Source organism: Priestia sp. 53B2 (genome assembly GCF_056099005.1).
This window is the reverse complement of sequence record NZ_JBLZXA010000030.1, coordinates 57672-114235: the sequence shown is the minus strand read 5'-3', so window position 1 is coordinate 114235 and position 56564 is coordinate 57672. Positions and strand designations below refer to the sequence as shown.

Here is a 56564-nt window from a genome sequence, read left to right as displayed (position 1 = left end):
CCTATTGATTTTAATTTTTTAGCAAAAGCAGCTTCTGAGTCAGGCGCTTCTGCTGAACTGGTAGAGGAAATAAAAGGTGCAAACACAGCTTCTCAAGTAGGAGATTTAATGACGCAAAGCGGTCATCATCAATTTTTTGAAAAACTTTGCGAGTACTGCTGTTTATCAGCATTAAAGGAAGTAGGGGACGGAATCGATGTCGATACGTCTCTTTACACATTAAAAGGAGATTTTTTAGGACAGGCGGTGCAACATGGCAATTAAAATTATTGGAATTGGTGACGATGGGAAGTTAAGTCTGCTTCCTATGTATGAACAGTGGGTGTATGAAAGTGATGTGCTAATTGGAGGAAAGCGTCACCTGGATTTTTTTCAAGATTTCGAAGGAGAAAAAGTAGCTATTAAAGGGGGTCTTTCTCCTCTTGTTGAACGTTTAAAAAACGAAGAAGGAAATGCGGTTGTTTTAGCATCAGGCGACCCGTTATTTTACGGAATTGGGAGCTATCTTTCTACGAAGCTAGACGTTGAAATATATCCTTATTTAAGTTCTATTCAGCTTGCATTCTCACGTTTAAAAGAGCGATGGCAAGATGCTTATTTTACAAGCGTGCACGGCAGAAGCATAAAAGGACTGGCTCAGCGCATTGACGGCTATAAAACAGTGGCGATTTTAACCGATGAGCAAAATTCTCCTAGTGCTTTGGCAAACTACTTATTATCATTCGGCATGACAGAATACAAGATGTTTGTGGCAGAGAACCTAGGTGGAGAAACGGAGCGCTGTCAGCTGCTTTCGCTGGAAGAAGCGGCGAATCAACTCTTTTCTCCGCTTAATGTCGTGATATTAAAGCAGGTAGAAAAAAGCCCAGTCTGGCCTCTTGGAATAGAGGACGATGAATTTATTCAACGCAAGCCGGACAAAGGACTTATTACCAAAAAAGAAGTTCGTACACTTAGTATTAGCGCCCTGCAGCTAAAGAGAGACAGCGTCGTATGGGATATCGGAACATGTACGGGTTCAGTCGCAATTGAAGCGGCTAAAATTGCGCGTGAAGGACAAATTTTTGCCGTGGAAAAAAATGAAGCAGACTTAGAAAACTGCAGAGAAAACCTAGCGAAATTTCGAGTAGACGCCCACACTGTGCACGGAAAAGCACCGGAAGGGTTAAGTGAGTTTGCTGATCCTGATGCGGTGTTTATTGGAGGTACAGCAGGAGGTATGGAAACCATTTTGGATGTGTGCTGCAGCCGCTTAAATTCAGGAGGGCGCATCGTATTAAATGCCGTAACGATTGAAAATTTAGCAGAAGCAATGAAAGCTTTTAAAGAGCGAGGATTTGAGACGGCTGTTACCCTTGCACAAATTTCAAGAAGCAAGCCCATTTTACATTTAACACGATTTGACGCTTTAAACCCCATTTATATTATTACAGCCAAAAGAGGAGAATGAATATGATTGGAACATTGTACGGACTTGGAGTTGGACCCGGAGATCCAGAACTTATTACAGTAAAAGCATTTCGTAAATTAAAAGAATCACCCGTTATCGCGTACCCGAAAAAACAAAAAGGAAGCAAAAGCTACGCCCAAAAAATTATTGATGTCTATTTCAGTGCAAATGAAAAAGATATGCTTGGCCTTGTGTTTCCAATGACAAAAGATCCTGCTATTTTGGAAAGAAAATGGACCGAAACGGTAGAACGAGTATGGGAAAAGCTCCAGGAAGGAAAAGATGTAGCATTTGTCACAGAAGGCGACCCTATGCTTTATAGTACGTTTATTCACATGATGCGTCTAATGCAAGAACGTCACCCTGAAGTTCCGATTCAAGTAATTCCTGGTATTTCATCCATTAATGGAGCTGCATCTCGTTTAGGTATTCCGTTAGCAGACGGTGATGAACACGTAGCAATTGTTCCTGCTCGTGAAGATTATGAAACAATGAAAAAAGTATTAATGGAAAACGACTGCGTCATTTTTATTAAAGTGGCCAAAGTCATCGATTTTATGGTCGGTCTTTTAAAAGAGCTTGATTTGCTTGAAAAAGCGTCAGTGGTGACAAAAGTAACGTCTGATGAAGAAATTATCTGGAAAGCTTCAGAACTAGAAGGAGCCGATTTACAATACTTAACTCTAATGGTGGTGCGAAAATGAAGTTATACATAATCGGAGCTGGACCCGGAGATCCAGATTTAATTACAGTAAAAGGCTTAAAATTACTTCAGCAAGCAGATGTTGTCTTGTACGCTGACTCACTGGTAAGTCAAGAGCTAGTTGCTAAGTCTAAACCAGGAGCTGAAGTGTTAAAAACAGCGGGTATGCATTTAGAAGAAATGGTCGGTACTATGCTTGAGCGCATGCGTGAAGGAAAAATGGTTGTAAGAGTACATACCGGAGATCCAGCTATGTACGGAGCCATTATGGAACAAATGGTGCTTTTAAAAAGAGAAGGCGTTGATATTGAAATCGTTCCGGGCGTCAGCTCCGTATTCGCTGCAGCAGCAGCGGCTGAAGCAGAATTAACCATTCCAGATTTGACTCAAACAGTTATTTTAACTCGTGCTGAAGGAAGAACGCCTGTGCCTGAGTTTGAAAAATTAACCGATTTAGCAAAACATAAATGTACGATTGCGTTATTTTTAAGCGCGACGCTCACAAAAAAAGTAATGAAAGAATTTATAAACGCCGGTTGGAGTGAGGGTACGCCGGTTGTAGTAGTCTATAAAGCAACGTGGCCAGATGAAAAAATTGTTCGCACAACGGTAAAAGACCTCGATGATGCTATGCGAACAAACGGCATTCGCAAGCAGGCGATGATTTTGGCAGGCTGGGCACTTGACCCCCACATTCATGACAAAGATTATCGCTCAAAACTTTATGATAAAACATTTACCCATGGCTTTCGAAGAGGAGTGAAGCCGGAATGATTCAACTCCAAGAAGGAAAAAAAGCGCTCATTACACAGCGCGGGGATTATGCCGTCGTGGCCATCACGAAGCACGGTGTAGAAATTGCAAGAAATCTAGGCCGCATCTTTCAGCAGTCTGATGTGTATTACATGAGCAAGTTTGAAAAAGGAGACGAACAAGAGCAGAATATTCAGCTGTTTTCAGGAAGCGTTCGGATACTTTTGCCTTCTCTTTTTGAATCGTATAAAGGACTTATTATTATTATCTCACTGGGAGCAGTTGTACGTATGATTGCTCCTATTTTAAAAGATAAGAAAACGGATCCTGCGGTTGTTGTTATTGATGATAAAGGTGAAAATGTCATCAGCGTGCTTTCAGGTCATATCGGAGGAGCAAATGAGCTAACGCGTGAAGTGGCGGCAGCTCTTGAAGCTCATCCTGTCATTACAACAGCATCCGATGTGCAAAAAACAATTCCGGTTGATTTATTTGGTAAGCGCTTTGGATGGGTGTGGGAATCAGCAGAAAAACTAACGCCTGTCAGCGCTTCTGTGGTGAATGAAGAAGAAATAGCAGTGATTCAAGAATCAGGTGAAAAGAACTGGTGGCATTATGAGCACCCTGTTCCAGCTAACATTAAAACGTATTCATCGATTCAGACAGCTCTTGAAGCATCGCCACATGCAGCTTTGGTCGTAACGCATCGCAATTTAAAAAAAGAGGAAGAAGCAATCTTAGAAAACGGTGTTCTTTACCGACCAAAAGTATTAGCGATTGGGATGGGATGCAACCGTGGGACAAGTACAGCTGAAATTGAAACCGTTATTGAAAAAACGCTTGCTGAACTTCAGTTCTCAATGAAAAGTGTAAAAGCATTATGTACAATAGAGTTAAAGAAAGATGAAGAAGGGCTGTTAGAAGTGGCGTCTAAGTACGGCTGGGAGTTTGTCTATTATTCGCCCAAAGAGCTAAACAGCATAAGTATCCAACAGCCTTCAGATACTGTCTTTAAATATACAGGCGCATATGGCGTCAGTGAACCTGCTGCTATGTTATACAGCGGTACTGATAAGCTTGAACTTGTGAAGAAAAAGTCAGGGAATGTAACCATTTCAGTGGCACTTATTCCATATGACTAAAGGAGAGAACAACATGTCAAACAGAAGACTCGTCATTGCCGGTACCGGAAGTGGCGTAGGGAAAACAACACTTACAATCGGACTGATGGCAGCATTAAGACAAGCTGGTTACAGAGTTCAAGGGTTTAAATGCGGACCCGATTATATTGATCCAACGTATCATACGGCTGTTACAGAACGAACGTCTCGAAATATAGACAGCTGGATGCTTGAGCATGATATGGTTAGAGAAATTGTCGCTCGTGCTAGTGAAGATGCTGATATTTCCATCATGGAAGGAGTTATGGGATTTTTCGATGGGAAAAATCCGTTAACGAACGAAGGAACAACAGCAGAAATCAGCTTAATCACCAATAGCCCTGTCCTTTTAGTTGTCAACTGTGCTAGTATGGCTAGAAGTGCAGCGGCGATTGTAAAAGGGTTTCAGCAATTTTCACCCGAAGCGAACATCGTCGGTGTGATTGCTAACCGGGTTGGAAGTGAAGGACATTATAAACTTGTTAAGGCAGCGATTGAGCAGGAATGTCATATCCCTGTAGTAGGCTACTTGAAAAGAAACGATGATCTTACGATTCCTGAACGTCACCTCGGGCTCATTCCGTCGATTGAACGAGGAGAGTTAACACCGTTTTTTGAACAGTTAGGGAAGCTTGTTCATGATACAATTGATATCGAAAAAGTATATGAACTGGCTTTAGCTCCTAAAATAGAAATTAATGATCCTATCTTTACAAAGCCGTCCGTACCTCAAGTGAAAATTGCTGTGGCGAGAGATGCCGCTTTTAACTTTTATTATGAAGAAAATTTCGAATTGTTAAAAGCTTACGGAGCAGAGCTTATAGAATTTTCGCCTTTAAAAGGAGAAACGGTTCCACAAGATGCTGATGGCCTTTATATAGGAGGTGGATTTCCAGAAGAATTTGCTGAAACGCTGGCTCAGCAAATTGATGTTAAAAGTTCTGTTCGAGCATCCATCCAAAAAGGGATTCCTACACTTGCTGAGTGCGGAGGCTTTATGTTCTTAACAGATGCTATTGTTACAACAGATGATACATGCCATGAAATGGTGGGGCTTATTCCCGGACAAGTAAGAATGCAGACAAAATTAGCTGCTTTAGGATACCGAGAAGTGACGGGAAAGCCGGGTAATTTTTTATTTAAAGGCGATATACAAGCTAAAGGCCATGAATTTCATTATTCAACCTTTCATTCAGAGAAAGAGTTTTCGCCTGCTTATGATACAAAAGGGATGCGAGGAATGAAAGAAGAAGGCTATATGAACAATAATTTAATTGCCGGCTATACGCACTTTCATTTCGGCTCTTCTACGAAGATGGTAGAAAACTGGGTGGAACAGTGTAAAGCGGTAAAAAAAGAAAGAAGAGATGCCGTGTGACAGTTGGAAAAGTATATTTAGTAGGAGCCGGACCAGGAGATCCGAAGTTAATAACCGTATATGGAATGGAGTGTATTCAAGAAGCGGATGTTATTTTATATGACCGCTTAGCCAACGAACAGTTGTTAAACTATGCTAAAAAAGAAGCGGAGCTTATTTTTTGCGGGAAATTACCGGGCAAGCACGGAGTCATCCAAGATCGTATTCACGAACTGCTTGTTGAAAAAGCACTTCAAGGAAAAGTAGTGACGCGCTTAAAAGGAGGGGATCCTTTTGTGTTTGGCCGCGGAGCAGAGGAAGCTGAAGTACTTGCTACTCAAGGAATTCCTTACGAAGTAGTGCCTGGTATCACGTCAGGAATTGCAGCTCCAGCTTATGCAGGAATTCCTGTTACCCATAGAGATTATGCCACTTCTTTTGCCATTGTAACGGGTCATGGAAGAGAAGAAAAAGGAAAAGATTATTTAAACTGGTCAGCGCTTGCTCAAGGAATAGATACAATTGCGTTTTATATGGGCGTTGGAAATTTACCTCATATATGCAAGCAGTTGATGGACCACGGACGAGACAAACATACGCCAGTAGCGCTTGTTCAATGGGGAACGACGAAGTATCAGCGCACCGTAACGGGAACGCTTGCCACAATCGAAGAAATAGCAAAAAAAGCAGAAATTGCTCATCCTGCCATCGTGCTTGTAGGCGAAGTTGTGACAATTAGAGAAAAAATAAAATGGTTTGAAGAAAGAGCGGAAAATATTCTGCTTTAATGTTAAAAGGAGGAGACAATATGACGATTATTTCACAGCTAAAAGAACGAAGAGCGGTACGAGATCATGAACCGCGTGAAGTCGAACAAGAGAAAATCGAACAGCTGCTTGAAGCAGCGACGTGGGCTCCAAATGACCGAATGAGAGAGCCTTGGAGCTTTTATGTGATTCAAGGAGAAGCAAAAAAGAAGTATGAAGAACTGGCTGAAGCGTATTTAAAGGAGCGCTTTCCTACAAAGCCTCATTTAGTAGAAAGTTCGTTAAAAGCAGTGAAAAATACGCCTGTACATATCGTTGTAACAGCTGATACAGTTGAAGGAGACGACGAAGCCACGGAAGACAACAAATATGCGGTTTCATGCGCGATTCATTCCATGTGGCTAGCAGCTAAAGAACTAGGTCTTGGATTCGTTTGGAGAACAAGAGGCGTTGGTCTTGTTCGAGACGAGAGATTGCATGAGTTTATTGGCAAGCCTTCAGGTAAAGTCGTAGTAGGAAACGTATTTCTAGGCTATCCAAATGAAGAGTCTCTTACAAAAATGAAAGAGCCTGCTAGAACATCGTTTACAGAAAAAACAACATGGCTGTAAACTGAAATTCGAAGAAAAAGAGGTTTTTAGATTGAAAGACAAACGGGGTCTTACGTTAATTTATACCGGAGACGGTAAAGGAAAAACAACCGCTGCTTTAGGTCTTGCGTTGCGCGCTACGGGACGCGGACAAAAAGTATTAATGATTCAATTTATTAAATCTCCTCAGCGTACATATGGCGAAAAGCTGATGTTTGACAGAATAGGAATTGAAATGGTTCAAACAGGAGTCGGCTTTACGTGGACAAAAACACCGCCTGAACATCGTGAAGCTTTGCAAAAAGCTTGGGCGCTAACGAAGGAAAAAGTCTTCTCGAACGAATATGATGTGGTTATTTTAGACGAGTTAAATAATGCACTAGCTATCGAGAAGTTTCCTATTGATGATGTGCTACCACTACACGAAGTAATTGACCTTATTCAAAAGCGCCCGGAGCATATGCATTTGGTCATTACCGGGCGTTCTGCCAAAAAAGAAGTAATGGATGCAGCAGATCTTGTGACGGAAATGAAGCCTCATAAACATTATTATGATGAAGGAATTCCTGCTGTAAAAGGAATTGAATTTTAAAAAGCCCTCAGTGAAGAGGGCTTTTTTTATTGAGCAGGAGCATCTACTTTTTCAGCTTGCCAGTAAAATTGGCTAATGACATCAGAGAGTGCTTTTGTTGTGTTGGTTAGTTCATCAAAGTTATTATCAACTCCGCCCACTTCAATTAAAATCGCATTTTTAGAAACATCCTGATTATATACACCGTTACCGCTGGATTTGTTTTTGCCAATAACTCCGCGGCTTAACCCAGGATATTTCTTTTCAAGACCTTCATGAAGCGCTTTTGCCATTTTTAAGTTTTGTTCAAAGTTTTGATTCGCTTTACCTAAAACAAACACAACTTTTGCATACGATTTATTGTTAATCTTAATGGTTGTATTATCTTTTCGAAGCGAATCTCGATGCAAATCGATAAAGTAAGTTAAATCTCTATTCTCAGTCATCGCCGTTTCAATTATTGTACGAGACATGGCATATGATTGGTTGGTGTTCCAACCTTTTTCTTTTAATTTCTGTCCAATATTGGTTTGATCCACTTCTGCTCCAATTCCCTGAGCCTCTAAATCTTTTCCTAGCATATTTGCGACTATATTAATATTTGTTTTGCTATCTACTGCTTTATTAGCATCTGGATCACCTTCAAGTCCTAACAGAGGCAAGTAAGATTCCCAGCTGTGCGTATGATAAATATAAAATACCTTTTTTCCGCCAGTTGTATTATTATTTGGAGCATTCGTACCATTGTTTTCTTTAGGTTGCTGAACTTTTGTAGTAGAATTTCTTTCTTTTAGCGTTTCATCTAACGGTGGTGCAGATTCTCTAGGGAAGTTTGTGAAATTGGTGCCTTCACCGGCGATGATGATATTGGAGTCGTAAATACTGAATCCAGGAAGTTCTGAACCAAACAAGCTTCTCGCGTCTTCTGCTCGAATACTTGTTGATAACTCTAGCAGTGTAGAAGAAAGACCTGGAGGCGAGTAATTTTTATCAAAAGCCGTTGAAAAGTGGTGGTTTTCTTGGCTCATCAGATAATAAAGGCTCTCCGCTTTATGCTTCGATAACGTTTGATAGACAATAGAAGAGTTGAACTGTTCTTTAAATGCTGAGTAACTCACTAGAACAATGATAGATGATGTCATTAAAACAATGGATAAAATAACAAGAACCATCTTATATGTTAACACTACAAAATTGGCGCGATTACTAGATTTCAATGGCGAAATCTCCTCTCTATGTCAGCATCAGGCTAATAGGTATGAAGGACTTTGCTAATCTAGTAATGATTATATGAATGGAGATTTCTAATTATGATAAGCATTTAATAGAGAAAGTAGTTTTCAAAATCAAAAAAGAAGAATCACGCGAGATATAATCTCATATTCTCCGTGATTCTTCTTCAAATAGACGTCGGATGGCTTCCCCTTTTGGAGTGAGGCTGAATCCTTTTTTCTCTTTTTTAAGCAGCTGATAGTTTTGTAATTCTTGTAAATACGTAACAATGCGCTTGCGCTTTACGGAATTTAATAATCCAAATGCAGGTATTTTATCGAGCTCTTTTTGACGAATACTGTTAGTAGAAACGCCTTCTAAAATTTGTACGTAACTCTGCTGAGTTTCCGTGTTCTTTAAGGTATCTATAAGCGTTAATAACCGTAGCATTTGGTTTGAATCAAAAGTTATTTGACCGATTTTTAGCGGAGTTGAAAGCAGGGCCTGACGCTGCTTATGAAGTTCATTTTCTATCTTAGCGCTTATTTCTGTCAGTTTCTTTTCTATTTCGTTTGGGTCCATATAACATGTAAATTTGTTTGTTTCCTGCAGCAGGGTGACATCTGGAAAATCCCATTGCGAAAACCATTGAATGGAACCAACTTCGAGATTTGCATTCGGTGTTTTTACTTGTAATACGTTTTGAATGAAGGAAAGAAAGGGATCGTTTTCCTGTAAAACTTGTCTTTGATTAAGTTGATAAGTGGTTAGGCTGCACAATTTGTCTTGGATTTCTTTGATGTTCACTTCATGATGCTTTAAAAGACTTTTCCATTTAAAAAAGACAAGCAGTTTTTGAGTCACTTCTTCATTTTCATCTATAATCTCTTCGAACTGCCGCTGAGTTGTAGCTAAGCGTTTGGCTGCTAGCACTACATTATATTCATCATCGAGTGAAATAGCATCATTTGTAACATCATATGTTACGGCGAGACCTCTGTTTTCTGAAGTTAAGCGAATGATCTCGTTTTCTCCGTGAACAGTTAATACCGTATCTTCCGTATCTGAAAATCCTCTCTCAAAGGCGGTGTAAGGAAGAGATCGAAAAGGTCTCATAATGATTTCAATCCGATTGCGCCAAAAAGCAATTTGCTCAGGGTTTTTCATAATAAAAAGCAAAGGTGATTTTTTTGATTGTTCAATTGCCTCAATCACATCTGCATTTCGATGATAAAGGGAAATGAGCGGATGTTTGAAGAAACACTTATTAATATGTTGAATCCATTCTTCTTTTGAAGAATCATGTATCCTAGCGCAAAACATGTAATCTTTCATAATGCTTCCAAGATAATTTTCCAACTCATTTTTAGTCAAAACCGTAAAATCTTGAGAATAAAACTCATCATGATGAATAGGAATGCCGCGATTCTTATTATATTCTTTCCATAGAAATGAAGTTGGTTTCCAAAAGTGAGGATAAACGTCTTCATTTTTATCAATTGCGACGGGAAAACCGCCCCTATGACTTCCATATAAGAACGTTTGAAAAAGGACTATATCTTCTTGAGATAACTCATTCATTGCTCGCTCAAAGTAGTCATTTAAACGTCCAAGTAGCCCTTTAGTATGTTTACTTCCTACGGACCGAATCGATTTATTTTTGCGTCCGAGCGGAAGGAATGTTAAGTGGTTGTAAGCTGTAAAATCAACAGGAAAATTTTCTGGTAAAGTCATTTGTCTAACTCCTTTCATTTATTGAGTATTTTACCTATTAAAGAAGAGAAGAAAAAGTTTTAGTGTGTCTTGAATATAAGAGTTATTTTTAAAAATTTTCTGTTAATTAATCTGTAGAAATCAAGAAAAGGGATTCAAAGTAATTTTGAATGGGTATAGTAATAAAAATTTTGACATATATTATCGAATATATATGAATGTTGTCAAAAAAAACAACAAAAGTGATGATTCATCCAAAGGAGGAAGCTTATGGAGAATAAAGGTCCGTTTAAAAAGACGATATCCCTATTAGATTTAACATTGATTGGATTAGGGGCTATTTTTGGCTCCGCTTGGCTGTTTGCCGTTAGTAATGTCGCTACGCAAGCCGGTCCTGCAGGAAGTTTTTCTTGGGTTATTGGTGGAGTTATTATTTTATTAATAGGCCTTGTATACGCTGAGCTAGGGGCTGCCTTGCCTCGTACAGGAGGAATTATTCGATATCCTGTTTATTCACACGGTCATCTTGTAGGCTATATGATTTCATTTATTACTATTGTAGCGTACACTAGCTTAATCGCTATCGAAGTAACAGCAGTGAGACAGTATGTGGCCTACTGGTTTCCGGGTTTAACAAAATCTGGATCTGATTCACCGACGATATCTGGATGGATTCTACAATTTGTGTTGCTTTGCTTATTCTTTTTACTCAATTACTGGAGTGTAAAAGCCTTTGCAAAATCGAATATTATTATTTCTATTTTTAAATATTTTGTACCGCTTACAGTAATCGTAACGCTGGCATTTTATTTTAAGTCAGGAAACTTTACGATGGGAGAGTTTGCTCCCGGGGGGTTTGATGGTATCCAGGCCGCCATTGCCACAGGCGGGGTTATGTTTGCCTACTTAGGTCTTCATCCAATTGTATCGGTAGCTGGAGAGGTGAAAAATCCTCAGCGTAATATTCCAATTGCTCTTGTGATTTGTATCATTTTAGCAGCTCTCATTTATACTGCTCTACAAGTATTATTTATCGGAGCTATTCCATCTGACATGATTAAAGGCGGTTGGTCCGGCATTCAAGATAAATTCTCACTGCCATTTAAAGACATCGCTGTTGTTCTGGGCCTTGGCTGGCTAGCAACACTTGTTATTTTAGACGCTATTTTATCACCGGGTGGTAACGGTAATATTTTTATGAATACAACATCTAGACTTATCTATGCTTGGTCTCGTAACGGTACGCTATTTAAAACGTTTGCTCATGTGGATAAAAAAACAGGGATTCCTCGATCATCTCTATGGCTTTCATTAGGACTTTCGATTTTTTGGACACTGCCATTTCCTTCATGGAATGCACTCGTAAACGTATGCTCTGTTGCGCTTATTCTTTCTTACGCGATTGCACCAATTTCATCAGCGGCCTTTATGGTGAACGCAAAAGATTTGGAAAAGCCTTTTAAATTAAGAGGAATGAGTATAATTGGTCCATTATCCTTTATTTTTGCTTCCTTTATTGTCTACTGGTCAGGATGGAAGACTATTTCATGGCTGTTAACTTCTCAATTGGTTATGTTTGTTATATATTTGATTTTTGCTAAATATGTGCCTAAAAACGAAGTAAGTCTTCGTCAGCAGATTAAATCAACTTGGTGGTTAGTTGCTTATTATATCATCATGCTCTTTATTTCTTATATTGGTTCGTTCGGCGGAGGGAAGGGTTTAATCGATACGCCTGGAGACTTAATTATCATAGCGGTCGTATCTCTTGGGATTTATTATTGGGCTAAATATACGGGCCTTCCAAAAGCGCTTATTGATTACGATCACCATCCTGAACAGGAAGAAAAAGCACCTGTATAACCTGTAAAGCAGCGATATTCGCTGCTTTTTTCTATGTTATTTGAACATGAATTTCTAAAGTTTATCGTATAATTTAGCAGGAAAGAAGGAATCAGCACATTATTGTTTAATTAATGTAGTGTAACCGTTTTAAATTCAACGCTTGGAGGAAGAGTATGATTGAAAAAATAATAAATTCACTTCGAAAGCGGCTGTGGGAAAACAATAATGTTATAGAAGTATGTAAAAATGAAGGAGAAGTACACAGAACCACTTGTACTTTTTTTGATGGAGTAAGCAAGAATCAACTGAATGTTTTTGAAGAAGAAATGCATGTATCACTTCCTGAAGACTACAAGCAGTTTTTGCAGCTAACAAATGGGTGTAATTTGTTCATTGATGCTGACAAAAAAATATCAGGGAATATTTATAGCTTAGAAGATGTAAGAGAAACAGCTTCTAAAAGTCAGAGTCTCTATATGACAATTGGGTCTGTTGGAGAAGAAGAGATTATCATTGACTCCAAAAAATCAGCGCACTCTGCATATATAATAGTAAAAAAGCGGAACGCATCGTTTCAAGATGCACATGTATTACATATGAATTTTCAGAAATGGCTGGATTGTTTTATAGTGAGTCAAGGGAATTGTTTTTGGCACTGGAATGAGCTTTGTAATAAAGTTCATTCAACGGATAAAAAGACAACGGCTCAATAACGTTATCTTCTCGAATGTAAAAGCAGAGCGTGTTAATCGCTCTGCTTTTTATGTAGTCATCATAAGCTAGAACAGCGTATTCATTCTAAAAGGTTATGTATATGCTTATAAAGCACTTTTCTAATATCTGAATTGTGAATAAGTATAGGTAATAGTAAGATGAATTTAAATAAAATGAAAAGGGAGAATGGGGATGAGCCTAACAAAGCGAGGTCCTATCATTTCATCATTAGTGATAGGCGCATTTATAGCTATTTTAAATGAAACGCTTATGACCATGTTAAAAGGATTAAATGAACCGAATACGGCTTTAGTTAGCACAAGTAAATGCGCTGATTTTCAGATAGCAGCAAGCATTTCTTCTTTCTGCTATCGTTGGAGTGATTGCCCTCGTCTTATCTTTTTTTCTAAAACGAACTCAAGCTCCAGAAAATTCTTCGACAGGAGTTGCTATCAAATAAACGAGCACACCAGTGTGCTCGTTTATTTATATAGAAGGAAGACGTTCCCAACCGTATGCTTCGTCTTCAACTTTAGTTTCTCCAAACTGACTTGTGCGATTCAAGATTTTTTTGCCGCCTGATTTTTTATAAAACTGAACGGCTTTCTTATTTTTCTTCATAGCCCAAATAATCATAGACGTATATTGCTGATCAGCAAATTCTTTTACTGAATGAGAAAATAGAAGATGACCAATTCCTTGGTTTTGCACTTCCTTGCAAACGTATAGCGCGTATATTTCAGCACGGGACAAATGAGGCTTACCTGCTGAAAAGCCGACAATCTCTCCTCGTTCATCGATAGCGAGCAAAATAAAATGAGAAGGCTCGATAAGAAAAAGGGACCATTTTTCTTGACTTTGTTTATAAGACAAGTTTTTTAAATAAGCATCAGGTACTAACCCTTTGTATGTAATGCGCCAGCTGTCTACGTATAGACGGGCAACAGAAGGGATGTGAGAGGAAGTAGCTTTAATAATTTTCATTAAAAAGTCTCCTTTTTTAAAATATTAAGGCATATAGTATAACTTTCAGCCTAAGAATATTATGAAAAATAGATCATAATTTTCCAGTAATTCATAAAATGGTAAAAAAGGTGGTGTTCATTCTCACTCTATCACGGTAAAGTGAGAATATACATTTGTTTTGTTGTTTTAATTTTTGCTATATGTATAATGTCTAACGATCTATTTGTTATTCACCTTTACTAGTCTATCAAATAGTTTTGTTAAAGCCAAAGGGGCATAGGGTAAGAAATGTCAATTCAGCTGCGTTTTATTTTAACGTATATCAGTATTGTGTTTGTCTTTATTATTTTGCTTTTTTTATCGGGCTTTCTCATTTTCTTCTCCATTACTGGAGACGCCGATTTTGTAAGAAAACTGTACAGTCACTCCTATGAGTATAAATTGTTAACGCCAGAAGAAGAAAATGCATTCTTAGATTTAAAGTTATTGAGTGAAAAAAAACCAGAACAGCTGCTGCGGCCGGAGACGGTTAAAAAATATGAATTTGAAAATATTGATATTGTGATTCAAAAAAACACAGAGATTGTATATGCTTCAGAATCCGTTAAAGGAGAAAACCTTCGTAAATACTTGCCAAAGCATCAAAAAAGTAAAGGAAATCATTCGTATCAGCAGGACATGCTGCGCATAGGCAAGCAGTACTTTACATATATCAACCTTGATTTTCCTTTCTCGAATCAAGAAAAAGGAAGCATTTACGTTTTGCGAAAAATCAGCCCTTATGTAGGTATTATTAATCGGATTTTCCCTTTTTTAATCTTCCTACTATTAATTTTAGTAATTGTGATTATTGGATTTTTAAACTATCTTGTTTCAAGAAGCATTATTAAACCCATTCGTGAATTAAAAGAAGCGGCTGAAAAAATAAAACAAGGTGATCTTCACTTTGAGATCTCTGCTAATTCAAAGGATGAAATAGGCGAATTAACGCAAGCTTTTGAAGAAATGAGGCAAAAACTAAAATCTTCTGTTGAACTGCAAATTCAGTATGAAGATAACCGAAAGCAGCTGCTGTCAAGTATTTCACACGATTTACGAACTCCTATTACTTCCATTGTAGGATATGTAGAAGGAATTCAAGACGGAGTAGCTAATACGCCAGATAAGCTTTCTAAATATTTGTTAACGATTTCAACGAAAGCAAAAGACATGAATGCGTTAATCGATGAGCTGTTTTTATTTTCAAAATTGGATTTGCACGAAATTCCATTTGTGTTTAAAAAACTTAATATTTCTGCATTTATGGAAAGTTATGTGCAAGAGCTTCAGTTTGAAATGAGCGAGCATGATATTGATGTTTTATTTTCTAATGATTCTCTAACGACACTGTATGCAAAGGCAGATGCTGAGCAGCTGCGAAGAGTTTTAATAAATTTAACAACCAACAGTATTAAATTTATGGATAAAGAAAGAAGAAGAATCGATATCGTTCTTTCTGCTACCGAAAGTGAACTCATTATTGAAGTGAAAGACAACGGCGCAGGGATTTCACCGGAAGCATTAGCGCATATTTTTGACCGGTTTTATCGAGCAGAACAGTCCCGCAACAGTAATACTGGAGGAAGTGGACTTGGACTGGCTATTGCAAAACAAATCGTTGAACGCCACGGGGGAGACATCTGGGCACTAAGTAAACTTGGCGAAGGAACAAGTATTTTCTTTTCTTTGCAAAAAATGAATGAAAATGGTGATACATATGAAGAAGATATTGTTAATTGAAGATGAAGTAAGTATTGCTGAATTGCAAAGAGATTATTTAGAAATTAATGATTTTGAAATAGACGTTCAATATAGCGGTGATAAGGGATTAGAAAAAGCGTTAAATGAACATTTTGATCTGGTTATTTTGGATATTATGCTCCCTAAAGTGAGCGGATTTGAAGTGTGCAAGCAAATTCGAGCTGCAAAAGATATTCCAATCATTTTAGTTTCAGCTAAAAAAGAAGAAATCGATAAAATTAGAGGGCTCGGGCTAGGTGCAGATGACTATATTACCAAGCCATTCAGCCCTGGGGAGCTGGTCGCAAGAGTCAAAGCGCATTTAGCGAGATATGAAAGACTCTCTGATAAGCAGGAAAAGCGTATGATTCGTATTCATGGCTTAGCGATTGACACGCTCGCTAGAAGAGTATTTGTGAATGACAAAGAAGTGTTTTTTACAGCGAAGGAATTCGATTTGCTGAAGTTTATCGTTTCTCATCCAAATCAAGTATTAAGTAAAGAACATCTATTTGAAAAAATTTGGGGATTTGATTCTTCAGGAGACATTTCAACCGTAACAGTTCACATTCGAAAACTAAGAGAAAAGTTAGAAGAAAACCCAGCAGATCCTCAGTACCTAGAAACGGTTTGGGGAGCAGGGTACCGGTTTAATATTTAAAAAAGAGATCCGAACGATTAATCGTGCGGATCTCTTTTTTATTACGTAGTAACGATTCTATGACGAGCCTTAATCTTACTCACGGGAGGTTCGGAAGAAAATATATTCTTTTCACCGATTTTATCATATAGACCGGTTGACTTTAACATTTCTTTCGGCTGATGCTGTAACCCGGAAATAACGACTTGGCTATGCGAATCTTTCAAACGTTCGACCACCTTCGATAGTAAAGCTTCTCCAGATGTATCAATAAAGGATACTTGGCTCATTCGAAGCAATAAAACTTTCGGTTTCGCTTCAGCGATGTTATCAAAGGTATCTTCTAATACTTCAGCCGATCCAAAGAAAAGAGATCCTTGCATGGTATATTCCATCAACTCAGATTTGTGAGCGTTTTCAGATGTTTCCGTTAAAACCTTTGAAATCTTCAGTGATCCGCTCATGCGTTTCACGAACATGACAATAGCTAAAAGTAGACCCACGCCTACACCTGTTGTTAAATCGATTGAAACTGTTAATAAAAACGTAGCTACAAGTACAAATGAATCAGCTGACTTGGTTTTTAAAATATGCGCAAATTCTTTACGCTCACTCATATTCCAAGCCACAAACATTAAAATAGGTGCCATACTTGCCAGCGGAATGTTTGATGCATAAGGAGCCAGCATCACAAGGACCAATAAAACAACTAGCCCGTGTATGACTCCTGATAACGGAGAAGCTGCGCCGTTTTTGATATTGGTAGCTGTTCTGGCAATGGCACCAGTTGCTGGAATTCCGCCAAATAGCGAGGTAGCGATATTAGCAATTCCTTGGCCTACAAGCTCTTTATTGCTATTATGCTTGGTTTTGGCCATATTATCAGCAACAACAGCCGATAGTAAAGATTCAATGCCTCCAAGCATCGCAATTACGCAGGCAGCCGGAAATAGCATCACGATGTTATCCCATGTTAAATCTGGGAAGCTAAAAGATGGTAGTTTACTCGGAATGGCACCGTAAGTAGAGCCAATCGTTGCAACTTTTCCTGGGAACAGTGTAATGGCTACAAGTGTGGAGACAAGAAGACCTAGAAGGGCACCGGGAACTTTAGGTAAAAACTTTGGCGTTGTAATCACGATAGCTAAACAAATAGCGGCTATGATGACGCTGTAAATGTTAATCGTTGCAATTTTTCGTAGGATTTCAATCATATTTAAATGAAATTCCTCATGTTTTGCAATTCCTTTTAATCCTAAAAAATTAGCGATCTGACCTGAGAAAATAATAATCGCAATTCCTGCTGTAAATCCAATCGTCACAGGGCGCGGAATAAACTTTATAAATTTCCCTAGCTTAAATATTCCGAGAAGCGTAATCATAATTCCAGCCATGAAGCCGGCAATAATGAGGTTCTCATAACCATATTGCATGACAACTCCAAGCAGCACCGGAACAAATGCACCTGTTGGACCTGCAATTTGAAATTTCGATCCGCCTAATATTGAAACCATAATCCCTGCGATAATGGTTGTATAAATCCCGTATTCAGGTCTTACACCAGAAGCGATGGCAAAGGCCATCGCTAAAGGAATAGCAACGACCCCAACAACCAAACCGGCGATAATGTCTTTTTGTAAATGCCCTGCTGAATAGCCTTGAAATCGGTTATCTTTTAGCATTCGATAAAATCCTCCTTCATGAGCTTACGGTTTCAGCTCGATCTTGGGAATAGCCGTTTACAACGACATCAAGTTTTCCTGTTGAGGGATGAATAACCATTCCAGAAACAAGCACGTCTTTTGGTAATAAAGGGTGATTTCGAATCATATCCACACTGTTTTCGACACTATCTTCTACACATTCAAACCCAGTCAGCCATGATTCTAAATCAATGCCAGCATATTTTAGATTGCGAATCTGCTCCGTGCTAATCCCTCTTTGTTCAGCAGAGGCTAAAATAGCTTCAGCTTTCATGCCCGTCATTCCACATTCATGATGACCGATGACACATACCTCATCAGCTTGCAAAGCGTAGACGGCAACTAATATACTTCTCATGACGCTGCCAAAGGGATGAGAGATAACAGCTCCGGCATTTTTAACTATTTTTGCATCTCCATTTTTTAGCCCCATGGCTTTAGGAAGTAATTCTAACAAACGTGTATCCATACAAGTTAAGATTACTATTTTTTTGTTAGGAAATTTGGATGTTTGAAAAGCCTCAAATTGATTATTTGTTACAAATTTTTCATTAAACTTTAAAACTTCAGATAGACAAGTCATTGTTTTCCTCCTGCATTATTTATTTTTAACTTATTTTTTAGTCTAAAGATAAAGTTTAAAAACGAACTAAATAAAATATTAAAATTTTCTTAAAATATTCAGAAAAAACTTATAAATAAATCAAATTTATATGCGTGAAATTATGTAAGCGTATTCTTTATTTGTTTTTTGCGGAAAAATAGGAATTATATGTTAAAATGGTACAAAGTTGGAATTTCCTAAAAGAATGGTAGAGAGGAGGAAGGCAAAAGTGAAGGCTCTTATAGCAATAGGCATTATTTTCTGTTGTTTAGTAGGGTGCAGTTCTAATGCCCAAGTCACCAACGACAAAGAAATGGGGGAGAATATTCAGCAATCATTTGAAAAAAAAGGTGTAAGCTCAGTGGATGTATCGAAGTTAAGTGATTTTAAATGGGAAAAAGGATATTTATTAACAAACAAAAGCAAGAAAGCCGACGTAGAAAAACTTGTAAACGCACCGATCAGTGAAGAGGCGATGAAAAAAATATCTGCTGCTAATCAAATGCTTGTGTTTGTACACGAAGGAGAAGTTGTCCGCTATGTAGAACTGCCCCAAGATTTCATAGCGCATGATAAAAACCAACTTGAATTTTCATCTTCTCATTCTGAACTAAAACTTAATAAAAAAAGGGAGGGTAAGCCTATAAAAGCAGGAGATAAAACGTTAAGTTCAGAAGATGCTTTAACTGTAGAATCAATTATGAAACAAATTCAATGGAAAAAAGCTGATTACAGCGTCGCTCTTGATCCAGATGTACAGCTTACTTATGAAGGAGTCGTATACAATGTACGATTCACCGCCGAGAATGCAGAACTTACTTCTAAAAGAAGAGGGGTATACGGCAAAGTAACAGGAGAAACAGCACAGCAGCTATATGACATATTGATGTAACCTATTGATTTATCAATAGGTTTTTTTGTGCACATATTTTTTAAATTTACATAAAATGCCTTGATTTTATTGACATTAACGTTAACGTTAATCTATAATAGTGATAGATAGTTAACGTTAACGTCAATGTTAAAGGGAGGTAAAGCGGAAAACATGTATCTAATCGATGACGTGACGAAAATGACCGGTTTGACCAAGCGTGCTCTTCGGTATTATGAAGAGATTGGACTCATTTTGCCCCCGCAGCGCACAAAAGGAAATGCACGGATTTATTCCGAAGAAGAGGTAAAAGAACTAAGAAAAGTAGCAGAAGCAAAAGAAGTTCTCGGTTTTTCTTTACAGGAGCTGCAGCAGTTTATGTCGCTCAAAAGAATGATTGAAGAAAGAAGTGAGCAGCAAGGATTATCAGCGAAAGAGATAACTAAAATAGAAAATTTACTGGAAAATCAAATCAAGATGATTGAATTTAAAGTGGTTAAAATGCAGGCATTTAAAACAGAATTAAAAGAAATGCGAGAATCTGCTATGGAAATACATGAAAAAACAAAAACAAAAGGAGAGATGAAAGAGTGGAAGGACAGCATTCAAATAACCGATTAGGTCAAATTATTACGGTAGTAGCTACTTTTTTAGCATTTATGGGAATCGGGGTAGTAGATCCGATTTTACCGGAGATTGCTAAGCAAATTGGAGCTTCTCATTGGCAAGTAGAAATGTTATTTACTTCCTATTTGCTAATGATGGCTATTATGATGATTCCAGCAGGCATCTTAGCATCACGTGTAGGAGACAAGCGTTTGATGGTAACAGGACTTATCATTGTGACGATTTTTGCAGCCCTATGCGGGTTTTCTAACAATATTCCTCAGCTTTCCATTTTCCGAGCAGGATGGGGACTTGGTAATTCGTTTTTCTTTGCAACAGCTATGACGCTGCTTATTGCATTATCAGGTGAAGTGAAAAAAGCAGTAGGATTATATGAAGCTGCAATTGGTTTAGGAATGGCCGGAGGACCGCTTGTAGGAGGCGTGTTAGGAAATGCTTCTTGGAGATTGCCGTTTTTCGGTACAAGTGCTTTAATTTTTATCGCCTTTATTTTAGTATTAACGATTGTTAAACAGCCTACAAGCACTAAGCCTCGTAAAGCAGCGGGTTTTAAAGACATGGTTAAACTTTATAAATTAAAACCATTTACTCAAGGCGCTGTATCAGGCATGCTTTATTACTACGGATTTTTTACAGTGTTAGCTTATACGCCGCTTATTCTATCGATCGGAGCTCTTCAAATTGGCTTTGTTTTTTTTGGATGGGGATTATGTTTAGCTTATGGCTCAGCGGTTTTAGCACATCAGTTAGAAAAAAGATATCAGCCAAAACAAGTGTTACATGTTAGCTTAATTGTTTTTTCACTTATTTTAATTTGTTTATTTGCCTTTGATGCAACATGGTTGCGTATTGTTTTAATCATGGCAGCAGGTCTTGTATCAGGACTTAATAATGCATTATTTACGAGTCATGTAATGGAAGTATCTCCTTATGAACGAGGAATTACATCTGGAGGATATAATTTCTTAAGATGGTTAGGTGCAGCGTTTGCTCCTTTATTATCCGGAGTTATCGGCAATGCCGTAGCGCCTCAAGCTCCTTTTCTCGTAGCAGCGATTCTTGGGTTGCTAGCTTTTGTTATTATGGTTATAAAAGTAAAAACAATTTCTCAAACGAATGAAGCTGTATCTAAATAAACGTTGAAATAAAAGGCTTTTTCTTGTAAAAAGCCTTTTATTTTGTTTTATGTTATAATAGTAAAAACGTTTTTAATCATAAAAATGAAACTCTTTACCAACTTGTACGTATACTTTATATGTACATAAATCTTTTTAGGAGCGTGATGCCCATGGCCACCTGTCAAAATTGTAATCATAAATGGAACTGGAGGACAACCTTTAACCAACTGTTAACATTTAGAAACGTTTTAGAATGCCCACACTGTGACAAACAACAGTATATCTCTGCAAAATCCCAAAAGCGATTATCAATCTACTCCTTTGCACCCCTTATTATTTGGCTTATTCTCTCACTATTTGACTTTTCCTTTCCATCCATTGTTGTCGCGGAGCTTATTTTCTTCATAGCAGCGGTTATTATGATGCCACTTTCTTATGAAGTAAGCAGCGAAGAAGAACCCTTGTGGTAATAAAAAAACCTTCCGTTAAAACGGAAGGTTTTTTTATGCGGCTTTACCGTCTAGCTGTTGTCCGTGATGGCGCTGATAATACACCCACCCAGCATTCAATAGTAAAAGAACACTGGTTGTTAAGAATACGTAAGGAATTCCTTTAGCTCCGGCAATTTGTCCGCCAATGACTGGACCGGCTAAATTCCCAAAATATTGGGCTGTTTGATTATAGCCAAACATTTTACCTGTAATAGAGTCCGGTACAATTTTCTTTAAATAAGAATTAATAGAAGGTAATAATCCTCCCATTGCAAAACCGAGTAAAAAACGAAGTAAGAATAGCTGCCAAGTACTATGCACAAAGGCCTGCAAGCCGCAAATAACCGCTACGATAAGCAAGCATATTTGAAGCACATTTTGAGGACCCACGCGATCACTGACTTTGCCAAGTTTTGATGCAGCTAAAATATTTGAAATTCCTGTTGCCGCCACGACAAAGCCTGAAATAAGGGCAAGGTGATCGGTATGAGTAGACAGTTGTTTTACATACAGTGTAACGATTGGCTGAATAGCCATAACCGCAAGCTGCAGTAAAAAAGTTGTAACAAATACACCAATCACGGCCTTTGAATTCTTAAGAGACAGTAACCCAATGTTAGATTCTTTCGTCGTTTTCGCCGTCTCTTTTTTGTCTTCTTGAATTAAATTTACAATTAAAAAAGACAAAAACATAAATGCACCCGTAACGAAAAAGACGTGGCGTAGCCCGATTGTATCTCCTAAGTAGCCGCCTACTAGCGGTCCTAATAAAGAGCCTGATACAGCCCCTGTAGACAACGTACCTAATGCTTTACCGCTGTGCTCTTTAGGTGTTTGAGTCGCTACTAACGTAATGGCTGCAGAGATGAAGCCGGAAACGGCCCCCATTAAAAAGCGCAGTCCGACAAGCTGATAGACATTTTGCACAAAACCAATAGAAGTCATAACAATTGCCATACCCAAGCTTGCGCGAAGGAGCATAAGCTTTCGCCCATATTTATCGGCCAAACTCCCCCATAAAGGAGAAACAATAGCCGCCATTAAAAAGGTAGCTCCAAATGCAATACCAGCCCATCTGCTGATGGAGCTTGTATCGTGAACTCCCAGCTTTTCAATATAAAGCGGTAAAAACGGAATAACTAAACTCATCCCGGCTGTGGTGCAAAAAGAACCGAACCAGCAAATGTACAAGTTTCGTTTCCATAATTCCATTCTATTTCCTTCTTTCGTTGTGCCGCATGGCGTGAAAACAACAAAAGAGCGAAACCATACGGCCTGCTCTTTTAGTATACATGCAGCATCTTTTTATCAGTTTAAATTATACCATATATCAGAAATATTTAAAATTAAAATGATTCACTTAGTGAACTATTAACGTGAAATGAAAACAGAAAGATGTCCTGTGTTTACGCTTGCCTTAGAACATAAAGCGACCTTTGGTTCACTTATTACCTTATGCTGTGACAGTGGGAATTATGTAAAGAACTTACGCATCACTGAAAAATGCGTCAGATAATCTGTCCAAAATATACGTTATATCCACAAATTTTGTCTATTTATCAAATAATGTGTAAAACAACCTAACAAAAAGAGTGAATTTTCTGTTTTTTAACTCTATATTAAAACTATGTTCTCATTATTCATAATGTGGAGAGTGTTTTAAGAAGGAGTGTATATTGGAGCAGATGATTAGTACAATAAGTGAAATGATTTGGAGTACGCCGATGCTTTATCTATGTATAGGAGTGGGACTTTTATTTACTATTCTCACTAGATTTGTACAAGTTCGATATTTGAAAGATATGGTTACTTTACTTTTTAATGGAAAAAGTTCTGAATCGGGCGTTTCGTCTTTCCAAGCGTTAACACTTGCTTTATCAGGGCGCGTAGGAGTTGGAAATATTGCGGGAGTTGCAACAGCAATTGCGTTCGGTGGTCCAGGAGCAGTTTTTTGGATGTGGTTTATTGCTTTTATAGGTTCAGCTAGTGCATTTATTGAATCAACACTTGCCCAAATTTAAAAAGTGAAAGATAAAGGAGAATACCGAGGTGGGCCTGCTTATTATATTGAAAAAGGCATGGGGAAGAAGTGGTATGCACTGATTTTCGCTTTTGCCGCATTGCTAGCTATGAGTGTACTTGGACCAGGAGTACAAGCAAATTCAATTACAGCAGGGCTAAATAATGCATTTTCAATTCCGCCTTTAACGTCTGGAATTGTACTTGTTGTTATTTTAGGATTAATTATTTTTGGAGGCGTTAAGCGTATTGCTGCCGTGGCACAATATGTTGTTCCGTTTATGGTCATTGGATATGTTCTTGTTTCGTTAGTGATTATCGGATTGAACATTCAAGCTTTACCAGTAGTTCTTGCTTTAATCTTTAAAAGTGCGTTTGCACTTGATTCTACGTTCGGCGGAGTTATTGGCATGGCTATAGCGTGGGGAGTCAAGCGAGGTGTATATTCAAATGAAGCGGGTCAAGGTACCGGAGCTCACCCCGCGGGAGCAACGGAAGTCTCACATCCTGCCAAGCAAGGTTTGGTACAAGCTTTTTCAGTTTATATTGATACGCTGCTTGTATGCTCTGCTACAACCTTTATGATTTTAATTACAGGTTCTTACAGCACCCAAGCGCCAGATGGTTCGTTCATTGTGGATCATTTAAAAGGAGTTGAAGCGGGGCCTCAATATACGCAGCAAGCAGTTGAGACGGTGCTTCCTGGATTCGGATCAGGGTTTGTAGCTGTTTCTCTCGTGTTTTTCGCCTTTACTACGATCATGTCACAGTATTATATTGCGGAAACGAACTTAGCTTACGTAATGAAAGGCAAACAAAATAAAATAGTATCCATATTCCTTAAGGCAGCTCTTTTAGCCACTACTTTATACGAATCTATCCGAACGGCTGAAACTGCATGGGCATTAGCAGACATCGGAGTTGGAATAATGGTTTGGCTCAATTTAATTGCAATTTTGATTTTAGCTAAGCCTGCTTTAATAACTTTAAAAGATTATCGCCAGCAGAGAAAACTAGGGATAGACCCTATCTTTTCTCCAAGGAAATTAGGAATTCAAAACGCTGATTATTGGGACGAGGAATATCAGCATGATCAAGATAAGGAAAATGTTTCATAAATCAAAAAAGCCAGCTGGGGTTATCCCGTTGGCTTTTTTGATTTATGAAGAAGCTCTTTTGACCGCTTGAAGATGGTAATGATTCGTTCTTTTCGGGTATAATGTGGCGTGAAGCGTCCTCAATTTATTTTCGTTTGAGCATTTATTTATAATAGAAGACATATAAAAGGACGGTGGTATGTAAATGACTAAAAAAGAAAATGAATCCATTTATATTCAGCAGCATTTAGCAAATGAACGAACGTATTTAGCGTGGATTCGAACGTCTATTGCCACATTCGGCATTGGCTTTGTTGCAGGCGGCCTACATTTCAATTCCGGAAAAAAATTAAGTGAAGCAGCCGATACTATTATTACTGCTGTTATTATCTTTTCTTTAGCTGCAAGTGCAGGTTTGCTTCTCTTCTCAACCTATCATTATTTTTCAACCCGCAAAAAAATTAACAGCCAAACGTATCAATCTTCTCACTCTTTGGTTATTTTTGTTTCAATGATTATGCTGATGCTGATCGGCGCTCTTATGTTTTACTTTTTTAACATAGCGTAAAAAAGTTTAAGATGTAAGAAAAAAGGGAAAGTAGTCCCAAAAAATTTACGGTTTTATGAAAGAAAAAGAAGATCTATTGATATGGTGGTAATGGCAGATGTAATTATAATAATATCTTCTTTATGAACCGGCTGTATAATTTTACAGGTTAAATTCTTTGTTAACCGCGGATAATGGAAAAGGAAAGCTTTATAAGCCGAAACTTATCCAATACATGTTGAACATAAAAATTGAATATGAATTTCACTACAGGGTGAAGCGAAAGTAAAGGAGAGCGCTGTTATGATTCAAACATCTAAGACCGTTGCCGCTCGTTTTTTTACGGAGCGTTTCTTTGATCAGGCTGCTCAAACAGCCTACTATTTTTTGTTATCTTTTGTACCGTTTATTATCTTTCTTTTTTCTCTGCTGAGTTTCTTTCCAATTGATACAAACAATTTGCTGATATTTATTGAACCATTTACGCCTAAAAGCGCCTACGACGTAATTGAACGGTCAATTGAAACAGTTAACAATAGCGGGAAAAAAGTTTTATCTTTTAGTTTATTGGCGACTTTTTGGCTCGCATCTATGGCTATACAATCTTTGGTTCGCTCGTTAAATGACGCGTATCATATTCAAAGAAAACAAACGTTTTTGCGCGGTTTAATCAATGATTTAATTTTAACTTTTGGTTTTATGGTTGTGGTAGCTATTTCATTGTTTGTACCAATTATTGAAGAGGTCATTCGACATTTGGTACTAACAAAAGTCCATGTTCCTGATATATGGTTTCAAAGCTGGACGACAATTAGATGGGGAATTGGGACATTATTTTTATTAGGCTTTTTTATTCTTTTTTACAAACTGATGCCAAGCGCAAGAGTAACGTGGAAAGATGTACTTCCGGGAGCTGTTTTCTCTACGCTAGGATGGCAAGTTGTATCTACCGGATTTGGATACTATGTCCAGTTTGGAAGCTACTCGCAAATCTATGGTCAGCTTGGAAGTATTATTATTTTAATGGTCTGGTTTTATTTAACGGCTGCTATTTTATTAATTGGCGGTCTAATAAACGGTAATAAGTTCATCAAAGCTCACAAGACACCGTATAGAGACGCGGAAAATGACTAGGGAAACCTAGTCGTTTTCTTTATATTCAGTTTTACAGTTAGAAAGTTTATCAAAAAAATATTGCGGATAACTATTGAATATCTCGTTGCCTTCCCTTTACACACAACAAAAAAGCAGTAGGAGTTCACGTTGAGATGAGGTGGAAAATTGAATAATTTTAATCGGTTTTTAATCGCAATTATTGGAATTGCAGGACTGATTTGTTCCGGTATGTTAGCACGGATGGTTTATAGGGTTCCTCACCTTTCAAACTGGTTAGAAAAGTGGCAGCATCAGGAGTGGTTTTACTATACAATTTTATCAATAAGCGCATTTTTAGCTGTTATTTTTATTATTTTTCTTTTAACAGGCATATTTAGCAGACCGCCTAAAAAGAATTTAGCAATTGTAACTGGTGAAGGCAAAATAACAATTTCTAAAGCAACGATCGAATCTACAGCTTTACGAGCAATTAGAAGCTTTCAGGGAATACGCTCTCCTGAAGTCCAGGCCTCTATTCATTCTCGCAAAGAAAAAGTTAGTCTGTATATCAACTGTTCGTTGTTTGGACGAGATGGACTACCAACACTAGGAAAAGAGATGCAGCTTGAAACAAAACGCGCCTTGGAGGCCTTACTCGAGCTTCCCGTTCACTCCGTCCGTATTGACTTAACAGATACACAAACACGAAAGAAAGAGCGTGTTGTGTGATGAAGGAGGGACATAATGAGTACTCCAGATAAATTGATTCCGTACCGTGGCCGAGTACTTGGTATTCTGGCAGGTTTAGTGTTGGCAATTTTGCTATTAACAATTGGTTTTGGTCCCACGCTGCTAATTGTAGCTTTTATGGGAATTGGTTATGTAATTGGGAAGTGGCGAGACGGTGATTTAGACATAAATGCTTGGGTAGGATTCTTTACTAAAGGAAGATAGAAAATCACTTTAAGGGAGATGTTAGTTATGGCAGTTAATGAAACAAATACAGCAGTAAAATCTTAGGAAAATACACATCAAAATACATTAACATTTGAAGATCAAGTCATTAAAAAAATTGCTGGAATTGCAGCGAATGAAATTAAAGGGATTTTATCAATGAGCGGCGGATTTATGAGCGGGTTAACAGATCGCTTCCGCAACACTGAAGATATCACAAAGGGGATTAACGCTGAAGTAGGAGAAAAGCAAGTTGCCCTTGATTTAAAAGTAATTGTCGAATACGGAAAAAATGTTCCAGCCATTTTCTCTGAAACTGTTAATAACGTAAAAAAATCAGTTCACGATATGACGGGATTAGAGGTAGTAGAAGTAAATATGCATGTAGAGGACGTAATGACTCGCTCTGAATTTGAAGCGAAAACGGATCGAGACAAAGAGCAGGAGTCAAAGCGTGATCTTGAATAAAATATAAAAGGTAAACACTTCCATTCATCATATATTCTTTGTATGATGAATGAGAAGTGTTTTTTTATGGGAGGGAGAATTCTGTGATTTTGGTTAGTTCCTGCTTAGCAGGTCAAGCTTGCAGATATAATGGAAGCAGTGCCTTAGTTAAGGAAATTGAAGCGCTCGTTGAAAATAAAGAAGCGGTGATGATGTGTCCGGAACTGTTAGGTGGATTTCACACGCCTAGAGAACCGGCAGAAATTATAAAAGGAACGGGAATAGACGTAATAAACGGAAATGCGCGAGTTATTGAACGATCGGGAAAAGACGTGACAGATATATACATAGACGGGGCCTATAACGCACTGAGCATCGCAAAAGAGATAAAAGCTACTGTTATTGTACTAAAAGAAAACAGCCCTTCATGTGGAAGTGAACATATATATAACGGAGCATTTTCAAATGTTAAAATAGCCGGTGAAGGGGTAACGACTGCGTTGCTAAGAAAGCATGGTTTTATCGTTATGTCCGAATCTCAATTTGCAGCTGAAATGCATGGAGACCCATCATAATCAAAAAAAGCGTACACCATGCGTGTACGCTTTTTTATAAAATCTTATTTACTGTGAAGGGTATCTGCTGTGCTTTCTGTTCGTGTTACCGCATAAAGAGCGCAGAAAAGACCAAGCAAAACAAAAATAGATCCGACCCAGCCGTTATAAATAACAGAGTATTGATTAACGACAATTCCTCCAACATAGGAGCCGATCGCAATTCCTACGTGTGAAATCGCTGCATTGGTGCTGATTAAAATGTCCGACGTGTCGCGTGCACTATGAATAATTAAATTGCTTTGAGCCGGTGAGACCGCCCAGCTGAGCGCACTCCAAATAATCATAAGAAGCAAGAACACAACGAATGGCAAATGAACGCCAAAAGGCATAGCAATCATGCTAACAAAAAAGAGAGCAATCATGGTGATAACAGATGAAGAAGGGTTCCATTTATCAGAAACAGCTCCTCCAAGTCCTCCTCCTGCTACGGCAGCAAGACCGAAAATACCATAAATAATGGTCACCATTGTTGTATTTAATCCTAGCGTTTCTTGTAAAAATGGCGTGAAGTACGCATAAAGCGTTAAATGGCCCGCAAGTACAAATAATGTTGCTAGGTGAATAGCGAGCATTTTTTTATTGCGTAAAGCTTTTACCTGAGTTTTTAACGGTACAATTGGAGCAGGAGCTAGACGCTCCATTGTAAACCAAACGGTAATCATAATAATGGCAGTCAAAATTGCAATCATAACAAATACTTGACGCCAGCCAAGCGCATTTCCAATCAAAATACCAAGAGGAATGCCTAAAACAAGTGAGCCGCTGATTCCCATAAATACGATGCCAATTGCTCTGCCTTGGTATTCAGGTTTTACCATTCTAGAAGCCATCGTGGTAGATAATACAATGATAAAAGAACCGCTCGCAGCAGCAAGAATACGTCCAATCAGTAGCATATAATAGCCCGAACTGTAGGCTGAAAATACATTGCTCAATAAGAAAATAAATAATGTCCACATATAAACTTTTTTACGCTCTATCTTAGCCGTCACATTTAGTAAAATCGGCGCAGACAAGGCATAAACAAACGAATAAATAGAGATTAAATAACCTGCTTTTGCTAAGGATACATGAAATGCATCGGCAATTAAGTCTAAGATGCCTCCTAGAATTAATTCGACCGTTCCAACAACAAAGGAAGCAATCGCAAGTATGTAAACTTTTTTATTCATCAAAAAACCCCCTCTTTGAAAAGTTACAACTAGAATAGTAACCTTTTTTAGAAGAGATTTCAATAGGTAATATTAAAAAGGTTACTAATTCATTAGTAACCTTTTTAATATCGAAGTCGAGTAAGCAGCTCCATGATCTCAGAATCTTGAAGAAGCTGCTCTTGATATTTCTTTGTAATATGGGTAAGTGCAACGTCATGATAAAAGAAATCAGCAAAAACTTTTACAAGCGGCTGCGACATGGTTTTTATTGCTTTCCATGTCTCATGTTCAATGCCGGCAAATAAAAGGTAAGCGTCGTCAACAATAATCAACTGCGACGGCTCAAGGTTTTTATGATCATCTATTGGATTTAATGTATGTAAATGTTTGAGGGCAGTCTGCAAGTTTCCTATGGTTAAGACCTCGACGTTTACGCCTTGTTTCTCTTTTTCTTCTAGCAATGAGCGGTAATGTTCTAACTCATCATTCCAAGCGGATAAAATAATAGAAGATTCCGCTTCATGAATCAATTGTTCAATGTGAGCAGAAATAGAGGATTTATCTTTTAAACTCCAAACATGATCATCTGTAAACGTTTTTTTAATTTTATATGTTTTTAATTCATTAATGTCATTTTCAAAATCAGCAGTAAGTTTTTGAATGACGGTTTGAAGGGCTACCGCTGAGTAAAGTTTCTTTTTCCCGGACAATGTATTTACTACAATACCTTTATCAATTAAACGATTAAGCACTTCATAAATTTTTGCTTTTGGAACATGCGAATACGTAACAATCGAACTAGCATCCAGCGGGCCATCATTCGCAAGCAGCGCTTCATATACTTGACTTTCATACTGAGAAAAACCAAATTTTTGCAGCATAATTCTCTATTCATCATCCTTTCTTTTTTTAAGTATATCACGGTTCGTAAAAGTATTACTAATTGTATCAGATATAATAATCTTATTAAACTATGTTCTAAAAAAACATAAAAATAAGATAAGCTATTAAGAGATCTTTTCTACAGTACTAAAACACTCAACATTGGGTAAAGAAAAGAAAGAGGTGAAAAAAATGAAGAAAAATGAAAAACTATTGTTGAAAAAAATGAACATAAAACAGCAAAGAGAAGTGGCTGCTCAGCTTGAAGACGTACTGGATTCCTTACTGTCCCTTGAAGAAAAATTAAGTTCAGCACCTGATAATAGCGAGTGGCTTTCTTTACAAGCTCAGCTTGAAAAAAGAGAACATGAGCTGAAATTCAAGCATAAAATGCTGTGCGAAGAATGGACAGCACTATAAAAGACAGGCATTTTGTCTGTCTTTTATTGCATCTAAATTTTCATTACTCGAATAGGGCTAACCATCAAAATAGCTAAAATAATCATAAGGTAAGGGTTTACGTAATAAAACATGCCAAGCAGTGCGATAATTAGAGCTGGAAAAGGAATAGGAAGCCCTATAAAATAACCTATGGTTGGATTTGCACTAAATTTAGCTAATCTTAATGCGCCCATGCTTGGATAAATCATAAAAGCGAGTACGGTTAGCCAAGAGTGGGGAGAAAGAGTATGAAATAGCATTGCAGGCGCTACGCCAAAGCTTATAATATCAGCCAAAGAATCTAGCTCTACACCAAACTCACTGTTAACTTTTAGCTTTCTCGCAATTTTGCCGTCAAATAAATCGAAAAAAGCGGCTAGAAAAATAAAAAGAGCAGCTAAGCGTTCGTAGCTATTCATATTAAAAGCTATGGAAAATACGCCGCTTAGCAAATTTCCAATCGTAAAGAGATTCGGAACCCATTTTAACAGTCGAAGAATCAATGTCATACAACCGCCTTTCACAGTGTGTACGATTAGTGTAACTGTTAAATCGTATTATTATGTGAGATGTCAGATAAAAAGAAGGTAGTATTGAAACCTGGCTGTCGTTCCTGTAATATATATATATCGTATAATACGATAATAACTAAAAATACGATATAAAGGAGCAGGATCATGAAAGTAGAGGAGTTAAACAGCTATTGGACGTCTATTTATTATCATTTGCACTATACGCATCAAGAGAAAATTACACACCAAACAATACGTCTTTTACAGCATATAGATAAATCATCTTCGGTTGGAATAAAAGAAATTGCGGATTATTTACACGTTTCACATAATACGGCATCTGAACATGTAAAGAGAAATATTGATAAAGGGTATGTATATAAAAATAGAGATATACAGGATGAAAGAAAAGTAATTCTGCATTTAACAGAAGCAGGAAAAGACCTATTAAAACGGAATTCAAGCTTGGATGAAGAAAAAGTATCAGCTATTTTACGCGAAATGACAGCATCTGAAAAACAGCTGATTCAACAGGCTTTTCAGTTATTGAGCGAGCGTGCAAAACATGTATAGTATCATCAAAATTTTAATGTCGGCTCTTATTATTACAGGGGTAACAGAAATGGCCAAAAGATTTCCGATATACGGTGGAATTGTGGCTGCTCTTCCTATTGTGAGTTTACTGAGTATTATATGGTTATCAGTGCAAGAAGAAAAAAAGGAAGTAGTCAGTCAATTTACGCTCGGAGTTCTTTATGGACTGCCAGGCACTATTTTATTACTTGCTGTCGTCTATATTTGTTTAAAAAATTCCTTTCATTTGTTTATGTGTTTATCCATAGGAGTAGTGTGTTGGGGTCTATTTTTGGGGCTTCAAAAGATTTTGTTTAAAATAATTACTACATAAACTGTTGGAATTTAATCCAATTTTCTGTAAAATAAAAGTCTAAGTAAAAGATAGGAGCTGAGTAGAGTTGAGTTTAGCAGAGAAAAAGTTAGGAATTGACCGAGTTGTTTTTATCGGTAGAACGTTTGAAGAGTATAGAGCTATGTTTAATTTGAATGAAAAGTATTTAAAAGGAAAAAAAGTGTTAGATTGTGCTAGCGGGGCCTGTTCTTTTACTGCTCATGCCTTGCAGCAAGGTACGGAGGCTACTAGCTGTGATATCGCCTATAAATTTACGGCAGAAGAGCTTGAAAAGAAAGGAAGCCTGGATTTAATTCATACGATGAATCAAATGCAGCACGTACAGGAACAGTATGTGTGGAAGTATTTTTCGTCTATTGATGATTTAACTGAACATCGAAAAAGAGCATTAAAAGATTGTATTGCTCATATGAAAAAGAACCCCGAAGCCTATCAGTACGGAGCACTTCCTAATTTGCCGTTTCAAAAGAACGAGTTTGATTTAACGCTTTGTGCAAACTTTTTATTTATGTACAGTGACCGCTTAGATTATACGTTTCATTTAGAGGCTTTAAAAGAACTGATACGCGTTACAAAAGAGGAAGTACGTTTGTTTCCTTTAACGAATTTAAGCGGCAAGATTTCTACCTATTTGCCGCAGCTGTTAGAAGAGATTGCGCCTCTAGTAAAAGGAACAGAAATAGCAGACGTCCCGTATGAATTTCAAAAAGGTGCCAATCAAATGCTGAAAATATATGTATAACAAATGTAATGAAAAGGCTGGGACAAAAGTATTTTAGCCGAAGTGAAAAACGAACCCTTGATCAACATGTTTGATGAGTGGTTCGTTTTTTTGTCAGGGTGAACGTAGGTTTCATCTATTTCATTCCTTTTAGCAGTTGATTGGAGGGCAAGGCGAAGACTCCTGCGGGAAAAGCGGAACGGATGAGGCCCCGCAGGAGCGGAAGCGACGAGGAGGCTCACCGTCCGCCCGCGGAAAGCGAAGCCTTGCACGGAAATCAACTGCGTTGTCATAAGCCGTTCAGCTCATGTATCCCATTTGTTCGTCTTTAGATTGGATTCATTGCGTCATGTCTCAACCTCTTTTAACGCTCAAACGTCTTTTAGCAGTTTGAGTATGCTTCGTTATGGTTTCAGATCCAAGCGCTTTAGCTAAACCGAACGAAGGCATATTCACATATACTGATTCATAATTTCCTGCAGGAATGACGTACGTTTCATGATAAATGCCAACTGCATTCGTTTTTGAAGCCTTTTTATAAAAAGAATTCCAAGCTTTTAAGTGCTGAGGACCTTTGGCATAGGAGGTCAATTGATCAACTGACTCCCAATATTGAATCAGCGTGATGGTTCTTAAATTAAAAGACCCTTGCAAAGATAAAAAGCCAAGGTTTTTGTTTGCATACAATTCGCGAATCATAGGAGGCATTGCTTTAAATACAGGGAACCATTTGTGTACGGCTGTCCATTTATTAATACGCATTCCTATAACAAAGACGACCAACTCCTGACCGGGCTTAGCCATCATACGATTGGAATGAATCATAAATTATGCGCCTCCTCATCATATAATTTATTAATCGTATCTTTGCACCATTCTATCGAAGCACACGTTGTTCGTTTACCGTAGTCTAGGGTAATAAGCCAATACGTTCGGTCGGGAGAAGGGCTGTTAGAAATGCTGTCTTCAATTCCGCAATACATGTGATAACGTTCAGTTAGTTTCTGCTGAGCGTTTTTTAACTGGGAAATTGTGAGCTGCTTTTCTTGCTGACTACTAAAAAAGAGTTTTAACAAAATTTCATTTCTTTCTGAAGGGAGCTGCTTAATAGGTTCACGCAGCCAATCTTGCAGAACCTCTTTTCCTTTAGTTGTTATTACATACTCTTTTTTATCTGGTTTATCAGTTTGAGCAACGGAATTGACCGTTGCTAGTTCATCATTCACAAGCTTTTGTAAAGTAGGATAAATTTGACCATAACTGATTTTCCAAAAATGATTTAAACTTTGATCCATTAACTGCTTAATTTCATAACCAGTTCTGCATTCCGTGGTAAGCAGCCCTAAAATTGCATATGTTGTTTGATTTTCCTTCATTTATTTTCCTTACCTATATCTTTTTGATATATATTACCATAAACAGGATAGTATTCAATAAAAAAACGCGAGAGTTATGCACTCTCGCGTCTAAAAAAAGGTTTGTATTGCTGAACCATCATTTGCGAAGCAGCAATAAATAAAAAGATAAAGCCTCCACACATTAGCAACATGACAGCACCTATTCTCCATAAAAGCTTTGGCATCAGCATATCTCCTTTTTTGAAGTTATTACCTATAGTGTAAAGAATAGCTTGCAAAAATTCTAGTCATAACTAGATATAATTTTATGACTTTTTTAGACTGACTCTTCCTTTGGATCATCTTCATCAAAAATAGGAACTTCCGTATATGTTTCTTCTTTTTCCTCTTGTGCAGGCTTCGTTTTGCCAGAAGAAATATCTGATTTAGCGTTTTTTAACTCTTCCATGTCTTTTTGGATTTGGTCCGTGAAATCCTTTGGTATAGCTCCGCTTCCGTATGTAGCTCCGATGTTTAAAGTACCGCCGAGTTCTTTAATGCCAACTTGGCCAATATTGTTGTTTTGTTCGTATTTATCAAGAAAAAATTTATCAATATGAATAGGCGGGGGAGCATTTTCTAAGAGTGCGGCTCTTTGGTGAATCGCTTTTACTTCTTCTTGAAGGGCAGACGTTCGTTTTAGCATGTCCACCTGTACTTTAGTTAAAAGCGGCATGCTGCGTTCTAATGCTGAAACTCTGTTGTCTAGTTCGGTCATTTTTTCGAGATAAGGAGCCATTTTTTTCTCTACAGATTGTTCTACTAAGCTAGCTATATCGGGATAAGGCACAACTTCTTTCTTTTTATCGCGAGGGTTTTGTGTAGAGATAATTTGTTCCAACTGCGCTACTTTTTCTTTAAAAAAATGAAGCTGCCTAGCAGTCTCTTGCATGTCTTTTGTATATGATTGTTCTGTCTCTTTGTGAGCTCTTCTTTGTGAAGATGAAGAATCGTTGGAAAGCGTGGGCTGAGCCTCTAGCTTTTTTTTAAGCATTATAAGAGAACCAATTTGCGGTTCGAGTTTTAAAAAACGGTTCATGTGAACTTCAAGCGTGTTAATGCGCTTGATTTGATGTTTGAAGTCCGCTAGCTCAGTGTGAAGATGTTGGTTAGTCTGTTTGGGGTTGAAAAATCCTTTCATAGACATTTCGCTTCTCCTCATCTTGGGCTTATTTCCGATGTAATAACAGTTAGATAAATATATATTGGTCCAGTTTGGAAATTCACGTTAAATTCTTTGCGTTTATAAATGCTTATGTGAACTATCGAATTTCATTCATAAAACTACTAGGCCTTATTCAATGTGAATACGTTCTTCTTGGAAAAACTGCCTGTGATAAGAAAGAATAAGCAGTCCATTTTCAAATTTCGCACGCAGATGATGCGCATCCGTAGGCTCTGGCAATTCAATAATTCGGTTAAAGTCTCCAGAAGGTCGTTCTTGTACAACCGGCTGTCCTGTGATGAGAGGGTGCGGTGAACCTTTTAATAGAAGCTGGCTGCCTGAAACAGACACGTGCAAATTTTCTTTTAGATAGCCGGGCAAGTCAGCGATAATAATGATTTCATGTGGGGTAACGTAAATGTCAACAGGTGGAAAATTACTTTTAGAAGCCTGAGGTGCCTGATATGAATCAGGAGCATTCATATCCATATTTTCTTTCATAAATTCGTTAAAAGCAGTTTGATCAAAAACACCGTTCCAAAAGTCATTTGTTTGATATTTTTTAGCAAATTCCATCCACTGCATAAGTTTATCAAAGTCCATATGGTTTCCTCCTTACCACACACCATAAAAAGATGGAATTTGAATATAGTTTGAAAGGGAGGTGGTTTAAATGGCAGGTGCATCTATAAATATTAATATTTTAATGCTAAAGATAAATTCCTTTGAAAATGCGTCTGCAGTAAATATCGGACAGAATTTACTAGCAGACTGGAATAATTCAGATAAAAAAACACAGGGATTTGGGCAAAATTTTGGTGATGATAGCGGCTTTATAGGAACGAGAAGCTGTGTCGATGATCGAGATCAAATTGACAGCCCATCATCTTTTCAAAAAGTGCCCATTTCATAGAAAAAGCCTAATAAATATAGCCAGTTCAGATGCAGGTTATATTTATTAGGCTTCTGATTGAATGCTAATAGACGAAGATATGCTGCTAGTCGTGTGCAGTAGAGGAGTAGAGGTAGAGGCGATGAAAAAATTTAAATTACGCTATTTTTAACTGAGTTTGAATCATTTACATCTGAGTCTATAATCCATGAGAACGGAGTTACGTTCGGAGAAAAATCTCCGTTTGATTCTCCCAGACCTTGATTACGTTTATAAGATACGAACACATCAAGCTGCTGATTAGGTCCTATGCTTAAAACAGATGAATTATCCAAAACGTTCACTTTGAAGGCTTGTAAGTTAATGACCATAGGCGAAAAAATCATATGGTTTCCTCCTTATTTATCATTTTTTGTTGCAAATGCATTCACATAATCATTATCTATAGTTTTTTGAGCAGATCCTGCTGTAAAACATTGATCAGCGTGCTGCTGTCCGAAGGCCTGATTTTTCTTTGCTGTGACATATCTTGTAACTTTTAACGTATTTCCAATAGAAATACTGCTTGCTTGATCAGCACTGCGAACGTTCAATTTTCCTAGGTTGATTTTTGTTGAGTCGAATAGCATATTATTCTCCTTTCAAACGACAGTTCTTCTAAGTCTTTAAAAGCTTATTGTAGCTTCTTTGAAAATATGAATAATACATGGATTCATTCAGAGAGTAGAAGTGGTCTACTGTAGCGTATTGTAGTTCTGTGTAAAACGTGAAAAGATTTTAAAACCTCGACAGGAAAAGGAGGGAATAATAAAAATGCACGATATTTTACATGCTGTAAACACATCAACAGTAAAAAGTGTGTTGGCAACGATTGTTCATGTAGAAGGATCCTCATATTTAAAAGAAGGAACGTCCATGCTGTTTCAAGAAAATGGGGAGAACATTGGGATGTTAAGCGCTGGTTGTGTAGAAGCAGATATTGCTGAGCGCGTAAAAGAGTTGTTCCACACTGAGCACGTATTAACCGTTACGTACAATTTAAAAGAAGAAGGTGACGCGGGGTGGGGACAAGGAGCAGGCTGCAATGGAATTCTCTATATTCTCCTAGAACCTGTAACTGCGAGGATGAAGCAAAATCTTTTGCGGGTAAAACGTCATTTAGATAACCGAAATCCTGTTTTACATATTAAAAAATTAGAAAAAAACTTTATTCAAACAACCTCTTTTTATGTAGAAAAGACGGGCGAAACATTTGATGCAAATAGCGACGAATCATCTTTTGCAACAGATGATTGGAATGGGAGAAAGAGCGGTATTCAACTTTCAAATTGCTCCCTGCTCACATATGCTCATCTATATAAACCAAAGCCTCGTCTAGTTATCTGGGGAGCAGGTGCCGATGCAAAATATTTAGTATCACTTGCTGCCAATACGGGGTTTTTTGTTATCTTATGCGACTGGAGACCGGCTTTATGTAATAAGGAACATTTTCCGTTAGCAGAGGAAATACATATTGGATTTCCAGAGGAGGTAGACAAACAATTGTCCATACAAAGCGATGATTTTGTTGTGATCATGACGCATAATTTTTATCGCGATCAAGAAATTCTCTCGCTATTAGAATCAAACCCTGTGAAGTATATAGGGGTTTTAGGATCTAAAAAGCGAACACTTCGATTATTGAATACTGATATTTCTTCACGCATTCATTCCCCGGTAGGACTTTCTATAGGAGCGGTAGGACCGCAGGAAATTGCCGTTAGTATTCTTGCTGAATTAATTCAAAACCTCCGAATGTATGATGAAAAAAAGGGGTAAAAATGTCCGGGTTAAATATTGTTGCTGTTTATCTTGCCGCAGGAGCTAGTAAAAGGATGGGCAGCAATAAGCTGCTGCTGCCTTTAGGGAATGGATGTTTGGGGAGTAAAGCTTTACGAAAAGCGGTTTCTTCAAAAGTGAATCATACGATAGTAGTAACAAAGAAAGGAGATCATCTTGAGTGGATTGACCCTATTCTTTTTTCAGAAGCATATCAGCAGAAGTGGAGTCATACTTCTTGTAGTAGCGCCTTAAAAGGTCAGTCTGCGTCTTTGAAGTGCGGATTAAAAAAAGCAAAAGAATTAAACGCTGATGCTATTATTGTGCTGCTAGCAGATCAGCCTCTTATAAGTATCGTGCTGATAGATACATTTGTTTCTCTGTTTGAAAAATATTTTGCCGTTCCATTTATTTCATCTTTTTATCAAGGAATTGCCAGAGCACCGGTTTTATTTTCAAAACAAATGTTTTCAAGCTTGGATAAGCTGCAAGGAGATCAAGGGGCAAGGAAAATCATAAGACAAAACGAAAATGAAAATGGAATGTTTTATGAATGTACCGAGGCTTCCCTTTTTATGGATGTTGATACAAAACAAGAGTATGAACGCATTAAAAAGATATACAAAGAGAAACGTCGACTGTTTTGATTGATGGAGGTGAAAAGAGTGGATGTTATTGGAAAAAGCGTTATTCGAAAAGATGCATTAGAAAAAGTAACGGGTACGGCTCGATACACAAATGATTACATGTTTAAAGGATCCCTGCACGCCAAAATAGTAGTCAGTCCTTACGCGCATGCAAGAATTCAAGCAATAGACGTCCAAGCAGCGATTGCTATTCCCGGTGTTCACGCGGTTGTGACGGGTGAGCATTTGCCATTAACCGGAGAAGGAGTTCGTGACCGGCGACCGCTTGCATTTGAAAAAGTGCGGTATCACGGAGAAGCTGTAGGCCTGGTAGTAGCAGAAACTCCTGCACTCGCTGAGCGTGGGGCGAGTTCTGTTCATATTCAATATGAGCCGTTGCCTGTGGTTCATTCTCCCAGCGAAGCAATTAAGTCTGAGTCTCCTTTGGTGCATGAAAATATGCACATCTACAAGCACGATGAAACGGTGTATCCAGAGCCCGGCACCAACGTAGCAAACAGAGTTAAAATACGAAAAGGCAATATGGAAGAAGGTTGGCAAAAAAGTGAGTTAATAGTTGAAGAAACATTTTCTCTATCTCCTTCAGATCACGCGGCAATGGAAACGAGAAGCGCCGCTGCTGAAATCCTTCCAAATGGATTAGTTAAAATTATCACTTCTTCTCAAGCTCCTTTTATGGTGAAAAAATTAATCAGTGAGTACTTTAAAATTGAAGCGGGAAAAGTGATCGTTGAAACACCGCTAGTAGGAGGAGGATACGGAGGAAAAGCAACTGTCCAGCTGGAGCTGCTTGCTTATCTAGCTTCCAAAGCTGTTGATGGAAGGCTGGTTAAAATATTGAATACAAGAGAAGAGGATATGCTCACTTCACCTGTTCATATCGGTCTAGACGCTAAAATTAAACTAGGTTGTTCTAAGGAGGGACTGTTACAGGCTGCTGACATTCTTTATTTGTTTGACAGCGGTGCTTACGCAGATAAAGGAACGGACTTGAGTAAAGCTGCAGCAGCTGACTGTACGGGACCTTATCGTCTTGAACATATCTTTTGTGATTCATTATGTGTATATACAAATCACCCTTACGCTTCCCCTTTTCGAGGATTTAGCCACTCGGAACTATTATTTGCGTTCGAGCGCACGATGGACATCCTTGCTAAAAAAGCAGGTATAGATCCTTTGGAGTTTAGAGAAAAAAACGCTATTTTGCCGGGCGATACTACGCCTACACAAGTGCGTTTAACTTCTAGCAGCGTTGGTAACTTACCGGAATGTATTCGTCGCTTGAAGCAGCTAATGAAATGGGAGGAAGGGCAGAGAACGGTTCATGAAAACGGCCTTATTACTGCCAAAGGGATTAGCTGCGTCTGGAAAACGTCGACCATTGAAACAAATGCAGGTTCAGGTGTTATTCTCACATTCAATCCTGATGGAAGCGTGAATTTAATGTCTGGCGTTATTGAATTAGGCACGGGGACAAAAACAGTACTCGCGCAAATACTGGCTGAAAAATTGCAGATGCGCGTGGAACGTATTCATGTGCGAATGGAAGTAGATACTCAAACGACTCCTGAACATTGGAAAACGGTGGCTAGCAGAGGCACTTTTATGGCAGGAAGAGCGGTTTTAGAAGCGGCTGAAGATGTAATTAACCAATTAAAAAAGATAGCTTCTTGTATATTTCGAGCTTCTGAGGAAGATATCGAAATAAAAAATGAAAAAGTTTTTTTACGGGATGAGCCTGAAACCTCCTTGGCCTTTAAAGAAATTGTATATGGCTATAAATATCCGAACGGAAATGCAATTGGAGGGCAAATCATAGGGAGGGGCAATTATATTTTAAGAGGGATGACCTACTTGGATAAAGAAACAGGAGCGGGACGTCCGGGACCAGAATGGACGGTAGCCGCTGAAGGAGTGGAAGTTGAATATAACCCTAGAACGTATAGATATCGTATTGTAAGAGCTATCTCTGTTATTGATATAGGAACCGTGTTAAACGAGAAAATGGCGAGAGGGCAAGTCATGGGTGCGATGAGTATGGGACTATCGTTTGCAGGCAGAGAAACATTTTGGTTTGATTCAAATGGCCGCATTTTAAACCCTCAGCTTCGGAAATATCGTCCTCTTCGCTACGGAGAGCATCCGGAGTACGTAGTAGATTTTGTTCATACGCCTCAATTAGATGCGGCCTACGGAGCTAGAGGAGTTGGAGAACACGGGCTGCTTGGTATGCCGGCTTCTTTAGGAAACAGCTTAACGGTGGCAGCAGAAACAGAATTAAACCAACTTCCGCTTATTCCAGAATTAATTTGGAGAATGAAAGAAGGGAATGCTGATGATTTCATTTGACTTTGAATATCACAAGCCTGCTACCGCTTCAGAAGCAGTTGTCTTATTTCAAGAGTTAGAGAATCAAGGTAAACAACCGCGTTATTATGCTGGAGGTACCGAAATTCTGACATTGGGCAGATTGGATTTGTTTATTACCCATGCTGTCATTGATATAAAAAATATACCCGAGTTTCAAAAAGCAGAAGCTGATGAAGACTGGATGATTTTTGGTGCAGGTGTAACGTTAACTGAACTGGAAGAGAAAAACTTATTTCCTTTATTAAGTAAGTCTGCTAGCGAAGTGGCTGATCACACGGCCCGAAATAAAATAACGCTGGGAGGAAATATTTGTGGGCATATCTTTTATCGAGAAGCGGTATTGCCCCTGCTTTTAGCGGATAGTCAACTCGCAGTGGCAGATCTCAGTGGAATAAACCTCCATTCGATTCACGATCTTTTTCAGCGGCGTTTGCAGCTGAAAAAAGGAGAGCTGCTTGTTCAGGTGTTTGTTGAAACAAAGTATGCTGACCTGCCGTATATGAGTATAAAAGAGCGCCAGCAGTGGGATACAGGATATCCACTAGTTACAGTAGCAGCTTTAAAAACAGAAGAAAACATTCGAGTAGCTTTCAGCGGAGTATGTGCGTTTCCTTTTCGATCAGCTGAAATAGAAGAAGTGCTAAACCATAAAGACACTCCATTAGAAGCTCGAATTCAAACTGCTCTTGAGTATATACCGGCTCCAATTTTAAATGACGGAGAAGGATCGGATCAATATCGCAAATTTGTGATTAAAAATTTATTGTTTGATATTTTCAAAGAGCTGGGAGGAACGTAATGTGCTAAGAGATGAACGGTATAGAATAACAGTTAAGCTAAAGGTTAATGGGGAAGAAAAAATGGTTGATATCCGAACAGCAGATACGCTGCTTTACGTATTAAGAGAAAAGCTGGCCCTTACCGGAGCAAAACCAGGCTGTTTAAATGGAGACTGCGGAGCTTGTACAGTAGGGATAAATCAGCGGCCAATGAAATCTTGCCTCATGTTAGCGGTAGAAGCAGAAGAAAAAGAAATAATGACTATAGAAGGACTGAAGAGTTCACCTATGCAAAAAGCTTTTATTGAACACTTTGCTTTTCAGTGCGGTTATTGTACATCGGGTTTTATTATGAATGCTCATTTGCTTTCCAAACGCCATCCTTCAGGGAGTGACGATATTATAAAGGAGTGGTTAGCTTCCAATATATGCAGATGTACAGGATATAGAGAAATTGAAGACGCAGTAAAATCTGTTTTACACTTTTCGGAGCGCGAGTAAGAAAGGAAAGAGCAGAAATAGAATAACATTTACACGTGTTTAGAATAGTATGTGCTAAGGGTGTGGAGAATGCGGAATGGAAAAGCGGCTTTGAAAAAGAAAGGGAACTTATCTTTGCCATTCAACGAAATCTGGATGTAGTAACAGCCATATTATTATTAACTGGCCATGTGTCGGGCGCCTTTATTTCTTCTGGAAGGTTTACCATTAACGTAAGTGGGCCTATTTTTGGCGTGCCCAAAATAGAACCTGCATTAAGTGAACTGAATCAATCCTCTCAGTTTTTTCATCGTACGGTATCAAAACATTTTTATGTAAATCCTGACTTAGTTGAAAAATTTACAAAGGACTGATTAAAATGTCATTAACAGATATACCTACAGTAAGACCTTCAGAGACGAGGATTTTTCTTATCGCCCTGCCGCTTATTGTTTTTATCTTTTTCTTTACTCAGCCAAAAGCATCAGACATCAAATAATCATGTAGCATAATGGGTGTTTTATCCCTGGGCACACAAGCGGCTTATTTTTCTGTTCGTATCATTGCCTCTTCATTCATTGAGCCCCTAACGCTTTTCTTTTCTGTCATGTTTCATTAAAATGAACATAAACATATATGTAGAGAAAAGAATAATGTAGTGTTTTCTAAAGTTATAAAATAGCTTACTATACGAAGAAAGCGTCTATAATAAAAGAAATGAACCTTTTGCGTGGTCAGCTGACGATGCTTTTTATTTTTACAAATTGCAATGAAGGCAGAAAGGAGAGAATTCGATGAGTTTGCGCGAGCGGCTGCTGTATGTAGCGGAACATTATAAACAAATGGGTGGAGACGTACTTGTAAAACATGAAATAGAAAATATGCTTACACGCAGGCTTCCGATTTCTCTTTATCGATTGGAGCATATAAATCGAGAAGAAATGCGTATATCGGGACACCACGCTGAAACATTTCCTTACGTGACCCTTGCGAATAAGAATATAGAGAGTGACGTTATGGTCGCGTATTTATTCAGTGAAGACGGTCAGCGCATTTACTTGGTCATGATGAGAGGAGACTCAGAAGAAGGAACTGATCTGAAAGACATTCGTTTTTTTACTCCTGAACATGCCCGCGTATTGAAAGATAATCATATTGTTATTGGTACAAGCATGGAAGCGAAAAGCTTTGAGGATAGAGTAGCTCTTTACCTTCCTTACAATATAGCAGACTTACCTAGCAATGATCAGCTTCAAGATGACTTGCATTTATTGCTAAGTATGCATGAACAGTATATAAAAACATACGGAATGAGCAAAGAGATGATGGGGGACAAAGACGCCATCGTCCATATTCATGAGTATATTAAAAAATCTGGATTTACATATGAACGACATGATATAGCCAATGCCTACTTTGCTTTAAAGACCAAACCGTTTATTGTTTTATCAGGAATGAGCGGGACAGGAAAAACTAAGCTTGCTCAGCTCTTAGCAGATAGTATCGGTGCCACGATTGAAAATGGAAGACAAGTGCTCATTCCGGTTCGACCCGATTGGCACGATAGTTCAGATTTATTAGGATATATTGATTTAAGAGGAGATTTTCGCAGAGGATCGTTCCTGTCGATTATGCAGCAAGCCATTCAGCATCCAGCTTACACATATGTTGCCATATTGGATGAAATGAACTTAGCTCGAGTTGAACATTATTTTAGCGATATTTTAAGCGTGATGGAAAGCAGGAGCTGGTCAAAAGGGAAAATCAAAACGGCTCCGTTATTCCCGGGACATAAGATGTTCCGAGATATTTATTTGCCATCTAATCTTCTCATTATCGGTACAATTAATATGGATGAAACAACTCATGGGTTTAGTCAAAAGTTGTTAGATCGTACCAACACCATTGAGTTAAATAAGATTCAACTAGATTCTTTTGATTTTTTAGATGATAAAGATCCGGCTCAGCACAGCATTCAAAATGTACAAATTCAAAGTCAGTATGTTCACTTAAAAGATGCGTATGCTGAACATGCTGAGCTCATTCATGAAGTAACAAATGAACTGCTAACCGTCAACGAGATGCTTATAGAAGTCGATTTACAAATAGGTTACCGCGTACGCGACGAGATATGCTTTTATTTAATTTACGCAGTGAAAAGCGGGATGTTTACATTTGATCAGGCGTTTGATTTTCAGATTTCGCAAAAAGTTTTGCCTCGTATTTCAGGAAGCGATGGGTACACATTTGATTTATTAAAAAACCTTTATTATTACTGTACAAATACACTGTTAGATGATGAATTTGAGACAGCTGTCGTCAATGCAGATGGAATGAGATTTCCTAAAAGCGCACGCAAAATAATGGAGATGATGAGACGTTTTGAAGTATACGGATACACGTCATTTTGGATTAATACCGTACGTTGAAATTGAAACTGACACGTGTACGGTGGTTATAAAAGGGAAAAATGAGAAAAGAATAAAATCTGCAGAAGAAGTGATGTTTTTTTCTTGTACGGGAAAAGGAATTACACATGTAAAAGTATTAAATCAAACAAAAGGCATGATGATTTCAAAACCGCCGCTTGAGCCTTTATTTTTTGAAAATGAAACCTATCAAATTACAGTTGTTTCTAAAAATGAAACAAGCCTGTTTGTTAACCACGATTCAAAAGCAGTTGAACAAAGTTTTCAAAGCATAGGATTTCCCTACATTTTGACAGGGAATATAAGCTTTCAAAATGAAGTAGGGTATTCTACGTTTCATGTTTACAGCGAAAGAGAAAAAGAGCTGTCCTTTACTCTTGAAATTTTCCCATCAAAGATGAGCTACAAGACAGATTATGTACACATGGTTGATGAAGTGAACGGATACATTCATGATTTGGCATACGATATGCTTCGTAAAACATATATTGAAGCAAAATCTGTTTGGTCTAAGCAAGCAACATGGACGGAATTTTATCATGTTCTCTCTCACTATATGAAACCCTTTCTTCATTCTGTGCGTCAGATTGAAAATCAGCCGTTTCAATCGGTAAAAGTTGAACATGAGCTCATGAGAGGCGATCAAATAAAAAAACAAGATAGCCGTGCTATATCATTTGTCCGAACCCACCCTACCTATCTTGCACCTTCAAGCAGGGGGATTAAAATTAATCGAAATATAAAAGTAGTACCCACAAAAGCGATTGGCACCAGGCATGTGTCTACCTATGATAATCTGGAAAATCAAAGTGTAAAATGGATGATGACGCAGCTGTATCATAAGCTAACTGCACTAATTGACAAATTGATAGAAGATAGATATGTAAAAAAAGAAGCCGTATCGGCTCTAGAAACTAATCATACCGAATTAAAAAGACTGTTAAATAATGCGTTTTGGCAACGGGTGAAGACCCTACAAGCTTCAACTTTTCCTTCTACACTGCGTACGGCACCCCGCTACCGGGAAGCAAGCAGATACTTTATGTTCTTAACGCGAGGATTGGCTCTTAACGGAGAGTTTTACCACCTTTCATTAAAAGATATCGCAACTCTCTATGAATACTGGACATATGTTAGTCTTTTAAAGAAGTTGCAAACTTACGGCAAGCGGATAGAACAAAACATCATGACAACGACAGAACAAGGGTTGAACGTCAGGATGCAGCCGTCTTATCATCGTTTTCAAGTAGGGAAAGCAGAAGTCACGCTATGGTATCAGAAAGCATACCATCATACTTATACCGTTATTCAAAAGCCGGACTTGCTGCTTGAAGTAAAGCAAGGGGAGAAAAAAAGTGTATATCTTTTTGACGCTAAGTATCGTATCAAACCAAATCACGATACGCCCTCTCCTAGAGAAGAAGATATTAATACGATGCATCGTTACCGAGACGCTATTGTAGAGGAAAATGGAATAAAACCGGTACAAACAGCCATTGTGCTGTTTCCAGGGAAAGCAGAGGGCTATAAGCAGCATCATTTTTATAAAAGTATTGAACGTGTTGGAGTTGGTGCGCTGCCTTTTTTGCCGGGAGAAGAAGGGTTAGTAGAAGAATTTATTGAAGCTATTTGTACGGTAGAACCACATTTTTTCAGCGCTGAGTAGGTGAATAGATAGAAAGTGAACAAGTCTTTTTTTATGCGTTGACATAGTGTTAAGTTTTTTATGTTTTGATGACATTTCGAGATTTTAGTTGTATTTTCCTGTTGAATTTTCTAGAATAGTAGAGAATAAAACCGTATCGAAAAGAAGTCGTATCATGTGCAGAGAACGTTTCAGGAGGACAACGAAGTGAAAAAGATTCTACTATTCACGTTAGTAGCGCTATTGGCAACTTTTTTTATTGACAGGGTATACAGCGAACGCAACCAAGCGCAACTTCAGCAAACTGTAATTAATGAAATTAAAAAAACAAATCAAAGCAAAGAAGAAGCTTCCATCCTTGATTTTAATGAATTATGTGATTTTAGATGGGATAAAGTATATGTTTTTGGACCGAAAACGACTCGCAGTGAGGTAAATGAAAAGCTGGGCTTTACGTGGTCTGAAGCAAAAGCAAAAGGTATTGGAAAAGATAAAAAAGATAACTTTATTGTCTTTGTAGAAAATGATCAAGTAACGCAATATTTAAAAATACCGGCTTCATATGGAACTATTGTTCCTAAGACTTCTGTTGCAAATGAAAGCTAACGAATTTCTTCGTTAGCTTTTTTATGCTTTCTTTTTTAAGGATGAAGTTTTTTTCTCTGCTGTTGATTTTGTCGGGTGTAAAGTAGAAGGATCTATGCTCACTTTTAACATTTCCATTAAATGTCGAATATCTCGTTCTTCGCTTCCGCTGCCTTTTGTAACTTCGCCTTGATTTATTTTTTGTTGAATGACGTTTTGTAAGGCATCTCGGTAGTTGTTTTTGTAAATAGATGGATTAAAAGAAGTAGATAGCTTATCAATTAATTCCACCGTCACTTGTGTATCACTTTCATTAATGGAAGAAGTACTGGATAAGTTAGGCACATCTGTGACTGAACGAAGCTCTTCTTCAAAATGCATCGTGTGAAGAACAAGAGAGCCGCCCACGGAACGAATAATTGCCATTTGCTGTTTGGAATATAAAAATACATTCGCAATACCGACTTTATTCGTTATTTCAAGTGCATTTAATAAAGTATAATAAGCTTTTAGGCTTGTTTCCCCAGGAGAAATATAGTAGGGCTTATCAAAAAACAGGGGATCAATGTCATCTAACGAAACAAAGTGTAACAATTCAACAGCTTTGTTTGCTGCAAAGGGCTCTTTGACACTGTCAATTTCCTGTTGTGAAAGTACAACAAACTGACCGGTCGCGGTTTCATATCCTTTAACCAGTTCATCGGATTCTACTTCTCGTCCACACGTTTGGCAATGTTTTTCTTGATGAATAGGTGTATGGCAAACGGAGTGTAGCGTGCGCAGCTTTACATCTTTTTCTTCAATTGCTCCGTGCAGTTTAATAGGGATATCAATTAATCCAAAGCTGATTTTACCTTTCCAAGCAGTATGAAGCATAAACGTTCTCCTTTTACTCTTTTTTAGTAGTGTGCCGTAAAACAAATTAGATATCCCATTGTTTTGAGAAGAAGAATATTCTTAAAAAACTATGCGCTAAATAAACAATTAAATAGTTCTAATAAAGCTGCAGAGACAACATCTGCAGCTTTATTGGAAATCAATAGGGACTATTTGCTGATTAGATTCATTTGTCTCATGTTTAGAAATCGTAATTTCAAGGATTCCGTTACTAAATGTAGCGGTAATTTTTTTATTCATCAATGGAAATGGAAAGTCGATTGTACGTTCAACGCTTTCTTCCATTTGTTCTCTTGCAAGCGTTCCTTGCTTTTCATCATGAAATTCTCTAATGCAGTATTTTTTGGCTGTCAGCTGTAAGTGGTCAGCTTGTATCTGAACGATAATATCCTTAGGGTGATACCCTAATAATTCAGCTTCGACAATAAAGGATTGTTCTGTTTCAAATAAATCTATACGAACGGAATCATAATCTAAATAACTCATAAAGGGATTTGAAAGCATGACTTCTAACAACTCTTGAAAGCCTTTTACAAACATTTGGTCTGCTGGCAGACGCTTGTTTTTCATTTCTGCGTTCCTCCATTATTTAAACTGTTTCACTTTACTATCATATGCGCGTTTATGTACTTAGTGAACTCCTGCGCAAAGAATAAGCTTGAAGTACTAGCTGTCTTTTCTACGCATAAAAAAGCAAGCTCTGTAGAGAGCTTGCTGCTGTTTTACATATCATGTCCGCTATTGTGTTTTTGGCGAGAATGCTTACGGTTTTTTACTTTATGAGATCCGCTTAGCGGTTCTGGCTGTCCAGAATTGCTTTTTGGCGCGTTTCTTCTGATGTCTTTGCTGCTATTTTTGTTCATAGTTAAAGCCTCCCTTTCATTTATTAGGGTAGGATAGTGACAGGGAATTTATCCGATGAAAAATTCCCCTTTCTAAAAATAGGTTTAACAAAAACAGGAAATGGGAACAGAAAAAAAGCGTCATATATAATGACGCCTTCTCGTTAGATTTCATGGAGTTAAACGATTTTGCTTTTCTAACTAGTGATTAGTATATCCAATAAGAGATTGTTTTATTGATTTTTTTTGCGTTTTTTATTATTTTGTTTCTGTTGTTCCGTTAATGGTTCATTTGAAAACTCTTCATTATAACCCGCTCCTTTTCCTTGAGCGCTAGCCGCGTTAGCTCCAGGAATGACGTGGTTTGACTTGCGTTTAGCCATGTTGAATCACCTCCGTTTCTAGCATGCGTAAAAATCAATGAAATATGAATTATTAGAAAAATAAAAGGAAGATGGAAAAAGGTTATAAGTGAAACTTATGTTAATTAATAACATTCTTTTTATTTACTTATGTATAATATTATATTAAGATAGATGGTGAAGGGAATAGAGGATGGGGTAAGTAAATCCTTTATACATAGAATTTTAAGGGGGTAAAAGCAATGACTAAAAAAGACGTTTTTAACGCTCGTTCGTCATTCGATCATAATGGCAGCACATATAATTATTACCGCTTACAAGCTTTAGAGGAAGCAGGTTTAGGTAATGTATCTAAGCTGCCGTATTCAATTAAAGTATTATTAGAATCTGTTCTTCGTCAGGTAGATGGCCGTGTTATTACAAAAGAACACGTCGAAAACCTTGCAAAATGGGGAACAAAAGATATTAAAGATATCGATGTTCCTTTCAAACCATCTCGTGTTATTCTTCAAGATTTCACTGGAGTTCCAGCGGTTGTAGACTTAGCGTCACTTCGTAAAGCAATGGCTGATTTAGGAGGAGATCCTGACAAAATCAATCCAGAAATTCCAGTAGACCTCGTTGTCGACCACTCCGTACAAGTTGATAAAGCAGGTACAGCTGACTCATTACGAATTAATATGGACCTTGAGTTTCAACGTAATACAGAGCGCTATAATTTCTTAAGCTGGGCTCAAAAATCATTTAATAACTATCGTGCAGTTCCACCAGCTACTGGTATCGTGCACCAAGTAAATTTAGAATATTTAGCAAACGTTGTTCATGCTGTTGAAGAAGATGGTGAATTCGTAGCTTTTCCTGATTCTCTAGTAGGTACTGACTCTCATACAACGATGATTAATGGTATCGGTGTTTTAGGATGGGGTGTTGGTGGTATTGAAGCGGAAGCAGGTATGCTTGGTCAACCTTCTTATTTCCCAGTTCCTGAAGTAATCGGTGTTAAACTTGTTGGTGAATTACCAAACGGCACTACAGCTACAGACTTAGCGTTAAAAGTTACGCAAGTGCTTCGTCAAAAAGGAGTAGTCGGAAAATTCGTGGAATTCTTCGGTCCTGGCGTAGCAGAACTTCCATTAGCTGACCGTGCAACAATCGCTAATATGGCTCCTGAATACGGTGCAACATGTGGATTCTTCCCAGTTGACGCAGAAGCATTAGCATACATGCGTTTAACAGGAAGAGATGAAAAAGACATTCAGGTTGTCGAACAATATACAAAAGCAAATGGTTTATTCTTCACACCAGAAAATGAAGATCCAATTTTCACTGACGTTGTTGAGATTAACCTTGCTGAGATTGAAGCAAATCTTTCTGGTCCAAAGCGTCCGCAAGATTTAATTCCACTTTCTCAAATGCAAACAGAATTCAAGAAAGCTTTAACAGCTCCTGTTAGCAACCAAAGCTTCGGACTTGATGCTAAAGACGTGGATAAAGAAATTACGTTTAAGCTTGCAGACGGTTCAGAAACAACAATGAAAACAGGTGCCATTGCCATTGCGGCTATCACAAGCTGTACGAACACATCAAATCCTTACGTATTAGTAGCAGCTGGTTTAGTTGCGAAAAAAGCGGTAGAAAAAGGATTGGATGTTCCAGCTTACGTGAAAACTTCTTTAGCACCAGGTTCAAAAGTAGTAACGGCTTACCTGCAAAATTCAGGGCTGCTTCCATACTTAGATAAAATTGGCTTTAACATCGTAGGTTATGGCTGTACGACTTGTATCGGTAACTCTGGTCCATTAGAAGCAGAAATTGAAGCAGCGATTGCAGACAGCGACTTGCTTGTAACGTCTGTTCTTTCAGGAAACCGTAACTTTGAAGGGCGTATTCATCCATTAGTAAAAGGTAACTACCTTGCTTCTCCGCCGCTTGTTGTAGCATATGCACTGGCTGGAACAGTAGATGTAGATTTACAAAAAGATCCAATTGGCATTGATACAGACGGCAATGAAGTATTCTTTAGCGACATCTGGCCTTCTCAAGATGAAATTAAAGAAGTGGTTAGCCGTACCGTAACGCCTGAATTATTCCGTAACGAGTATGAGCGCGTATTCGATGATAACGAGCGCTGGAATGAAATTAAAACAAGCGAAGATGCGCTTTATACGTGGGAGAATGATTCAACGTACATTCAAAACCCACCTTTCTTTGAAGGCTTATCAGAAGAACCAGGTGAAGTAGAGCCGTTAAATGATCTTCGCGTAGTAGCGAAATTTGGTGACTCAGTAACAACGGATCACATTTCACCAGCGGGTTCAATTGCAAAAACATCACCTGCAGGTCTTTACCTTCAAGAAAACGGTGTAGAGCCAAAAGACTTTAACTCATATGGTTCTCGTCGTGGTAACCATGAAGTGATGATGCGCGGTACGTTTGCAAACATCCGCATTAAAAACCAAGTAGCTCCTGGTACAGAAGGTGGCTGGACAACGTACTGGCCAACAAATGACGTAATGAGCATTTATGATGCTTGTATGAAATACAAAGAGCAAGATACAGGCCTTGTTGTACTTGCAGGTAAAGATTACGGCATGGGAAGTTCTCGTGACTGGGCAGCAAAAGGCACAAATCTTTTAGGTATTAAAACAGTAATCGCTGAAAGCTTTGAGCGTATTCACCGTTCAAACCTAGTATTAATGGGTGTTTTACCTCTTCAATTTAAAGATGGTGAAAGCGCGGATACATTAGGTTTAACTGGAAAAGAAACAATTGCAGTAGCTGTTGATGAAACAGTAAAACCACGTGATCTTGTAAAAGTAACAGCAACTGATGAAGCTGGAAACAAAAAAGAATTTGAAGTACTGGTTCGTTTCGATAGTGAAGTTGAAATTGATTACTATCGCCACGGTGGTATCCTTCAAATGGTGCTTCGTGATAAATTACAGTCTAAAACACATGCGTAAGTTATAAAGAAAAAGAGCGGTTCTCGTGAGCCGCTCTTTTTTTATGCAAACGCACCGTTTTCGACAAAAAGTGAGAGGGAAATATGCTATATTATAAAAGAAAATGCCTTATAAAAGGATTATTTTAGTAGATATTGCACATATCTATTAGTACATAGATTATCACTTTTTAGAAGAAATAAAGGAGCCGATCATATGGTTAAAAAAATAATTGCGGTCTTGCTTCTAGTAGGCTTTCTTAGCTACGCACTTTGGGAAGGGCTTTCTCCAAATGAAGCATCCGATGATTCTAACTTAAGCGAATACAAGGATTTAAACATCAAAAAAGGCGATAGTGCTCGTCAGGCTTCGGGTCAAGCTTATGGGTTAGAACCAAAAGATACAGCGCCTCCGTTTACACTGTCAGATACGAGCGGGAAATCCGTTCAATTATCGGACTTTAAAGGAAAAAAAGTCATTTTAAACTTTTGGGCAACATGGTGTCCGCCGTGTCAAAAAGAAATGCCCGATATGCAAGCGTTTTATGAGAAATATGGAAACGATGTACAGCTGCTTGCGGTTAATTTAACTTCGTCGGAAGGCAGTAAACAGGCAGTATCTAAGTTTCTTAAAGAAAAACAGTTTACGTTTCGTGTATTATTGGACGACCAAGATAGTGTAGGAAGTAAAAAATATCGGGTCTCCACCATTCCGACATCTTACTTTATAGATGAAGAAGGGAAAATTGTTCAACGAGTGAATGGTCCAATGACGCTTAAACAAATGGAAAACTTTGCTCAACAAGCAGCGAATTAACTTCGCTGCTTGTTTTATTAAAAATGAAACTTATTTACTTTACCATCGTATATATAGATAAGTCAGTAAACATGTCAAACTTTCTTACAACTTTTCAAAAAGTATGTTTACTTATCTGACAAATTGGTTACAATATAGATAGTTATATGATATCAGTTTCTTTAGATTTTTCAGATTTTTCACAAAAATTACATAAAGTAGGTGTTGGAATCATGAGAAAATTACGCAAACGTTCATTTGAAGAGTTAGTGCAAGAAAATAAAACGCAGCTGTTAAAAGATCAGTCAGAAATTGAACGCATTGAAATGGAAATTGAAAAGCGGTTAGAAGATCGTATGCTTGAAAGAGCTGAATAACTTTAAAGTAAGTTGGTTAGAGTAACGGTGAGGAGGGGATAAGCATGGGAAATCCTAAAAAACAAAGCAAACCTTTTGTTCCGAATCACATCGGCACTCAACCGAGAGAAGCTGGTGGAAATAACGGAAAACAAATGCAAGATACATCCGGCAAGCATCCTCAAGTTATTCAAACCAAAGGTGAATGAATAAAAAGTCGCTGAATTCAGCGGCTTTTTATTATTTAAATTCTACCGTGAATAAATAAACGTAAGGATTGCTCGAAATAAGCTCTTTAACAACTTCTCCATCGTTGGTTGAAAGCGGAGCAACTCGTATGCCGCTGCCATCGTCACCAAATAAAGCAGCAACTGGATATGTTTTATTCATTTTTACCGTTTGTTTTTTCTCTAATCCAGTAAAGGAATAGCCGTTCATTTTTTTCGGCTTTTCCGCTTCTATTCCTAGGTTTGTATCGTTGCTGCCTACATTAAACATAACTTTATGCGCATCATCATCGATTTTATATGTAATAGCAAACATGTCAAATTCTTTTGAAACGGTCAACCCTCCTGAAAATAAAGGTTGTTTGGCTTTTCCCTTTTCATAATAAGTGGCTTTTACATAAGCTTCTTTTGCGTGATTAGGAGCTTTAACATCGTATGCAATGATATTGCTTTTGTAGTCTGAATTTGTCACGGCTAACATTTTTTCTTCATGTTTTGAGTAATGATGAGGCTTCATAGAGGCACTTGCTGTCAATTTTGATGCCAATGAAGTTTGCGACATAAAAAATACGGCAAGCACTGCAATAAAGATGCCGCTTAGTAATGCTATCATTCGTTTGGTCATAGCGATTCCCCCTTTGTATGTATATATTACCATATTATGTATGTTATATATGCATTTTAACTTTATTATAATTATATTATGTAAACTAAAATCATTTTTTTCCACTTATAGAGATGAACAAATCCGGCATACTACAATTGTAACAAAGTTATTTTGAGGAGGAAGATACAATGGCATGGAATAAACCGAATCCAGACGATCGCAGTGATAACGTTGAAAAATTACAAACAATGGTGCAAAATACAATGAAAAACATTGAAGAAGCAGAAGAAGCTGCTGCATGCAGCAATGAAGAAGAACGTCAGCGCATTCAGCAAAAAAATCACAATCGCGAAGTAAGTATCGAAGCAATGCGCAGCGAAATAAAAGATGAGTCAGAAGCTCGTCAAAATGGTTACGAAGGTACGATTTAATAAATAAAGCAACGACAATAAGCAGCTAAAAATAAACGGTTTTAGCTGCTTTCTTTCTATATTTTTTTAGTAAGGTCAATAATAATACAAACTAGCGAAGAGGTTTATGTAGGTGAAAAAGCACGTGAAAAAGAAAGTAGTAAGGATTTTGGTCAGTTTACTTGTCGTCTTGATTATTGTGGGCGCTTATCACACGCATAAGCCCTTGCCTAAAGGAGTTTCATACGAAAGCAAGCCCCACAAAATAGAAGATGTATTTCTTTTATCAGACCTAACGTATCAAGATCAGCAGACCTCTGTTTCTGAACAACATATTTTTCAAGCAGTTACGAATGCGATTGATGACGCAAAAGCTTTTATTATTATGGATATGTTTCTATTTAACGGCTACTATCACCAAGGCGAGACGTTCCCTCACCTTAGTGATACGCTTGCAAGTAAGCTGATTGAAAAGAAACGAAAACATCCTAATATCGAAATCGTCTTTATTACAGATGAAATCAATACAACCTACGGCTCACATGATTCAAAGTGGTTAGATTCACTGCGGCTAAACGGAATCAAAGTGGTGCAAACCAATTTATCTAAGCTCAGAGACTCCATTCCACTGTATTCTTCAGTGTGGAGAACTTTTGTTCAGTGGTTTGGTGAAAAAGGAACCGGATGGATCACGAATCCTTTCGGAAATAATGCGCCTAACGTGACGGCCAGTGCTTATTTTAAGTTGTTAAATGTAAAAGCTAATCATAGAAAAGTAGTAGCAACAGATCAAAGCGTTATTATCTCCTCTGCCAATCCTCATGATGCAAGTTTTTATAATTCTAACATGGCCTTTGAAGTAAAAGGGAATATCATTGGAGATGTGGTGAAAAGTGAACAAGCGGTGTCAGATTTTTCTTACGGAGGAAAGTTACCTCGGTATAAGAAGAAAGAAAAAGAAAAGGGAGACCTCTATGTTCAGCTGTTAACAGAAGGCAAAATTTATAAGCACGTATTACATGATTTACGTCATGCTAAAAAAGGCGACGATGTGTGGCTTGGCATGTTTTATCTTGGAGATCGCGACGTAATAAAGGCGCTTTTGGAAGCTTCCAAACAAGGCGCAAACGTACGATTAATTTTAGATCCTAATGAAAATGCGTTTGGAAGAAAAAAGTTCGGACTGCCTAACCGTCCAGTAGCAGCAGAACTTGTAAAGAAATCCAAAGGAGATGTTAAGATTCGCTGGTATCATACAGGGAAAGAACAGTATCATTCTAAAATTTTATTTATTCGAAACAAAAAAATGCAACTATTATTGCAGGAGCAGCAAATTTCACAAAACGAAATTTGGCTGACTTGAACTTAGAAACGGATATTAAAGTATCAGGACCTTCTAACAAAAAGGTTATGACCGAACTAAACGCTTATTTTGACCGCTTATGGACAAATAAAGACTACACATATACACTTCCTTATAAAAGGTATGAAAATAAGATGACGCGGCTGGAAATGCTCATATATCGCATTCAAGATGCGCTTAGTCTTACAACATATTGAGTAATAACCAAACTAGTAGGAGTATATTCTCCTTATATGGTAAGATAAAACAGGAACAGTGCAAGAGGAGGTAGAATCATGCTAGTATCGAAGAAAGAAATCGAAGTGCGCTATGCAGAAACCGATCAGATGGGCGTTGTGTATCATGCTAACTATTTAGTATGGATGGAAATAGGTCGAACGCAGTTTATTAGTGATTTAGGTTTTAGCTATGCACAAATGGAAAGAGACGGTGTGCTGTCGCCAGTTATTGATATACAGGCTTCATATAAAAAGCCGCTTCATTATGGCGAGACAGCTGTAGTACATAC

General features: G+C 37.9%; 65 protein-coding genes and 2 pseudogenes (2 of these 67 cut by a window edge). 46 read left to right on the top strand and 21 right to left on the bottom strand.

Going from position 1 to position 56564, the window contains the following annotated elements; all coding sequences use genetic code 11:
• The 9 genes in view from ACN6NE_RS25195 to cobO are tightly spaced (at most 31 nt apart) and all read left to right on the top strand, a layout consistent with a single transcriptional unit that may run on beyond the window.
• Window positions 1–264, top strand: the 3' portion of a protein-coding gene (locus tag ACN6NE_RS25195; protein WP_028408304.1) for a cobalt-precorrin-5B (C(1))-methyltransferase. It extends 840 nt beyond the left edge of the window; the window shows 264 of its 1104 coding nt (coding positions 841–1104); its start codon lies off the left edge, out of view; the stop codon is at window positions 262–264.
• Window positions 254–1450, top strand: a complete 1197-nt coding sequence (gene cbiE / locus ACN6NE_RS25190; protein ID WP_474328028.1) for a precorrin-6y C5,15-methyltransferase (decarboxylating) subunit CbiE — start codon at window positions 254–256, stop codon at window positions 1448–1450. Before ACN6NE_RS25195 ends, cbiE begins: the two co-directional genes overlap by 11 nt.
• Window positions 1451–1452: 2 nt before the next feature.
• A complete protein-coding gene (cobI, locus tag ACN6NE_RS25185; protein ID WP_474328026.1) occupies window positions 1453–2154 on the top strand; it encodes a precorrin-2 C(20)-methyltransferase in 702 nt (233 codons plus the stop codon).
• Entirely contained in the window at window positions 2151–2927 is a 777-nt protein-coding gene (cobM, locus tag ACN6NE_RS25180; RefSeq protein WP_474328024.1) for a precorrin-4 C(11)-methyltransferase, read from the top strand. The genes cobI and cobM overlap by 4 nt, the downstream gene beginning before the upstream one ends.
• Window positions 2924–4048 (top strand): cobalt-precorrin 5A hydrolase, encoded by a 1125-nt coding sequence (locus ACN6NE_RS25175; protein ID WP_129709936.1) that lies wholly within the window; start codon window positions 2924–2926, stop codon window positions 4046–4048. The genes cobM and ACN6NE_RS25175 overlap by 4 nt, the downstream gene beginning before the upstream one ends.
• A gap of 13 nt (window positions 4049–4061) precedes the next feature.
• Window positions 4062–5444, top strand: a complete 1383-nt coding sequence (locus ACN6NE_RS25170; protein WP_474328022.1) for a cobyrinate a,c-diamide synthase — start codon at window positions 4062–4064, stop codon at window positions 5442–5444.
• Window positions 5441–6211: a uroporphyrinogen-III C-methyltransferase gene (gene cobA, locus ACN6NE_RS25165; protein WP_129709932.1), complete on the top strand. Its 771-nt coding sequence runs from the start codon at window positions 5441–5443 to the stop codon at window positions 6209–6211. Before ACN6NE_RS25170 ends, cobA begins: the two co-directional genes overlap by 4 nt.
• Before the next feature lie 20 nt (window positions 6212–6231).
• Complete coding sequence (locus ACN6NE_RS25160) at window positions 6232–6801, top strand: nitroreductase family protein (RefSeq protein WP_071274028.1); 570 nt, start codon at window positions 6232–6234, stop codon at window positions 6799–6801.
• 31 nt (window positions 6802–6832) lie between these two features.
• A complete protein-coding gene (gene cobO, locus ACN6NE_RS25155; protein WP_057236207.1) occupies window positions 6833–7372 on the top strand; it encodes a cob(I)yrinic acid a,c-diamide adenosyltransferase in 540 nt (179 codons plus the stop codon).
• 26 nt (window positions 7373–7398) lie between these two features.
• On the opposite strand, the gene spoIIP is transcribed toward cobO, so the two are convergent.
• Window positions 7399–8568, bottom strand: a complete 1170-nt coding sequence (gene spoIIP / locus ACN6NE_RS25150) for a stage II sporulation protein P (protein WP_129709928.1) — start codon at window positions 8566–8568, stop codon at window positions 7399–7401.
• Window positions 8569–8728: 160 nt separating this feature from the next.
• Complete coding sequence (locus ACN6NE_RS25145; RefSeq protein WP_474328019.1) at window positions 8729–10297, bottom strand: RQC-minor-2 family DNA-binding protein; 1569 nt, start codon at window positions 10295–10297, stop codon at window positions 8729–8731.
• Window positions 10298–10546: 249 nt separating this feature from the next.
• On the opposite strand from ACN6NE_RS25145, the gene ACN6NE_RS25140 reads away from it, so the two are divergent.
• Together ACN6NE_RS25140 and ACN6NE_RS25135 are read left to right on the top strand one after the other, a co-directional pair.
• On the top strand, window positions 10547–12139 hold the full coding sequence (locus ACN6NE_RS25140) for an APC family permease (RefSeq protein WP_129709924.1): 1593 nt from the start codon (window positions 10547–10549) through the stop codon (window positions 12137–12139).
• A gap of 155 nt (window positions 12140–12294) precedes the next feature.
• Window positions 12295–12834, top strand: coding sequence for an SMI1/KNR4 family protein (locus ACN6NE_RS25135; protein ID WP_129709922.1), 540 nt, complete (start codon window positions 12295–12297; stop codon window positions 12832–12834).
• A 487-nt stretch (window positions 12835–13321) separates the two neighbouring features.
• On the opposite strand, the gene ACN6NE_RS25130 is transcribed toward ACN6NE_RS25135, so the two are convergent.
• Window positions 13322–13819, bottom strand: coding sequence for an N-acetyltransferase family protein (locus ACN6NE_RS25130; protein ID WP_474328016.1), 498 nt, complete (start codon window positions 13817–13819; stop codon window positions 13322–13324).
• 270 nt (window positions 13820–14089) lie between these two features.
• Between ACN6NE_RS25130 and ACN6NE_RS25125 the strand changes: the two genes are divergently transcribed.
• A complete protein-coding gene (locus ACN6NE_RS25125) occupies window positions 14090–15580 on the top strand; it encodes a sensor histidine kinase (protein WP_474328014.1) in 1491 nt (496 codons plus the stop codon).
• Window positions 15558–16241 (top strand): response regulator transcription factor, encoded by a 684-nt coding sequence (locus ACN6NE_RS25120; RefSeq protein ID WP_013057296.1) that lies wholly within the window; start codon window positions 15558–15560, stop codon window positions 16239–16241. Before ACN6NE_RS25125 ends, ACN6NE_RS25120 begins: the two co-directional genes overlap by 23 nt.
• Window positions 16242–16282: 41 nt before the next feature.
• On the opposite strand, the gene ACN6NE_RS25115 is transcribed toward ACN6NE_RS25120, so the two are convergent.
• Both ACN6NE_RS25115 and ACN6NE_RS25110 read right to left on the bottom strand, forming a co-directional pair.
• Window positions 16283–17902: a SulP family inorganic anion transporter gene (locus ACN6NE_RS25115; protein WP_474328012.1), complete on the bottom strand. Its 1620-nt coding sequence runs from the start codon at window positions 17900–17902 to the stop codon at window positions 16283–16285.
• A 16-nt stretch (window positions 17903–17918) separates the two neighbouring features.
• Window positions 17919–18506, bottom strand: coding sequence for a beta-class carbonic anhydrase (locus ACN6NE_RS25110; protein ID WP_013057294.1), 588 nt, complete (start codon window positions 18504–18506; stop codon window positions 17919–17921).
• Between the two features lie 250 nt (window positions 18507–18756).
• On the opposite strand from ACN6NE_RS25110, the gene ACN6NE_RS25105 reads away from it, so the two are divergent.
• From ACN6NE_RS25105 to ACN6NE_RS25090, 4 genes are all read left to right on the top strand, one after another.
• Window positions 18757–19419 (top strand): hypothetical protein, encoded by a 663-nt coding sequence (locus ACN6NE_RS25105; protein WP_129709916.1) that lies wholly within the window; start codon window positions 18757–18759, stop codon window positions 19417–19419.
• Window positions 19420–19572: 153 nt separating this feature from the next.
• A complete protein-coding gene (locus tag ACN6NE_RS25100) occupies window positions 19573–20019 on the top strand; it encodes a MerR family transcriptional regulator (protein WP_025751711.1) in 447 nt (148 codons plus the stop codon).
• Window positions 19989–21161 (top strand): MFS transporter, encoded by a 1173-nt coding sequence (locus ACN6NE_RS25095; RefSeq protein ID WP_474328010.1) that lies wholly within the window; start codon window positions 19989–19991, stop codon window positions 21159–21161. Before ACN6NE_RS25100 ends, ACN6NE_RS25095 begins: the two co-directional genes overlap by 31 nt.
• A gap of 152 nt (window positions 21162–21313) precedes the next feature.
• On the top strand, window positions 21314–21613 hold the full coding sequence (locus ACN6NE_RS25090) for a TIGR04104 family putative zinc finger protein (protein ID WP_129709910.1): 300 nt from the start codon (window positions 21314–21316) through the stop codon (window positions 21611–21613).
• Window positions 21614–21646: 33 nt separating this feature from the next.
• Here ACN6NE_RS25090 and ACN6NE_RS25085 read toward each other — a convergent pair whose 3' ends face one another.
• Window positions 21647–22846: a multidrug efflux MFS transporter gene (locus ACN6NE_RS25085; RefSeq protein ID WP_028413132.1), complete on the bottom strand. Its 1200-nt coding sequence runs from the start codon at window positions 22844–22846 to the stop codon at window positions 21647–21649.
• Window positions 22847–23319: 473 nt separating this feature from the next.
• Between ACN6NE_RS25085 and ACN6NE_RS25080 the strand changes: the two are divergent.
• The 7 genes and pseudogenes from ACN6NE_RS25080 to ACN6NE_RS25050 all read left to right on the top strand — a co-directional run bounded on the left by ACN6NE_RS25080 (window position 23320) and on the right by ACN6NE_RS25050 (window position 28368).
• Window positions 23320–24771 (top strand): annotated as a pseudogene (locus ACN6NE_RS25080) (alanine/glycine:cation symporter family protein).
• 184 nt (window positions 24772–24955) lie between these two features.
• Window positions 24956–25318, top strand: a complete 363-nt coding sequence (locus ACN6NE_RS25075; RefSeq protein WP_474328008.1) for a YidH family protein — start codon at window positions 24956–24958, stop codon at window positions 25316–25318.
• A gap of 282 nt (window positions 25319–25600) precedes the next feature.
• Entirely contained in the window at window positions 25601–26431 is an 831-nt protein-coding gene (locus ACN6NE_RS25070; RefSeq protein ID WP_129709658.1) for a YihY/virulence factor BrkB family protein, read from the top strand.
• 147 nt (window positions 26432–26578) lie between these two features.
• The gene (gene amaP, locus ACN6NE_RS25065) at window positions 26579–27121 is read left to right on the top strand and encodes an alkaline shock response membrane anchor protein AmaP (RefSeq protein ID WP_474328005.1); all 543 of its coding nucleotides are present in this window, start codon (window positions 26579–26581) and stop codon (window positions 27119–27121) included.
• A 15-nt stretch (window positions 27122–27136) separates the two neighbouring features.
• A complete protein-coding gene (locus ACN6NE_RS25060; protein WP_129709654.1) occupies window positions 27137–27346 on the top strand; it encodes a DUF2273 domain-containing protein in 210 nt (69 codons plus the stop codon).
• Between the two features lie 93 nt (window positions 27347–27439).
• Window positions 27440–27814, top strand: a pseudogene (locus tag ACN6NE_RS25055) (Asp23/Gls24 family envelope stress response protein); the annotation flags it as partial.
• An 83-nt stretch (window positions 27815–27897) separates the two neighbouring features.
• Complete coding sequence (locus tag ACN6NE_RS25050; protein WP_129709652.1) at window positions 27898–28368, top strand: 2-thiouracil desulfurase family protein; 471 nt, start codon at window positions 27898–27900, stop codon at window positions 28366–28368.
• A gap of 44 nt (window positions 28369–28412) precedes the next feature.
• On the opposite strand, the gene ACN6NE_RS25045 is transcribed toward ACN6NE_RS25050, so the two are convergent.
• Together ACN6NE_RS25045 and ACN6NE_RS25040 are read right to left on the bottom strand one after the other, a co-directional pair.
• A complete protein-coding gene (locus ACN6NE_RS25045; RefSeq protein WP_474328002.1) occupies window positions 28413–29582 on the bottom strand; it encodes an MFS transporter in 1170 nt (389 codons plus the stop codon).
• Between the two features lie 104 nt (window positions 29583–29686).
• Window positions 29687–30445, bottom strand: coding sequence for a TrmB family transcriptional regulator (locus ACN6NE_RS25040; RefSeq protein WP_016764340.1), 759 nt, complete (start codon window positions 30443–30445; stop codon window positions 29687–29689).
• Between the two features lie 193 nt (window positions 30446–30638).
• Here ACN6NE_RS25040 and ACN6NE_RS25035 point away from each other — a divergent pair, with 193 nt between their 5' ends.
• A complete protein-coding gene (locus ACN6NE_RS25035; RefSeq protein ID WP_129709648.1) occupies window positions 30639–30866 on the top strand; it encodes a hypothetical protein in 228 nt (75 codons plus the stop codon).
• Between the two features lie 32 nt (window positions 30867–30898).
• Here the strand turns inward: ACN6NE_RS25035 and pssA are convergent, their stop codons facing one another.
• Window positions 30899–31390 (bottom strand): CDP-diacylglycerol--serine O-phosphatidyltransferase, encoded by a 492-nt coding sequence (gene pssA / locus ACN6NE_RS25030; protein WP_170959531.1) that lies wholly within the window; start codon window positions 31388–31390, stop codon window positions 30899–30901.
• Between the two features lie 174 nt (window positions 31391–31564).
• On the opposite strand from pssA, the gene ACN6NE_RS25025 reads away from it, so the two are divergent.
• The 4 genes from ACN6NE_RS25025 to ACN6NE_RS25010 all read left to right on the top strand — a co-directional run bounded on the left by ACN6NE_RS25025 (window position 31565) and on the right by ACN6NE_RS25010 (window position 33343).
• Entirely contained in the window at window positions 31565–31972 is a 408-nt protein-coding gene (locus ACN6NE_RS25025; RefSeq protein WP_129709646.1) for a MarR family winged helix-turn-helix transcriptional regulator, read from the top strand.
• Entirely contained in the window at window positions 31965–32306 is a 342-nt protein-coding gene (locus ACN6NE_RS25020) for a DUF3147 family protein (protein WP_474328000.1), read from the top strand. Before ACN6NE_RS25025 ends, ACN6NE_RS25020 begins: the two co-directional genes overlap by 8 nt.
• A 67-nt stretch (window positions 32307–32373) precedes the next feature.
• Window positions 32374–33069 carry an SAM-dependent methyltransferase gene (locus ACN6NE_RS25015; RefSeq protein WP_075421669.1) on the top strand — a complete coding sequence of 232 codons (696 nt, stop codon included), beginning with the start codon at window positions 32374–32376 and terminating at the stop codon, window positions 33067–33069.
• A 136-nt stretch (window positions 33070–33205) separates the two neighbouring features.
• Complete coding sequence (locus ACN6NE_RS25010) at window positions 33206–33343, top strand: hypothetical protein (protein WP_474327998.1); 138 nt, start codon at window positions 33206–33208, stop codon at window positions 33341–33343.
• Window positions 33344–33402: 59 nt separating this feature from the next.
• Here the strand turns inward: ACN6NE_RS25010 and ACN6NE_RS25005 are convergent, their stop codons facing one another.
• The 5 genes from ACN6NE_RS25005 to ACN6NE_RS24985 form a co-directional block, all read right to left on the bottom strand.
• A complete protein-coding gene (locus tag ACN6NE_RS25005) occupies window positions 33403–33873 on the bottom strand; it encodes a DUF4188 domain-containing protein (RefSeq protein ID WP_129709640.1) in 471 nt (156 codons plus the stop codon).
• Entirely contained in the window at window positions 33870–34424 is a 555-nt protein-coding gene (locus tag ACN6NE_RS25000; RefSeq protein WP_129709638.1) for a PadR family transcriptional regulator, read from the bottom strand. The genes ACN6NE_RS25005 and ACN6NE_RS25000 overlap by 4 nt, the downstream gene beginning before the upstream one ends.
• Before the next feature lie 74 nt (window positions 34425–34498).
• Window positions 34499–34630 (bottom strand): hypothetical protein, encoded by a 132-nt coding sequence (locus ACN6NE_RS24995; protein WP_013057274.1) that lies wholly within the window; start codon window positions 34628–34630, stop codon window positions 34499–34501.
• 92 nt (window positions 34631–34722) lie between these two features.
• Complete coding sequence (locus tag ACN6NE_RS24990) at window positions 34723–35592, bottom strand: hypothetical protein (protein WP_474327996.1); 870 nt, start codon at window positions 35590–35592, stop codon at window positions 34723–34725.
• A gap of 147 nt (window positions 35593–35739) precedes the next feature.
• A complete protein-coding gene (locus tag ACN6NE_RS24985; protein WP_474327994.1) occupies window positions 35740–36213 on the bottom strand; it encodes an Hsp20/alpha crystallin family protein in 474 nt (157 codons plus the stop codon).
• Between the two features lie 70 nt (window positions 36214–36283).
• Here ACN6NE_RS24985 and ACN6NE_RS24980 point away from each other — a divergent pair, with 70 nt between their 5' ends.
• The gene (locus ACN6NE_RS24980; protein WP_013057271.1) at window positions 36284–36523 is read left to right on the top strand and encodes a hypothetical protein; all 240 of its coding nucleotides are present in this window, start codon (window positions 36284–36286) and stop codon (window positions 36521–36523) included.
• Between the two features lie 131 nt (window positions 36524–36654).
• Here the strand turns inward: ACN6NE_RS24980 and ACN6NE_RS24975 are convergent, their stop codons facing one another.
• On the bottom strand, window positions 36655–36888 hold the full coding sequence (locus tag ACN6NE_RS24975; protein WP_013057270.1) for a hypothetical protein: 234 nt from the start codon (window positions 36886–36888) through the stop codon (window positions 36655–36657).
• Window positions 36889–36900: 12 nt separating this feature from the next.
• The gene (locus ACN6NE_RS24970) at window positions 36901–37131 is read right to left on the bottom strand and encodes a hypothetical protein (protein WP_474327992.1); all 231 of its coding nucleotides are present in this window, start codon (window positions 37129–37131) and stop codon (window positions 36901–36903) included.
• A 184-nt stretch (window positions 37132–37315) separates the two neighbouring features.
• On the opposite strand from ACN6NE_RS24970, the gene ACN6NE_RS24965 reads away from it, so the two are divergent.
• The 9 genes from ACN6NE_RS24965 (at window position 37316) to ACN6NE_RS24925 (ending at window position 47276) form a co-directional block, all read left to right on the top strand.
• The gene (locus ACN6NE_RS24965; RefSeq protein ID WP_474327990.1) at window positions 37316–38320 is read left to right on the top strand and encodes an XdhC family protein; all 1005 of its coding nucleotides are present in this window, start codon (window positions 37316–37318) and stop codon (window positions 38318–38320) included.
• Between the two features lie 2 nt (window positions 38321–38322).
• Complete coding sequence (locus ACN6NE_RS24960; protein WP_474327988.1) at window positions 38323–38967, top strand: NTP transferase domain-containing protein; 645 nt, start codon at window positions 38323–38325, stop codon at window positions 38965–38967.
• Between the two features lie 18 nt (window positions 38968–38985).
• Entirely contained in the window at window positions 38986–41316 is a 2331-nt protein-coding gene (locus ACN6NE_RS24955; protein ID WP_474327986.1) for a xanthine dehydrogenase family protein molybdopterin-binding subunit, read from the top strand.
• On the top strand, window positions 41303–42136 hold the full coding sequence (locus tag ACN6NE_RS24950) for an FAD binding domain-containing protein (protein WP_474327984.1): 834 nt from the start codon (window positions 41303–41305) through the stop codon (window positions 42134–42136). Before ACN6NE_RS24955 ends, ACN6NE_RS24950 begins: the two co-directional genes overlap by 14 nt.
• Before the next feature lies 1 nt (window position 42137).
• Window positions 42138–42617: a (2Fe-2S)-binding protein gene (locus ACN6NE_RS24945; RefSeq protein ID WP_474327982.1), complete on the top strand. Its 480-nt coding sequence runs from the start codon at window positions 42138–42140 to the stop codon at window positions 42615–42617.
• Window positions 42618–42679: 62 nt separating this feature from the next.
• Window positions 42680–42970 carry a hypothetical protein gene (locus tag ACN6NE_RS24940; protein ID WP_474327980.1) on the top strand — a complete coding sequence of 97 codons (291 nt, stop codon included), beginning with the start codon at window positions 42680–42682 and terminating at the stop codon, window positions 42968–42970.
• Window positions 42971–43390: 420 nt separating this feature from the next.
• Complete coding sequence (locus tag ACN6NE_RS24935; protein ID WP_474327978.1) at window positions 43391–45025, top strand: MrcB family domain-containing protein; 1635 nt, start codon at window positions 43391–43393, stop codon at window positions 45023–45025.
• Window positions 44979–46691, top strand: coding sequence for a DUF2357 domain-containing protein (locus ACN6NE_RS24930; protein WP_474327976.1), 1713 nt, complete (start codon window positions 44979–44981; stop codon window positions 46689–46691). The genes ACN6NE_RS24935 and ACN6NE_RS24930 overlap by 47 nt, the downstream gene beginning before the upstream one ends.
• Before the next feature lie 186 nt (window positions 46692–46877).
• Window positions 46878–47276, top strand: a complete 399-nt coding sequence (locus tag ACN6NE_RS24925) for a hypothetical protein (protein WP_474327974.1) — start codon at window positions 46878–46880, stop codon at window positions 47274–47276.
• Between the two features lie 21 nt (window positions 47277–47297).
• On the opposite strand, the gene ku is transcribed toward ACN6NE_RS24925, so the two are convergent.
• The 4 genes from ku to sspO all read right to left on the bottom strand — a co-directional run bounded on the left by ku (window position 47298) and on the right by sspO (window position 49377).
• Entirely contained in the window at window positions 47298–48131 is an 834-nt protein-coding gene (gene ku / locus ACN6NE_RS24920; RefSeq protein WP_013057258.1) for a non-homologous end joining protein Ku, read from the bottom strand.
• 150 nt (window positions 48132–48281) lie between these two features.
• Window positions 48282–48722, bottom strand: a complete 441-nt coding sequence (locus ACN6NE_RS24915) for an Hsp20/alpha crystallin family protein (protein ID WP_474327972.1) — start codon at window positions 48720–48722, stop codon at window positions 48282–48284.
• A gap of 152 nt (window positions 48723–48874) precedes the next feature.
• Window positions 48875–49015: a small acid-soluble spore protein P gene (locus tag ACN6NE_RS24910; protein ID WP_013057256.1), complete on the bottom strand. Its 141-nt coding sequence runs from the start codon at window positions 49013–49015 to the stop codon at window positions 48875–48877.
• A 212-nt stretch (window positions 49016–49227) separates the two neighbouring features.
• A complete protein-coding gene (sspO, locus tag ACN6NE_RS24905; protein WP_013083371.1) occupies window positions 49228–49377 on the bottom strand; it encodes a small acid-soluble spore protein O in 150 nt (49 codons plus the stop codon).
• Between the two features lie 221 nt (window positions 49378–49598).
• On the opposite strand from sspO, the gene acnA reads away from it, so the two are divergent.
• The 4 genes from acnA to ACN6NE_RS24885 all read left to right on the top strand — a co-directional run bounded on the left by acnA (window position 49599) and on the right by ACN6NE_RS24885 (window position 53658).
• Window positions 49599–52319 (top strand): aconitate hydratase AcnA, encoded by a 2721-nt coding sequence (gene acnA / locus ACN6NE_RS24900; protein WP_129709616.1) that lies wholly within the window; start codon window positions 49599–49601, stop codon window positions 52317–52319.
• A 195-nt stretch (window positions 52320–52514) separates the two neighbouring features.
• A complete protein-coding gene (locus tag ACN6NE_RS24895) occupies window positions 52515–53114 on the top strand; it encodes a TlpA disulfide reductase family protein (protein ID WP_129709614.1) in 600 nt (199 codons plus the stop codon).
• Between the two features lie 212 nt (window positions 53115–53326).
• Window positions 53327–53470, top strand: coding sequence for an FbpB family small basic protein (locus ACN6NE_RS24890; protein WP_013057252.1), 144 nt, complete (start codon window positions 53327–53329; stop codon window positions 53468–53470).
• A 44-nt stretch (window positions 53471–53514) separates the two neighbouring features.
• On the top strand, window positions 53515–53658 hold the full coding sequence (locus tag ACN6NE_RS24885; protein ID WP_013057251.1) for an acid-soluble spore protein N: 144 nt from the start codon (window positions 53515–53517) through the stop codon (window positions 53656–53658).
• A gap of 31 nt (window positions 53659–53689) precedes the next feature.
• On the opposite strand, the gene ACN6NE_RS24880 is transcribed toward ACN6NE_RS24885, so the two are convergent.
• Window positions 53690–54301 carry a hypothetical protein gene (locus tag ACN6NE_RS24880; RefSeq protein WP_474327968.1) on the bottom strand — a complete coding sequence of 204 codons (612 nt, stop codon included), beginning with the start codon at window positions 54299–54301 and terminating at the stop codon, window positions 53690–53692.
• Window positions 54302–54471: 170 nt separating this feature from the next.
• Between ACN6NE_RS24880 and tlp the strand changes: the two genes are divergently transcribed.
• The 3 genes from tlp to ACN6NE_RS24865 form a co-directional block, all read left to right on the top strand.
• A complete protein-coding gene (gene tlp / locus ACN6NE_RS24875) occupies window positions 54472–54714 on the top strand; it encodes a small acid-soluble spore protein Tlp (protein ID WP_013083367.1) in 243 nt (80 codons plus the stop codon).
• A gap of 124 nt (window positions 54715–54838) precedes the next feature.
• On the top strand, window positions 54839–56056 hold the full coding sequence (locus ACN6NE_RS24870; protein WP_474327966.1) for a phospholipase D-like domain-containing protein: 1218 nt from the start codon (window positions 54839–54841) through the stop codon (window positions 56054–56056).
• Between the two features lie 275 nt (window positions 56057–56331).
• A protein-coding gene (locus tag ACN6NE_RS24865) for an acyl-CoA thioesterase (RefSeq protein WP_028408348.1) crosses the window boundary here: on the top strand, window positions 56332–56564 show its 5' portion. The gene runs 190 nt beyond the window's last position; 233 of the gene's 423 nt are visible here — the first part of the coding sequence; its start codon is at window positions 56332–56334; its stop codon lies beyond the right edge, outside the window.

Coding starts and splice junctions, on each gene's coding strand:
- cbiE (WP_474328028.1), top strand. CDS start 254: ATGGCAATTAAAATTATTGGAATTGGTGACGATGGGAAGTTAAGTCTG.
- cobI (WP_474328026.1), top strand. CDS start 1,453: ATGATTGGAACATTGTACGGACTTGGAGTTGGACCCGGAGATCCAGAA.
- cobM (WP_474328024.1), top strand. CDS start 2,151: ATGAAGTTATACATAATCGGAGCTGGACCCGGAGATCCAGATTTAATT.
- ACN6NE_RS25175 (WP_129709936.1), top strand. CDS start 2,924: ATGATTCAACTCCAAGAAGGAAAAAAAGCGCTCATTACACAGCGCGGG.
- ACN6NE_RS25170 (WP_474328022.1), top strand. CDS start 4,062: ATGTCAAACAGAAGACTCGTCATTGCCGGTACCGGAAGTGGCGTAGGG.
- ACN6NE_RS25160 (WP_071274028.1), top strand. CDS start 6,232: ATGACGATTATTTCACAGCTAAAAGAACGAAGAGCGGTACGAGATCAT.
- ACN6NE_RS25145 (WP_474328019.1), bottom strand. CDS start 10,297: ATGACTTTACCAGAAAATTTTCCTGTTGATTTTACAGCTTACAACCAC.
- ACN6NE_RS25140 (WP_129709924.1), top strand. CDS start 10,547: ATGGAGAATAAAGGTCCGTTTAAAAAGACGATATCCCTATTAGATTTA.
- ACN6NE_RS25135 (WP_129709922.1), top strand. CDS start 12,295: ATGATTGAAAAAATAATAAATTCACTTCGAAAGCGGCTGTGGGAAAAC.
- ACN6NE_RS25130 (WP_474328016.1), bottom strand. CDS start 13,819: ATGAAAATTATTAAAGCTACTTCCTCTCACATCCCTTCTGTTGCCCGT.
- ACN6NE_RS25125 (WP_474328014.1), top strand. CDS start 14,090: ATGTCAATTCAGCTGCGTTTTATTTTAACGTATATCAGTATTGTGTTT.
- ACN6NE_RS25120 (WP_013057296.1), top strand. CDS start 15,558: ATGAAGAAGATATTGTTAATTGAAGATGAAGTAAGTATTGCTGAATTG.
- ACN6NE_RS25115 (WP_474328012.1), bottom strand. CDS start 17,902: ATGCTAAAAGATAACCGATTTCAAGGCTATTCAGCAGGGCATTTACAA.
- ACN6NE_RS25110 (WP_013057294.1), bottom strand. CDS start 18,506: ATGACTTGTCTATCTGAAGTTTTAAAGTTTAATGAAAAATTTGTAACA.
- ACN6NE_RS25100 (WP_025751711.1), top strand. CDS start 19,573: ATGTATCTAATCGATGACGTGACGAAAATGACCGGTTTGACCAAGCGT.
- ACN6NE_RS25090 (WP_129709910.1), top strand. CDS start 21,314: ATGGCCACCTGTCAAAATTGTAATCATAAATGGAACTGGAGGACAACC.
- ACN6NE_RS25085 (WP_028413132.1), bottom strand. CDS start 22,846: ATGGAATTATGGAAACGAAACTTGTACATTTGCTGGTTCGGTTCTTTT.
- ACN6NE_RS25075 (WP_474328008.1), top strand. CDS start 24,956: ATGACTAAAAAAGAAAATGAATCCATTTATATTCAGCAGCATTTAGCA.
- ACN6NE_RS25070 (WP_129709658.1), top strand. CDS start 25,601: ATGATTCAAACATCTAAGACCGTTGCCGCTCGTTTTTTTACGGAGCGT.
- ACN6NE_RS25060 (WP_129709654.1), top strand. CDS start 27,137: ATGAGTACTCCAGATAAATTGATTCCGTACCGTGGCCGAGTACTTGGT.
- ACN6NE_RS25045 (WP_474328002.1), bottom strand. CDS start 29,582: ATGAATAAAAAAGTTTACATACTTGCGATTGCTTCCTTTGTTGTTGGA.
- ACN6NE_RS25040 (WP_016764340.1), bottom strand. CDS start 30,445: ATGCTGCAAAAATTTGGTTTTTCTCAGTATGAAAGTCAAGTATATGAA.
- ACN6NE_RS25035 (WP_129709648.1), top strand. CDS start 30,639: ATGAAGAAAAATGAAAAACTATTGTTGAAAAAAATGAACATAAAACAG.
- ACN6NE_RS25025 (WP_129709646.1), top strand. CDS start 31,565: ATGAAAGTAGAGGAGTTAAACAGCTATTGGACGTCTATTTATTATCAT.
- ACN6NE_RS25020 (WP_474328000.1), top strand. CDS start 31,965: ATGTATAGTATCATCAAAATTTTAATGTCGGCTCTTATTATTACAGGG.
- ACN6NE_RS25005 (WP_129709640.1), bottom strand. CDS start 33,873: ATGATTCATTCCAATCGTATGATGGCTAAGCCCGGTCAGGAGTTGGTC.
- ACN6NE_RS25000 (WP_129709638.1), bottom strand. CDS start 34,424: ATGAAGGAAAATCAAACAACATATGCAATTTTAGGGCTGCTTACCACG.
- ACN6NE_RS24995 (WP_013057274.1), bottom strand. CDS start 34,630: ATGCCAAAGCTTTTATGGAGAATAGGTGCTGTCATGTTGCTAATGTGT.
- ACN6NE_RS24990 (WP_474327996.1), bottom strand. CDS start 35,592: ATGTCTATGAAAGGATTTTTCAACCCCAAACAGACTAACCAACATCTT.
- ACN6NE_RS24985 (WP_474327994.1), bottom strand. CDS start 36,213: ATGGACTTTGATAAACTTATGCAGTGGATGGAATTTGCTAAAAAATAT.
- ACN6NE_RS24980 (WP_013057271.1), top strand. CDS start 36,284: ATGGCAGGTGCATCTATAAATATTAATATTTTAATGCTAAAGATAAAT.
- ACN6NE_RS24975 (WP_013057270.1), bottom strand. CDS start 36,888: ATGATTTTTTCGCCTATGGTCATTAACTTACAAGCCTTCAAAGTGAAC.
- ACN6NE_RS24970 (WP_474327992.1), bottom strand. CDS start 37,131: ATGCTATTCGACTCAACAAAAATCAACCTAGGAAAATTGAACGTTCGC.
- ACN6NE_RS24965 (WP_474327990.1), top strand. CDS start 37,316: ATGCACGATATTTTACATGCTGTAAACACATCAACAGTAAAAAGTGTG.
- ACN6NE_RS24960 (WP_474327988.1), top strand. CDS start 38,323: ATGTCCGGGTTAAATATTGTTGCTGTTTATCTTGCCGCAGGAGCTAGT.
- ACN6NE_RS24950 (WP_474327984.1), top strand. CDS start 41,303: ATGATTTCATTTGACTTTGAATATCACAAGCCTGCTACCGCTTCAGAA.
- ACN6NE_RS24935 (WP_474327978.1), top strand. CDS start 43,391: ATGAGTTTGCGCGAGCGGCTGCTGTATGTAGCGGAACATTATAAACAA.
- ku (WP_013057258.1), bottom strand. CDS start 48,131: ATGCTTCATACTGCTTGGAAAGGTAAAATCAGCTTTGGATTAATTGAT.
- ACN6NE_RS24915 (WP_474327972.1), bottom strand. CDS start 48,722: ATGAAAAACAAGCGTCTGCCAGCAGACCAAATGTTTGTAAAAGGCTTT.
- ACN6NE_RS24910 (WP_013057256.1), bottom strand. CDS start 49,015: ATGAACAAAAATAGCAGCAAAGACATCAGAAGAAACGCGCCAAAAAGC.
- sspO (WP_013083371.1), bottom strand. CDS start 49,377: ATGGCTAAACGCAAGTCAAACCACGTCATTCCTGGAGCTAACGCGGCT.
- acnA (WP_129709616.1), top strand. CDS start 49,599: ATGACTAAAAAAGACGTTTTTAACGCTCGTTCGTCATTCGATCATAAT.
- ACN6NE_RS24895 (WP_129709614.1), top strand. CDS start 52,515: ATGGTTAAAAAAATAATTGCGGTCTTGCTTCTAGTAGGCTTTCTTAGC.
- ACN6NE_RS24890 (WP_013057252.1), top strand. CDS start 53,327: ATGAGAAAATTACGCAAACGTTCATTTGAAGAGTTAGTGCAAGAAAAT.
- ACN6NE_RS24885 (WP_013057251.1), top strand. CDS start 53,515: ATGGGAAATCCTAAAAAACAAAGCAAACCTTTTGTTCCGAATCACATC.
- ACN6NE_RS24880 (WP_474327968.1), bottom strand. CDS start 54,301: ATGACCAAACGAATGATAGCATTACTAAGCGGCATCTTTATTGCAGTG.
- tlp (WP_013083367.1), top strand. CDS start 54,472: ATGGCATGGAATAAACCGAATCCAGACGATCGCAGTGATAACGTTGAA.